This window comes from Amycolatopsis australiensis, from assembly GCF_900119165.1.
Classification (GTDB): domain Bacteria; phylum Actinomycetota; class Actinomycetes; order Mycobacteriales; family Pseudonocardiaceae; genus Amycolatopsis; species Amycolatopsis australiensis.
In genome coordinates, this window is record NZ_FPJG01000006.1 from 2,752,724 (window position 1) to 2,809,286 (window position 56,563).

The window sequence follows — 56,563 nt, forward strand, 5'->3', positions numbered from 1 at the left end:
CAGGGCGGGGGCGGCGAACCCGGTGTCCACGTCGGTCATGTGTTTTATCCTTGCTGGCAACAAAACCGGCCTCTTCGTCGGCGAAGCCGGTCCGGATTTTGTGGCTCAGGCAACATAATTTCGCGCGAACGGCACTGTCAACGGGTTCTCCGCTGACTTTGCGGTAACCCGTCCGGACTACACCCGAACGGGTGGAACGGCGCGGTGTGAGGTGACACTTCCGCCGCGCGCGGATGGTGTGCGGGTGACAACTTTTCAGCGGGGTTCCCGCACCGGATTCCGGGCCGTCAGCCGCTCCACGACGTCGTCGAGCGTCAGCCGCGCCGGTGCGGTCCCGGTGACGAACTCCTTCAGCAGCAGGCAGAACCCGTCCGGGTCGGCCACATGTGGAAAGTGTTTCGCGTTTTCTCGCACGGTCAACCGGCTGTCCGGCAGCAGTTCGGCCGTCCGGTGCCCGGGCGCCACGGGGATGAGCGGGTCACGGGCACCCCAGACCAGCAGCGTCGGCACGGCTTCGGCGAGGTAGAGCTTGTCCACGGCGCTCGCGCGCTGCCCGCGCAGGTCGATCAGGCTGCGCGCGATGAACAGGAACGCGCGCCGCCGCGCGGGGTCGGCCAGCGACGCGAAATGCCAGGCCAGTTCCCGTGTTTCAGTTTTCAACGACCCGCCGAGCCGCCGGAGGAGCCCGGCCGCGGCCCGTGCGAGCGCGAGCGTCGCGCGGTTCACCGTCAGGGCCAGGAACGCCGGGGCGCCCGGCAACGCGGTGGCCCGCAGCACCGGGCTCACCTCCGGGCCGAGCCCCGCGCCGGCGACCAGCACCAGCCGGTCGCACATTTCCGGGAACTGGTAGGCGAACTGCATCGCGACACCGCCGCCGAGCGAGTGGCCGACCACGGTCGCGTGCCGCACGCCGGAGACCGCCAGCACGTCCCGCACGGTGCTCGCCAGCGCGCCGAGGCCGTAGTCCGCGCGCGGCGCTTCCGATTCGCCGTGGCCCGGCAGGTCCGGCGCCAGCACGCGCCGGCCGAGCGCGGCGCACCGCCGGAGCACCGGCGCCCAGGTTCGCGCGCTGCCCGCGATCCCGTGCAGCAGCACGATCGCTTCGTCGCCCGCACCGTCCGGCGGCGTGTACTCGCGCAGCCGGATCCGGCGGCCGTGGAGGGTCAGCGTGTACGTCTCGAGTGTCATCGGCGGCCTTTCTCGCGAGCCCGAAAATAAGGCTCCGGCGGCCCGGCTCCGCTGTGGCGAACACCACTTCCGCCGAATCCGGCGTGAACGTGACAAGAACAGCAGTGGAAAGGCGAGCGCGCGTGCGGGTTTTTCCCGATTCACCGGGAATGGGTCTCGACATTCCCGGAGCGCCCGCGTATTCCTCGAACTCATGGTCGCAATGACGCACCGGACGCGCTGATGTCCTGCCGCGCGAGCTTTCTTTTCGGCGAGCACGAGCCGCGGCCGCGGCGGCGCCGTCCGTGGCGGCGCGTCCTGCCGATGCCGGTGTACGCGCTCGACCGCCTGCTCAGCGCTCCCGGTCACCGTCCGGCCGGTGCGCGCGCATGAGCCGCTGGGCCCGCAGGGCCAGCTGCATGCCGAGGCGGTCGTCGGCGTCCTTGAGCCGGTCGCCGAACAGCTCTTCCAGCTGCCGCAGCCGGTTGCGCACGGTCTGCGGGTGCACGCCGAGGCGCTGGGCGATCTCCGGCGCCCCGCCGCGCGTCTCCAGCCAGGCCAGCAGGGTCTCGCCGAGCCGCTCGCGCTGCTTCTCGCTGAGGGACGCGAACGGGTCGAGGCTCTGCCGGGCCAGCTCCGCGGCCAGGAAGTCCTCCGCGAGCAGCCACAGCGTGGCCAGGTGGTCGCGGCACCAGATGATCGGGCCGGGGACGTCGGGCCCGGACAGCAGCAGCGCGCGGCGGGCGGTGCGCAGCGCGGCGGGCGCGTCGGCCAGCGGCACGGTCGGCGACACCGCGGCCCGCCAGCCGCCGAGCTCGGCCGCCAGCGGCGCGAGGTCGGCGTCGGGATCCCGGGTGAGCAGGTGCGGCTCGGGCCCGTCGAGGTCGGCCAGGACGCCGTCGCCGAGCAGGCCGGCGGGGAAGTCCGGGGCGCCGGGGGCGCGTTCGAGGGCGACCATCGCGGCGGTCTCCGGCAGCGGCCAGCCCGCCCCGCCGGCGAGCTCGGCGATGCTCGTCGCGGCGCCCTCCGGGGCCTGGACGATCAGCTCGAGCAGGCGCCGCCGCCGGACCGGGACGGCGCCCTCGGCCTCGGCCTGCGCCTGCTGGTAGCCCTCGATCGCGGTGGCGCACAGCTCGTCGACGTAGGCGAAGATGGCCTCCGCGGCGACCGAGATGACGGCCGGGTCGACCCCGGCGGCGACGACCCCGGGGTGCATCGCCCGCCAGGCCACCCTGGCCCCGATCGTGGCGCTGTCCTGCAGCGCGTCGAGGTCGCGGCCCTCGGTGAACTCGATGCGGCCGCGGCCGCGGTAGAACTCGATCCAGGGCTCGTGGGACAGGCCCGGCTCGCCCATGGAATCGATGCAGTGCCGCACGGCGTACTCGACGCTCTTGACCAGCACCTTGCCGAACACGCCGGTGAGCGGCTGGCCGTAGGCGGGGACCGTGCGCCGGACCTCCTGGATCATCGCGGCCGCGGCGTGCCCGACGTGCGGGCGCAGGCCCGCGCCCAGCGCGCGCGGCAGCGAGGCCAGCAGGCGGAAGCTGCGGTACTCGACCACGAATCCCCCTTCGAGTGCGTGTCGGCTGGAGCGTATCCGACGGATGTGTCACTGAAAAATCAACGACTCGTTCCCGGAAAGAGTGACGCGAGACGTCCTTTTGACACGGACGGGTGGGAGTCCTACGCTCCGTGTCAGATGGTAGGGCTATTTCCGGCCGCCAATTCCCGAGTGGAGGACCGAATTCCTCATGCGCGGTTCCGCTGTGTCGGACGGCTCCGTGTGGGCCCGCCTCCCGCACGAGCTCGCCGACGCGGTGCGCCCGCGCATCCCGGAGATCGCGCGGGCCTGCGTGGACGGCATCGCCGCCGAGATCCCGGAATATTCCCGCAGTTTCGGCGAGGGCCCGGCCCGCGTGGCGGCGATCGAGCAGGCGCGGCGCGGGATCGAGCGGGACATCGACCGCGTCGGCACGCCCGCCATGTGGCAGGCCGACCGGCTGGCTGAGTTCCGCGGGCACGGGCGGACGGCGTTCCACAATGGCCTCAGCCGCGAGGCGGTGCAGGCGGCCGTGCGCGTGTCGAGCCGGGTGACGTGGCGCTGGATCGCCGACATCGCCCGGGAAGCGGGCCTGTCGGCCGACGTGCTGTACGGCGCGGCGGAGGGCATGTTCGCCGACGTCGAAACGTCGATGGCGGCGGTGGCGGAGGGCTACCGCGCGGCGGAAGCGGCGATGTCGGGCACCGGCGAGCGGCACCGGCGCCTGCTGCGGGCGCTGATCGCCGGCCGGACACCGGCCGAAGTGGACGGTCTGGTGGCGGCGTCCGGGCTGCCGGTGCCTGCGCGCGTGGCCGCGGTGGCGTTCCGGGCGCTGCCGGGCGCCCCGGAGTTCCCGCGCGACCTGCTGCCGGAGCACGTCCCGGCGGATCCGGCGGGCGACCCACCGGCGGCGCTGACCCCGGCACCGGACACGGACCTGGCGGCACTGGCGAACCTCCCGGCGGGCTGGACGGCAGCGGTCGGCCCGCTGGTCCCGCCGGCGACGGCACCGGAGTCGTTCCGGGTGGCCCGCCGAGCGCTGGACCTGGCGGCGCGCGGGTTGCTGGACGCGCCGGGCCCGGTGGTCTGGTGCCGCGACCACCTGACGACGTTGTTGTTGCTGGCGGACGAGTTCCTGGTGGACCAGCTGGCCTCGACGACGCTGGCGCCCTTGGCGGGTGTGCCGGGCAAGCGGCGCGAGCAGCTGGCGGAGACGTTGCTGGCACTGGTGCAGACCCGCGGAAGCGCCCCGGAGCTGGGCCGGCTGCTGGATTTGCACCCCCAGACGATCCGGGCCCGGCTGAAGAAGCTGGGCGAGCTGTTCGGCAGCCGCTTGGACGACCCGGGCGAGCGGTTGCGGTTGGAGCTGGCGTTGCTGGCGGAGCGGGCGTTGCCGGGCCGGGAGTGAGCGGGTGCGGTTGGAGCTGGCGTTGCTGGCGGAGGGGGAGCGAGTGGGCGCCGACCTGTGGACAAGTCGCGGGAGCCGCTGACCTGAGCGCGCGAGTGGCCTGGTCCACCAGTGCCGAATTGGCTCTGTGGATCAGGCCACTCCCGCCCTAAGCTGCCGCCATGACCGGACTGCTCACCGAGCGCCTGCGCCAGGCCGGCGAGAACGCCGTCGCCATGTGGAGCCTGCTCGCGCGCTCGCGCGGGGACCACGTCGCCGACCACCCCGCCTTCACCGCCATCGACGGCCGCCGGTTCCGGATCATGCTCCGTACCGCTTGCCCCAGCGATTCCGATGTCCGAGACCTCGTCCGGCTCGCGCGGGAAATCCGGGACGCCGGGCGGACCGTCGTCGTCGAGGATCCCTTCCAGCGGCTTGACCTGACCGACGCCGGGATGCAAGCCCGCCGGCTCCCCGTGATGGTCCGCGAACCCGCGCCCGCACCCGAAGAACCCGCCGTCACGCGGGTGCGTACCGCCGCCGAACTCGCCGAAGCCGAGGACGTCATCGTCCGCGGGTTCCCGCTCGAGGAGTACCAGCCGCACCGCCCGGGCAGCGTCTTCCCGCCCGCACTGCTCGGCCAGGCCTTCTTCCGCAAACCCGGCGAAGGGGCCTGCTTCACCATGGCCCACGCGGGCGTCGGCGGCGTCTACTGGGTCACCACGCTCCCCGAGTACCGCTCGAAAGGCGTCGGGCGCGCCCTGATGCACGCCGTCCTACGGCACTTCCACGACCGTCCCGTCACGCTGACCGCCTCGCGGTCCGGGAAGCCGCTCTACGACAAGCTCGGCTTCACCACTCTGGGTGACGCCAACTGGTGGCGCTGACCGCGGGAACACCCACCGCCGGTAACCGAACCAGCGGAACGCCGTCCCGCAGCCCGTGCCCAGCACCATCCCGGCCACGAAGTCCGCGATCTCCTGCGCCAGGTATCCCACGTGCGGCACCGCCAGGTGCAGCACGTACCGCGACACCAGCGGCGGCACCAGGTTCACGGCCACCGCACCCGCGTTGAACAGGAAGAACAGTGCCGCCTCCGGCACCCGCCGCCGGCCGCCGCGGCCCGCGAACGACCAGCGCCGCGACAGCAGGTACGCGACCGCCGTCGAGGCCACCGTGGCGATCGCCAGCGCGGTCACGGGCTTCTCCCGCAACACGGTGAGCTTCAGGCTGTAGTCGCCCAGTAGGGTGACCCCGTACGCGGCCAAGCCGACGACGGCGAAGCGGAGCAGCTCTCGCGGCTCGGGCATGGTTCCTCCAGGTGACGACGGCAGGATGGAGGTCTTTCGATGGCACGCACGGGCGGGGACGGTGAGCTCCCCTCGGTCGCCGAACTGCTGAACCTGTCGCAGACCAAGCCGCTGATGATCCGCGGCGAGCTGGACGCGAAGCTGCGGGAGCCCGAGCCCGACCCCGAGCCCGACCCCGACCCCGACCCCCTCGCCATCCTCGACGCCGAGCTGGCCGCCCCCGACCCCGGGGACGACCGCCCCCGGGAAGCACCGCCCGCCGGGTCCCGCCGCACGAAGCCGTACGTCCTGGCCGCGGGGGCCGCCGTCGCGATCGGGCTGGCCGCGGTCGTCCTCCTGCAGCCGGACCGGGTCGGCGGGACGGCCGTCCCGCCACCCGGCGCGACCGCCCCGGCCGCGCCGACGACCTCCGGCGACGCGGTCGAGACGATGAGCGCGTCGGCCGCGCCGCCGCCGATGACCGCCGAGGTGCACGACTCCCCGGTCCGCACCACCAGCGCGCCGCCCGCCGCCGCCGGACGCAAGCCCGCGCGCCCCGCGACCTCCGCGCCACCCGCCGAAGACGAGTGGCAGCAGTACGTCAGCTCGGTGATCAGCTCGTGGCAGCAGCAGCACCCCCACCGGCCGAACCGCTGATCAGCAGCTCGCCGTCGCCGGCTTCCCGGCGATCCGGTCCTTGACGAACGCCAGGACGTCGGCGTTGCCGGTGTAGACCAGCGTGATGTGGTCGGTGTCGTAGGTCTTCCACGTCTCGGCCACGCCCGCCGAGCAGTACGCCTTGTGCAGGGCGTCGGCCTGCGCGAACTGCACCAGCTGGTCACCGGTCGCGTGGTAGAGGAACACCGGCACCTTCGGCGGGCTGCCGCCGAGCTTGTTCTCGGTCAGCCGCGCCACCCACGCGGGCTTGATGTAGCCGGGACTCGTCGTGTAGTCCGAGATCTTCTGGTTCGCGTACGTCGTGAGCAGCTCGAAGGTGCACGCGCTCTGCTTCATCTCGGCCAGCTTCGCGCGGCCGTTGTCGCTGAGGAACGAGTCGAGCTGCAGCTCGGGATACGCCTGGTCGAGGCCGATGAGCGCGTAGGCGAACACGCCGAACCCGAACTTGCCGTCCAGCTGCAAGGTCACCTGGACCAGGTCGGCGGGCACGCCGCCGGCCGCGATCCCGACGAGGTTCAGCTCCGGCGCGTACGACGGCTGCAGCTCGCCCGCCCACGCCGCGGCGCCGCCGCCCTGGGAGTAGCCGCGGAAGACGACCTTCGACGTCGCCGACAGGCCGGCCGCGGTGAGCCGCTGGGCCGCGCGGACCGCGTCGATCACCGCCGGCCCTTCGGACCGGCCCACGACGTACGTCGTCTTCGGCGTGCTCTGGTAGCCCTCGTAGTCCGGCACCGCGACGGCATAGCCCGCGTCGAGCAGGTCGTCGAGACCCGGTTGCTCGTAGAACGCGCCGATGTCGATCATCTTCGACGGCGTGCAGCCGAACGCCGGTCCGTGCGTGCCGGGGGCGAACGCGACGATCGGCGCCGTCGCGCGGCCGGCGTTCTTCGGCACCAGCACGGTGCCGGTGACGGCGTCGGGCTGCCCGAGCGCGTTCGTGGACAGGTACATCACCTGCCACGCGTCGACGGACGCCTTGCGCGGGCCGGCGTTCGACGTCCGCCAGCGGATCACGTCGCCCGGCTTGCCCGCCGGCAGCGGTGACGGCGGCGTGTAGAAGGAGTCGTCGAAGGGGCCGGTCCCGCCGCCGGGTGCCGCGGCCGCCGCCGGCGCGAACGGCACGGCGACGAGCAGGGCCAGCAGCGCGGCGAGCAGGCGGCGGGCCGTCACGAGCCCGTCCCGTAGACGCGCTTGCAGGTCGCGGACTCGCTGAAGGCCAGGTTCAGCTCGGGGTTCGCCTTGAGGTCCTTGATCGGGCCCTCCGGGTCGGCGAGCTGGCCCATGGTCGCGTCGGCCGCGGCGATGACCTGGCGCAGGCTGCCCTGGTCGGTCACCTTCGCCTGCTCCATCTTCGTCTTGGTCTCGGTGAGCTTCGTCCTGGTCTCGGCGAGGTTCCCGGTGGCTTTGTCCACAGCGGACTGTCCATCCGGGACGGGCGGGACGCCGGCGGTGCGGATGCCGCCCGCCATGTCGTCGAGGGCCGCGCCGAGGCGGCCGAGGAAGTCGACCATCGCGTCGCGGGTCTTCACGGGATCGGCGTTGTCGACGGCAGGCGGCTGGGACAGCTTCGCCGAGCCCGCCGCGACTCCCGTGCACACCTTGTCGGCCCAGGCCAGCGCCGCGGGGTCGGCGTGCCTGCCCGGGTCGGCCGGGGCGTCCGAAGCGCAGGCGGCGCACGACAGAACCGCGGCCGCCGACATCACGAGCACCGCGCTGTGCATTCTTTTCATGGGTTTTGAGGCTACGCAGCGCCGCCGCGGACCGGCAAGCGGAGAATGGCCGGTTGGCACCCGCGTCAACATTTCCGAACCGGAACTTGTGATGTGCGTCAGCGGTTCGGTCACGCCGTTGCGCTGCGGAAACCTTCCCTCGCCTGCTAGGAACTCAAGCCGGGTGACGTGCTGGTGTGACAATTTGCGGTGCCCGTGTGGCCTTTTTACCGAAAGCTCTTGATCGGCGCCATCGGCGCTCGTTAGCTTACCGATCGGTAGCGATTTCCGGCCGGTGTGTTCCCTGGAAGCCTGCCGCCGTTTCCGTATCACTGTTGATACAACGGAAGGACCATCGTGAGTCACCCAAGAGGCAAGAAGAAGACGGTCGCGGCCGCCGCGGCCGCGGGCGCGGCGGGGCTCGCCGCCACCGCACTGCTCGTCGGTGCGCAGACCAGCGCCGCCGACCCGATTTCGCTGACCCTGAACTACCACTGCACGTTCCCGCTGGTGGGTTCGCAGTCGCTGAAGGTGGTGATCAACACCGACCTGCCCACGACCGTGAACACCGGTCAGCCGACCGGCGCGTTCGACATCAAGGCCGTGTCCACGATCAACGCCGACACCGTCAGCGGCCTGAGCCTGATCGGTGCCACGACGCTCGAAGGCTCCGCCACGGCGAGCGCGACGGTCGCCGCGCCGAGCCTCAACCTGCCGGTCAGCGTGCCGATCACGCTGGACAAGACGAACATCCCGGCCTCGGGCGAGATGAACATCAACGCGTCGGGCAAGACGCCGTCGCTGACGTTCACCCAGCCCGGGCAGGCGAAGATCACCGTCGGCGACCTGAACCTCAAGGTCACCCCGCGCAAGGCCGACGGCTCGGTCACCGGCATCACCCCGGACGGCACGATCGACGCGCCGTGCACGCAGGACAGCGGGCAGAACAACACGCTCGCCACGATCACCATCAACGGCGGCACGACGCCCCCGCCCACCAGCACGACCCCGCCGGTCACCACGCCACCGGTGACCACCCCGCCGGTGACCACGCCGCCCACGACGACCCCGCCCGGCGGCGGCCTGAAGTACTCGTTCGGCATCAGCGGCCAGACCGCGCTGAAGTCGCTCGGCAGCACCGCGCCGATCACCGGCTCGTTCGACGCCGACGTCGACCTGTCGGCCAAGACGTTCACCGGGAACCTGCAGCTGAACCCGACGCACACCGACTTCAAGCTGTTCGGTTTCCTGCAGGGCAGCTCGGACGTCAAGGTCGTGCAGCACGGCCCGCAGACCGGCGAGCTGGTGGGCACCGGGTTCAAGGCGCACATCAAGTTCGACACGTTCCTCACCACGGTCAACCTGTTCGGCATCCCGATCAGCACCGACCCGAAGTGCGGCACGGTCAGCCCGTCGACCAGCGAGATGACCACCGGCCCCGACTTCGACCTGCTCAAGGGCGGCAAGCTGTCGGGCACCTACTCGCTGTCGGCGCTGCAGAACTGCGGCTCGTTCAACGACATCATCAGCGCGTTCGCCAAGAGTGACGGCAACTCGCTGAACCTCGTGCTCACCAAGAAGTGACCCGATCTGCCGGCCCCCGTCGCGTCGCGGCGGGGGCCGGTGCCATGCCCCGGAAAGGAGTGCCCGTGCGGAAACACCGGTCGTCGCTCGCGGCGGGCCTCGCCTGCCTCCTCGCGTTCGCCGCCGCCCCGCCCGCTTCGGCGGCGCCGACGCCGGTCGACAAGCGGCTGAGCTTCACCTGCCCGTTCCCGCTGATCGGCCTGCAGCGGCTGGACGTCGAGGTCAAGGCGTCGTTCGACGTGCCGTCCGCGCCCGGCGGCACGTTCACGACGGCGGACCTGGCGGTTTCGGTGACCGTGCCGGACAAGGCGGCGCGCGGTCTCGCCCTCGTCGGCGCGGCGAGCCTCGAAGGGACGGCGTCCGCAGGGGTGACGCTGGCCAACGGGCCGCTGACGCTGCCGCTGAGCCTGCCCATGACCGTCGCCAAGACGGCGTTGCCGCCGTCGGGACCGTTCACCACGCGGGCGTCCGGCTCGGTCCCGCCGGTCCGGCTGCCGAACGCGGGCGTCACGACCCTCACGATCGGCGGCTTCAGCACCCGGCTCACGCCGAAGAAGGCCGACGGCTCGTTCACCGGGCTCGGCTCGTTCACCTCGGACTGCACGCTCGACCCGGGCCAGGACCCGGTTCTGCTGTCCTTCGACCTCGGGGGCACGCACACCTACGGCGTCACGGGATCGACGGCGCTCAAGGCGCTCGGGGCTTCGGCGCCGCTGACGGGGTCGTTCACGGCCGGCCAGGAATTCGGCCTGGCGCTCGACCGGACGCGCGCGGAGTTCAAGGTGCTGGGGTTCGTGCCCGGCACGGCGGACCTGCAGTTCACCCCGGACGGCCCGCAGACCGGCGAAGCGGACGGCGACGGTTTCGTCGCGCACGCGAACCTCGCGCTGGCCCTGCCCCAGGTGACGCTCTTCGGGCTGCCGGTCGCGGACGCGGGCTGCCGGGCGAGCGCCCCGATCCCGGTGGACCTGCGCACCGGCAGCGGCTTCCGGCTCGCCGCGGGCGGCCCGGTCGCCGGGGAGTACACGATCCCGCCGCTGACCGGGTGCGGCGCGTTCACCGCGTCCTTGAGCTCACTGGTCCAGGGAGGAGGCAACACGTTCGCGTTGACGCTCACCGCGCGCTGACCCGAGTTCGTCCCGATCCGGCACGTCCCGGATTCCGGCCCGATCACGACCCGAACCGTTACCGCCGCCGTGTCACACCGGAGTGCTATAAAGCGCTACCCCTCGTGGGACCGGTTTCGCGGCCGTAGGCGGCCGCGGCCGGTGCCGCTAGGGTGATCGTCTGGATGTGCTGGCTCGAGGGCAGCCGAACGGGAGACGCCGGTGACCGCCGCGCACGACTCTTCGTGGGATCCCGGCACCCGCCTGCGCGTGCTGCTGGTGGAGGACGACGACGGCGACGCGTTGCTGGTCGAGGAGATGCTGGCCGACACGTCCGTGCCGTTCACGCTCGAACGGGTCGAAACGCTCGCCCAGGCGCTGGCCGGGCCGCTCACCGCCGACTGCGTCGTGCTCGACCTGCAGCTGCCCGACGCCATGGGGCTGAGCGGCCTGACGAAGCTCGCCCAGCACGCGCCCGGCGTCGCGGTGGTCGTGCTGACCGGGCAGCACGACCAAGCCACCGGGGTCGCCGCGGTCGCCGCCGGCGCGCAGGACTACCTCGTCAAGGACCAGGTCGACGGGCCGCTGCTGGTCAAGGCGCTGCGCTTCGCCCGTGAGCGCAAGCGCGCCGAGCAGGTCGAGCAGCAGTTCCTGCAGCAGCAGCTGCTCGCGCGGGAGAACGCGCGGCTCGAACGCGGCCTGCTGCCCGTGCCGCTGCTGCGCGACCCGCACCTGCGGCTGGCCTCGCGCTACCGCCCCGGCCGCAACGGTTCCCTGCTCGGCGGCGACTTCTACGACGCGATCGAGCTCGGCGACGGCACCGTGCAGATGATGATCGGCGACGTCTGCGGCCACGGCCCGGACGAGGCCGCGCTCGGCGTCGCGCTGCGGATCGCGTGGCGCTCGCTCGTGATGGCCGGCCTGCCGATGCCCGACGTGCTGAGCATGGTCGAGCGGGTGCTGGTGCACGAGCGGATCGAGCCGCTGTTCGCCACCGTCTGCATGGTGGTCGTCGCGCCGGACCGCCGGTCCCTGCGGCTGTCGCTGGCCGGGCACCTGCCGCCGCTGCTGCTCACCCCCGGCGACGGGCACCTGCTGTCCGGCGAACGCCTCGGTGTCCCGCTCGGCATCGTCGACGGCGCGAAGTGGGAGTCCCTCGAAGTACCGCTGGACCCGGGCTGGTCGCTGCTGCTGTACACCGACGGCGTGTTCGAGGGCCGGGTCGGCGCCGGCGCCGAGCGGCTCGGCCACGAGCGGATGGCCGAGCTGGTCCTCGACGTCCGGCACCGCACCGGCCTCGGCGGCACGGACCTGCTCGACGAGCTGATCGCCCGCGCCGAACGGCTCAACTCCGGCCCGCTCGACGACGACGTCGCCCTCGCCCTGCTCAGCCACGACCCCGGGAGCGCCCTCGATGAGCGCTGAAGCACGCGGCTGGCCGATCCGCCGCTGGCTCACCCTGTTCGCCGTCGCCGAAGCCGTGCTGCTGCTCGCCGCGCTCGCCGGCGGCGCGATCGCGCTGACCAACCTCACCGATGCCCGCAACCGGCTGCTCGACGTCATCGGGCCGGAGCGGACGGCCGCCGCCCAGCTGTCCACCGCCCTGCTGAACCAGGAGACCGGCGTCCGCGGCTACCAGCTCGGCCGCCAGCCGGCGTTCCTCGCGCCCTACACCGACGGCCGCCGGGCCCAGGGTGACGCGGTCACGCAGCTGCGGCAGCTCGGCGCCGTGCCGGGCACCCAGGCCGGCGACGACCTGGAGGCCGTCCTGCACGCGGCCACCGCCTGGCAGGCCGTGGCCGCGCCCAGTGTCGAACCCGGCGCGGGACCGGTCACCGCGGCGGACATCGAGCGCGGCCAGACCCTGTTCGAGGCGGTGCGCCGGGCACTGGCCACCCAGTCCGGCCACCTGGACGCGGTCCGGGACGCCGGCCGCGCCGACCTCGACTCCGCGGCGAGCTTCCTCACCGCGATGCTCGTGGCCGTCGCCGTGCTGGTCGTGCTGCTGTTCGTGGTGCTGTTCCTCGGCCTCCGGCAGGTCATCACGCGGCCGATCCTGCGGCTGGCCGGCGCGGTCCGCCAGGTCGCCGACGCCGACGTCCACCGGCCGGTGCGCGGCAGCGGGCCGCGCGAGATCGCCCAGCTCGGCGCCGACGTCGAGGCCATGCGGCAGCGCATCCTCGCCGAGGTGGCCGAGCTCGAGCGGGCGCACGCGCTGCTGGACCGCCGGACCCGCGAGCTGGAGCGGTCGAACGCCGACCTCGAGCAGTTCGCCTACGTCGCTTCGCACGACCTGCAGGAGCCGCTGCGGAAGGTGGCGAGCTTCTGCCAGCTGCTCCAGCGGCGCTACCAGGGCCTGCTCGACGAGCGCGGCGAGCAGTACATCGAGTACGCCGTCGACGGCGCCAAGCGGATGCAGGTCCTGATCAACGACCTGCTGGCGTTCTCGCGGGTCGGCCGGAAGCCGGGCGAGCACGTCGTCGTCGACGCGGGGAAGCTGGTCGACGACGCGCTGGCGAACCTGGAGGTCGCGCTCTCGCTCAGCGGCGGTAAGGTCGACCGCGGCGAGCTGCCCGCGGTGCGCGTCGAGCCGGCGCTGCTGACCGCGGTGTTCCAGAACCTGATCGGCAACGCGCTGAAGTTCCGGGGCGAGACCCCGCCGCAGGTGCGGATCACCGCCGAGCGCGACGGCGGCGACTGGGTGTTCGCCGTGCGGGACAACGGGATCGGCATCGACCCGGAGTACGCCGAGCGCATCTTCGCGCTGTTCCAGCGGCTGCACACCCGCAACGCCTACCCGGGCACCGGCATCGGGCTGGCCCTGTGCCGCCGGATCGTCGAGTACCACGGCGGCCGGATCTGGCTCGACACCGAGTCCGACGGCACCACGTTCCGCTTCACGCTGCCGGCCACCGAAGAGCAGGGGAACGAATGACCCAGGCGCCCGCCCCGATCGACATCCTGCTCGTCGAGGACGACCCCGGCGATGTGCTGATGACCCGGGAAGCCTTCGAGCACCACAAGATCCGCAACGCACTGCACGTCGCGAGCGACGGCGTCGAGGCGCTGGAGTTCCTCACCCGGCAAGGGCGGTTCCGGGCGGCGCCGCGGCCCGGGCTGATCCTGCTCGACCTCAACCTGCCCCGCAAGGACGGCCGCGAGGTGCTCGGCGAGATCAAGCGGGACCCGCAGCTGCGCACGATCCCCGTGGTCGTGCTGACGACGTCGGAAGCGGAAGAGGACATCGTGCGCAGCTACCAGCTGCACGCCAACGCCTACGTCACGAAGCCGGTCGACTTCGAGAAGTTCGTCGAGGTGGTCCGGAAGATCGACGACTTCTGGGTCACGGTCGTCAAGCTGCCGCCCCGGTAGCCCTTTGCCGGGGAGTGCGGCACGATAAGGGGCCGTGACCTCTTCATCGCGGGATCTTCCCGCTGTCGAGCTGGCGGTCACGCTCGACCGGCGCGGCACGGCCGCCGTGCTGCGCGTGGCGGGGGAGATCGACCTGGTAAGCGCGCCGGAGTTCGGGGAAGTCGTCGACGCCGTGCTGGCCGGCGGGCCGGAGACGCTGGTGGTCGACCTGCGCGCGGTGACGTTCTTCTGCTCGGCGGGCCTGCAGGTGCTGGCGGCCGCGCACCGCAGGCTGCCCGAGCGCGGCCTGCGGGTGGTGAGCGACTCGCCGGTGACGTCGGGACCGCTGCGGACCACCGGGCTGGACGCGTGGATCGGCATCCACGCGACGGTCGACGAAGCGCTGAACCGGTGACGCCGCCGATGCCCGAGCCCCCGGACCCGTTCCGCTGCCACGGCGTTCCGGCCGTGCCGGAAGCCCTGCGGCGGCTGCGGCACGAGCTGACTGCGTGGGTCCGGTCGGCGGGCGTCGAGGAGGGCCGGGCCCAGGACATCGTGCTGGCGAGCTACGAAGCCTTGGCGAACGTCGCCGACCACGCCTACGACGGCGCGGGCTCGGGCGTGGTGGACCTCGAAGCGGCGGTGCACCCGGACCGGCTGGAGGTGGTGATCACCGACCACGGCCAGTGGCGGCCGCCGGTGGTGGACCCGCGCCCGGTCACGCTGCGGGGGCGGGGCTTGCTGCTGCTGCGCGCGAGTGCCGACCGGGCGGACATCGCGTCCGGCGAGTCGGGCACCGTGGTGACGCTGGCCTGGGACCTGGCGCCGGTGGGCCCGTCGTGAGTGAGAAACAGGGTCGGAACCCTGTTTCTCACTCACGACCGGTCCCTAGCCGTTGACCACCGCCCCCGTCTTCGGGTCGAGCGTGACCTTCTTCGCCGCCGGCCACCAGAAGGAGAACATGCCGTTCAGCGACCCCGCCCGGGTGTCGAACGACGCGTCGCCGATCCGGCCGGTGAACCAGTTGTCCTCGATGAACTTCAGCACCGACGTCTGGTCGGTCAGGGTGTGGTCGACGTGGTTCACCCGGCTGAACGGCGAAACCACCAGCAGCGGCAGCCGTGGGCCGTAGCCGCAGCGGTCCGCGTACGAGCCCACGGTCGCCGGCTTGGCCGTGCACACCGCCTGGTCCTGCGCGGCGTCGTGGGAGCCGTTGACGATCGGCGACTTCTGGTGGTCGTACCAGCCGTCCGAGTCGTCGTAGGCCAGGACGATCGCCGTCGACTTCCACTCCGGCGACTGCTGGATCTTGTTGATCTCGCCGACCACGAACTGCTGCTCGTCCAGCGGGTCCGAGTAGCCGGCGTGGCCGTCCTGGTACTCCGGGGCCTTCAGGAAGCTCACCGCGGGCATCGAGCCGGCCTGCAGGGCGTCGTTGAAGTCCGAGATGTCGTACTGGTGGTTGGCCCGGTCGGTCTGGCCGATGGCCTGCACCGACGACGGCGCCAGGTGCTTCGGGTTCGCCGTCGACGGGTAGTACTGGAACGGCTCGTGGTGCGGGCTGTAGTCGACGACCGCGTTGCCGCCGACGTTCGTGTGCTTCTGGCCGCAGACCGCGTAGCCGTTGGCTTCCCCGGTCGGGCGGAAGCCGCCCTGGAACCAGCCCCAGGTGACGTGCCGCTGGTTGAGCAGGTCACCGATGTTGCGGCCCTGCATAGTGGCCAGGTTGTCCTTGCTCGTGTGGTTCTTGTCCGAGCAGTCGTCCCACGCCGGGTCCGGGTCGTTGATGACGGTGCCGACGCCGTTCGCGTCCGGCGACTGCACGACGTACGCGTCGCTGACCGGCTTGTGCGTCACCGGGTCGACCGCCTGGCCGCCGTGCGTCTGGCCCGAGATCAGGTTCAGCGCACCCGGCGTGGACGGGCCGAAGACGGTGTTGAACGAGTTGTCGTTCAGCGCGTAGTGCTGCGCGTAGTTCCACATGCCGGTGACGGTGTTGCCGTCGTAGTAGTCCATCACCAGGCCGGGCTCGCCGAACAGCACCGGCTGGCCGGTGCACTTGTCCGTCTCGGTCTTCTCGACGAACTTGTCCATCTTGCCGCCGTCGAAGGCGGCCTGCTCGGCACCGTAGTTGTGGTTCTGGTCGCAGGTCATCGCCTGCTCGTGGGTCAGCCGCTTCGGGTTGTAGGCGTTCGGGTTGTCGGTCAGGAGCTTCTTGTCGAGCCCGTTGACCTTCGGGGTGCCGTGCGCGGCGGTGAACGGCGTGCCGTCGGTGTTGGCCGCGTCCGGGTAGGTGCCGAAGTAGTGGTCGAACGAGATGTTCTCGCCGAAGATGACCACGACGTGCTTGATCGGCGTGGCCGTCGGCAGCCAGTGGGCGGGGAACAGGTTCAGCGGCTGGGCGTCCGCGGTGGTCGCCGCGGAGCCGGTGACGACGGCCAGCGTGGCCACCGAGGCCAGGGCCCCGGCGCCGAGCAGGCCGCGCCGCCGCCGGCGGGTTCTCTTGTCCACAGTGGATTTCCTTTCGTGGTGGGATCGCGCCTCAGGCGAGCAAGGTGCGGCCGAAGTGGTCCTCCGGCCCGGTGACGCCCGGCAGCGCGAAGAAGTAGCCGCCGCCGAACGGGGAGATGTAGTCGGTCAGGGGTTCGCCGGCCAGCCGCGTCTGGACCGCCTCGAACTGGCGTTCCAGGTCCCGCTGGTAGCAGACGAAGATCAGGCCCATGTCGAGGTTGCCGTTGCTGTCGATGCCGCGGTCGTAGTTGACCGCGCGGCGCAGGAGCCGGCTGCCGCCGGTCTCGGGCGTGCGCGGGTTGGCCCGGCGGATGTGGCTGGTCAGCGGAATCACGGTGCCGATCGGGTCGTCGGCGTACCGGGGCACGTCGGTCTCCGCGGTGCCGTCGAGCGGCGCGCCGGTGTCGCGGCGGCGGCCGAACATGTTCTCCTGCTCGGCCAGCGACACGCGGTCCCAGAACTCGACGAGCATCCGGATCAGCCGGATCACCTGGTAGCTGCCGCCGGCGGTCCACGCGGGCTCGCCGGCGCCGTTCGTCCACACGAGACTGTCCAGTTCGGACTCGGCGGGGTTCGAGATGCCGTCCTTGAAGCCCATCAGGTTCCGCGGCGTGCCCTCCGGACGCGGCGGCGAGCTGAATCCGTTGAGCTTCCAGCGCAGCTGCATGCCACCGCGGGTCGCGCGGGCGATGTCGCGCAGGGCGTGCAGCACGGTGTCGGTGGAGTTGGCGGACAGCAGCAGGCTGAGGTCGCCGTGGCACTGCGCGGGATCGAGGGCGTCGTCGGGGAAGGTGGTCATCGGCTTCAGCTTGGCCGGCTTGAGTTTCGCGAGGCCGAAGCGGTCGTCGAACAGCGACGCGCCGACGCCGAGGACCACCCCGAGGTCACCACCGGGAACGACGGGCCCGAGCACCCCGGAGTCGGCGGGCGGAGCACTGATCCCGAGCGCGGCGGGCGCCCCGCCCCCGGTGAGGAACCGGGCCCGGTCGGTGACGGCCCGGAACAGGTCGGTGAGCTCGGCCTTGGACTCGGCGACGACATCGAACGAGGCGACGACGGTCTGGGTGGGCGGCTTCCGCAGGACGGCGGCCTGGTTCCGGCCGTGGAAGGGAACGGGCGAGGTGCTGTCGACGACGCCGGAGGAAGCCCCGAGCCCGGCCCCGGCGGCGACGGTGAGGCCGGCGCCCACGGCGGCCCGGCGGAGGAAGGAACGGCGCGGCAGGCCGGGCTGCTCGCTCACGAGACCCTCCTCGGCTCGGCGATCGCGGCGATCGGGGCCAGCAGTTCCGTCAGCTCGCTCACCTCGGCGTTCAGCTTCTCCCTCTCCTTCGCCGCCAGCTGCGCCAGCGGCGTCCAGCTGCCGTCCGGACGGTGCGCCGCGTCCAAAGTGGCCTGGGTACGGGTCAGCCAGATATCCACTTTGGACAGGTCCGGGTACCGCGGGGCCAGCAGCGGGCGCAGCACGTCGAGCACCGCGCGGGTGCCGTCCAGGTTGGCGCGGGCCGTCGCCAGGTTGGTGCCGCTGCCGTAGTCCGTGCGGCCGGTCAGCTCGAACTGCAGCGTGTTCTCCATGATCTCGTGCGCGCGCAGGCCGAGGTCGTTGCCGTCGACCTGGCTGTTGCCGAACGACGCCTGCAGCGCGCGGGCGTCCGCGTCCAGCTTGTCGGCCGTCGCGGTCAGTGCGCCCAGGTCCTCGCCGTGCCAAAGGCCCTGCTCCAGGCGGTGGAAACCGGTGAAGCCCGGGTCGGACGGGCCGCCGGGGAGGCCGTCGGCCGTGCCGTTGAGCGCGCCGTCCGAGTCGCCGAACGCGTTGTACGCCGCGCCGAGGCGTTCGTACGTCAGGTGCGCCGTCAGCCAAGCGGCCTCGCTTGCCGCGCGGTCGCCGCCGTGGACCGCGTTCTTCAGCGCGCCCGTGTCCGTCACCAGCTCGCCGAGCCCCGTCGTGACGTGCTGCTGGTACGCCTTGAGCGGCCCGAGCAGGTCGTTGTGCGTCACCGGCGCGACGCCCGGGCCCGTCCGCTCGGCGCCGCCGGTGATCCGCACCGCCGGTCCGACGATCGCGCCGGCGTCCTCGGGCAGGCACCGGAACGCGTAGCTGCCGTTGCCGAGGTTGACCTGCAGCGGCCGGGTGGTCGCCGCGCCGAGGCCCTCGACCTCGCCGTAGATCACGCCGGTCGCCGGGTCGATCAGGTCGACCTCCGCGGTCACCGAACCGGTGTTGTGCAGCCGGAACGTCTGCGGCCCCGGCTTCGGGTCCGTCCAGCCGGTGCCGCACGCCGAGCGCGACACCGCGATCTCGGGGTCGCCGGCCGACGCGCTGTCCGGCCAGAACGCCACGACGGCTCCCGCCGCGGCGGCCGCGACCACGGCCGCCACGATCCAGCGGGTACGCACTGACGCCGGCACGCACTCACTCCCGTCACTCGATCGGACCATCACCGGTCACGGATTATGCGAGCCTAACGCCCGGAAAACCGCATCGGATGGCGTCGGAAGGAGGGAATTCACCGGGACTTCAGCCGGACGAACACGAAAGAGGGAGAAATCAGACGTTTGCCTGTGCCAGATCTGTCGCTTTGGTCCGGTTGGTCACGCTCGCGGCAGCGGGGAACCGGTTTCCAGGAGCGTCTTCAGGCTGGACAGCAGGGCGGGCCAGCCCTGGCTGCACATCTCCCGCGCGGTGCTGCCGGGCTCGAACCCCGCGTGCAGCACCGTCAGCTTCACCGATTCGCCGTGCGGTTCGAGGGTGAACGTGACTTTCGACCGGCTTTCCCGTTGCAGTTTCGCGAGCGTTTGGCGGTCGATTCCGTTTCCGTCCGCCCATTCCTCGGTGAACGTGTGCCAGGTGTAGGAGAGCCGGCGGTACGGGTCCGATTCGAGGACGACCTGTCCGGGGTCGCTCGTCGTCGCGCCGTTTTCCGTCCACGTCATCGGCGACCCCTTCGACCAGTCGGTTTCGAAGGCGACGCCCCAGTACTGGCGCGTGAAAGCCGGGTCGGTAAGCGCTTGCCAGAGCTTTTCCGGTGTCGTGTTGATATACGTCGTGTAGGCGAATTCGTGCATGGGTGCGGACTCCAGTGCTCGTTTCAGATCGGCCAGCGCGCCGGCCCGCCGGCGGTCGTAGCGGGTCATCCAGCGCTCGGCGATCGCGTTGATGGGCGCGGCGTCGAGGTAGTGCAGCTTTTCCCGGCCGCGCCAGGTCGTCGTGACCAGGCCGGCCGCCTCGAGCACGGCCAGGTGCTTGCTCACCGACTGGCGCGCCATGTCCATCCCCGCGCACAGCTCGCGCAGGGTCTGGCCGTTGCGCTCGTTCAGCTCGTCCAGCAGGCGGCGCCGGCCGGGGTCGGCCAGCGCCTTGAACACCTCGTTCATCGCGCCTTCCCGTTACATGCAGCCGATTGGCTGCCTTTTCACGATAGGCAGCCGTACGGCTGCATGTCAACCGGGACTCAGCGGAAGCGGATCGTGGTGATGCCCGCGAGCACGAAGAACACCAGGACGACCAGCGTTCCGGTCTGGCCGCCGGAAGAGCGCGTGACGACCTGGTCGACCGTGCCGGTGAGCCGCACGCCGCACTCGGCGACGACCGTGTGCCGCCCGGCCTCGATCCGGGCGAACTCGATCGGCGCGGTGAAGGCGCCCGAAGGGTCGGTGTAGGCGGAGCCGACCTCGGCGCCGTCGGCGGTCAGCGTCACCATCCGGCCCGGTTCGCAGCCCTTGCCGGACGCCGACAGCTCGTCGCCGGGTTTGACGCTCGGCCGGTCGAGCACCAGTTCACCCGGCTTCGGCGCGGTGCTGGTGGCGGTGGGTGTGGCCGGAGCGGTGGACGACGGCGGCGCGCTCGTAGTCGGCGGCGCCGTGGTCGTCGTGCCCGGGGTCGTCGTGGTGGTGGCGGGCTTGGTCGGCCGGGTGGTCACCGGCGGCGGTGTGGTCGTGGCCGGCGGGGGCGGGGTGGTGGTGGGTGTCGCGGTGACCGTGAAGCGGCTGCCCGCGGTGAGCGGCTCGCCGGTCCGGGCGTTGGTGCACGTGCCGGTGACCGGGTACGTGCCGGGCTGGGCGCCGGCGGGCACGGTGGCCGCGACCGTGCCGCTGGTGTTCTGCAGCGTGGTGTCGGCCGACCACATCGGCGTGCCGTTCCAGGAAAAGGTGACCGGGCCCTTGCAGGGGTAGAAATTCCAGGAAATGGTGAAGGAACTGCCCGCCGGTCCGCTCGACGGTTTCAAACCAACCGAAGACGTGTATTGTGCGTTGGCGTTACCCGCGAACGCGAGAAGCAGTACCGTTCCGGTCACGGCGCCGAAAAACAGCCGAACCACGAATCGCATTGGGACGTCCCTCCCCGGTGTGTGCTCGCTGTAGCATTCCGGACCAGTCGGATCACGCAAGTAGGGGATGCCCAATGGGACGTGTCATCGCGGCGGGGGTTGCGTTGGGTTTGTGCGGCGTGTTGCTCGCTGCGCCGCCCGCTTGGGCCGATTCGGGCGCGCTCGGGGTGCAGGCGTCGATCGACGGGCAGCCGGTCGCGGACGCCACCGTCCCGGTCGATCCGGCCCGGCAGGTCGAGCTGCGGGTGGTGGCGACCAACCCGGGCACCGCGCCGGTGAAGGTCCGCAGCGTGCGGTTCTCCGGCGTCGCGCTCGCCCTCACGTTCTTCGCCTACGACACGACGGCACCCTTCGAAGTGCCGGCCAAGGGCTCGATCACCCGGACGTTCGTGCTCGACCTCGGCGATCTGGCCGGACAGGCGACGGGACTGCTGCCGTCGTCGGTCGAGCTGCTGGACGCCCGGCGCGCGACGCTCGGCGAGGCGGCGACGGTGGCCGACGTCCGCGGGTCCTTCTGGTCGGTCTACGGCGTCTTCGGCCTGGCGATGCTCGTGCTCACGGTCCTGGCCTGGCTGAGTGTGCTGCTGGCGCTGGCCCGCCACCGGCTGGCGCGCAACCGGTGGCGCCGTGGCCTGCGGTTCCTGCCCGCCGGGTTCGGCACCGGCCTGGTCGCGGTGATCACGCTGTCGGTGCTGCGGCTGGTGCCGCCGGAGCCGGCGGTCGAGATCCCGGTGGTGCTGGGGGCCGCGGCGATCGCGTTCCTCCTCGGCTACCTGACCCCGAACCCGGTGATCACCGACAGTGACAAGACGGTCCGGCTGACGGCCCCGCCGACGCGGGAATTCACCCGATGAGCGCACCGGCGGAGCTCGTCGCCGCCCTGCCGCAGTACGAGATCGGGGCCGAAATCGGCGAGGGCGGCATGGGTGTCGTGTTCGCGGGGGTGCACCGGACGCTGGGGCGCAGCGTCGCGATCAAGCAGCTGCCCTGGGACGTGCTGAACCACGCGGCGAGCAGCGAGCTGTTCGACCGCGAGGCGCGCGTGCTGGCGAGCCTGGATCACCCGCACATCGTGCCGGTGTACGACTACGTCCGGACGGGCCGCGAGCACCTGCTGGTGATGGAGCGGCTGGACGGCGGCACCGTGCACAGCCGGTTCCACGGCGGCGGGGTCAGCGGGGAGCAGGCGTGCGCGATCGGCCTGGCGATGCTGGCCGGCTTGCACGCGGCGCACCGGGCGGGCGTGCTGCACCTCGACGTCAAGCCGCGGAATCTGTTGTTCAGCACGCAGGGCGTGGTGAAGGTGGCGGACTTCGGGATCGCCCGGGTGATCAGCGAGGGCGCCACGCTGGTCACGCACGGTGGCGAAATCCTGGGCACCCCGGCGTACATCGCGCCCGAACAGGCGATGGGCAACGCCCTGAGCCCGGCGGCGGACGTGTACGCGGCGGGAACGGTGCTGTACGAGCTGCTGTCGGGCCGCCTGCCGTTCGACAACACCCGCGGCGCGATCAGCATGATGCGCCAGCACATGTTCACCGACCCGCAGCCGATTTCGGGGGTGGCACCGCCGATCGCGGCGGTGGTGATGCGCAGCTTGGCCCGGGAGCTGGAGTCGCGGTACCGGGAGGCCGAGTCGTTCGCGGCGGACCTGGCCACGGCGGCGACGGCGGTTTACGGGCCGGGGTGGCTCGAGCGGGCCGGGGTGCCGGTGTTGCATCTGACGCCCCGGGTGATTGCCGGGTTGAACGCTTCGCCGGTGGATGTCCGGAGCAGGCCGGGCGGGAGGGCGGCGGGCCCGAACGCAACCCTGGCTGCGACGACTGGCCGGCCGGACGGCTCCGCAGGTGGCGGCCCGGCCGGTTTCGGCCCGGAGGGTGGCCCGCCTGGCGTCGGGATGGGTGGCTCTGCCACCGCTGGACCAGGTGGCCCGGCGGCTGCGGGCGGCGGCTTTGCCGGGTCCGCAGCGGGTGGCGATCCAGCCGGACCTGCGCCTTACCCAGCCCTGCCCGGATCCGGGCAGGGCAAAGCCGCGGGTGGTTCCAGCGCGTCCGTTCTCTGGCTGCGGCTCGCCGCCGCTGGGGCCGCCGTCGTGCTGGTCGTTCTCGCCCTGCTCAACCCCGCGCGGCTGCCGCATGAGGCGTCCCCGACCCTGCGGCTCGGTGGGCTTCCCTTGTCCGCCCCTGTCGAGGTCGATCTCAGCAAGCCGCTCACCTTCACCGGTGCCGGGAATCCCGGACGGGTTGCCCTGGCCCTCTCCGCTGCCGGGATTCCGCTCGGCTCCGCCGAGGCCGACGCCAAACCCGACGGCAACGGCTTCACCGCGCAGCTCACCCTGCCCGCCATCGCTCGGTGGATCGTGGGTGGCGCTGTCACCGCGACCGTCCGGACCGGGCCCGTCACGCAGACCTTCACGCTCCTGACCAGCCAGAACCCGCTCGCCAGCGCGATGGGCGCGGGCAGTCTCATCCTCGCGTTGTTCGCGCTCGCCTACCTCGAGTCGGGGCTGCGGACCATCCGCAACGGCCACCGCTGGCGGGGCGCGTCGGCCGGTGCGCCGCTGCTCGGTCTGCTGTTCGGTGCCGCTGTCTGGCTGTGCTTGTCGGTTCTGCGCGTGCACGAACCGTCGCCGGGGTTCGGAGCCGGCTGCGCTGTGGCCGGCGCCGTCGCGGCCGGGCTCGTCGTCGCGGCGTCGCGGCGGCGGGCGTCCACTGTGGTCAGTCGACCATCCGGACGGTGACGGTCGGGCTGTAGCTCTTGCGCCGGCTCCACCCGTGCTCGGCGCAGAGGCTCAGCTGGATCGCGCGGTCGGCCGGCGCCCAGTAACCGGTGCGGACGAAGTAGCCCTCCATCGTGTTCAGCGCGAGGAGGCTCTTGCGGGCCGAGCACATTTCCCAGCCCCACTGGCGCCCGGTCTTCTCGACCCCGTTGCGGCGCACGGAGATCCGCGGGTTGCCGACCGCGCGGATGTCGGCGTCACCCTCCGTGACGTAGACGACGCCGTCGATCTTGTAGAACCGGTTGTTGTCGAGCAGGGAAACCTGTCCGGAGAGGGCGACTCCGACCCGGCCGCCTTCGTCGCCGGTGAGTGTCCAATCGAGACAGAATTCCTGGACCGGGAGTTCCAGCGACTGGGTCATGACGAGTTCCCCTGTTCTAGCGGTGCGTCCCCTTCAGAAGATAGGGATTTTCCGGGCGGCCGGAAGAGGTGCGGACGATCTTCACCCGAAGCGGTTCCCGGACGGAAATGCCTTGCTGTGCATGGGTTCTCAGGCGACCGGGTGACTTCGGGCACGGGTGGTGACATCGGCGGTGCCCTCCGGGTGGTGTTCGCCGCACCGTCGGGGCTTCGCGCGTCACGGTCACACTCCGTGAATTGAAAGTAAAGGAACCATTACCTTCGCCGAGACGTTGGGCGGGCATGAGCGAGCCCGCCGTCCTCGAACTCGGGCCCCGCGACATGGTGCTGGTGGCCCGGCGCGGGCAAGACGACCATGCTCCGCCACGCGGCCACGGGGCTCCCGGTGCCGGACTCCGCCCAGGTCCGTGCGCGGCTGGCGGCGGTGGTCCCGTCGGTGCCGTACCGGTGGTACCGGCCGGTGGTGCACGCGTGGCACCGGCTGCGGGTGGCCGGCCGGGCGCTGGCCGCGGACGGGCCCATCGTGGTCCACGAGCCGTCGACGCGGGCTTCGACCCGGGCGCTGCTGGCTGTGGTGGGCGCGCCGAGCGGGCGCCCGGTGCGGCTGCTGTTCCTCGATGCGACGCCGGCGGAGGCGCTGGCGGGGCAACGCAGCCGCGGCCGGTTGGTGCGGCCGCGGTCGTTCGCGCGGCACGTCCGGCGGGCGGGGCGGTGGCGGGAGGAACTGCTCGACGGGCGGGTGCCGGTGGGGTGGCGGAGTGTGCGGGTGATCGACCGGGCGGCCGCCGGGAGATGCGGGTGGTGGCCGGCGAGGTGGCGGGCCGGGTCGGTTGACGGTGCTGGTCGGCCGACCGGTGCGGGCGGGCGGTTTCGGCCGGGGACGTGCGGGTGGTGGCCGGTGAGGTGGTGGGCCGGTTGGATTGACGGTGCTGGTCGGCGGGCGAGCGCGGGCGGTGGCTTCGACCAGGTGGCGGCCGGTGGGGTAGCGAGCCGGGTTGGTTGACGGTGCTGGTCGGCCGCCGCGGGCTCTGGCTGGGTGCGGGTGTGGCGGCCTGGGGCGAGCGCGGCGGTGGCTTCGACCGGCGGGGATGCCGGTTCGGTTGCCCGATCTCGAGGGGCGGTCGCGGACTGCGGCGCAAGCGGGGAGCGCCCGAGGCGGCCGGCTGGACGGATCCGCCCCGCCGAGCGAGGTGGGCCGTCCGGGCTCCATCCGCACTTTGGTCTGGACATTTTACATATTGGTCTAGACAATACCGGGTATCTCCCCGACTGGAGGACCCGATGAGGCGTTCCCGACTCCCCGCCATCCTCGCCGCCCTGGTGCTGGCCTTCTCCGGTCTTCTCGCCGGGCAGGCCGCCGCCGCCAACCTTCTCGCCAATCCCGGCTTCGAAACCGGCTCGCTCTCCGGGTGGACCTGCTCGAACGCCGCCGCCGTCGCCACTCCCGTGCACTCCGGTGGCTACGCCCTCGCCGGTACGCCCGTCGGTTCCGACTACGCCCAGTGCTCGCAGACCGTGTCCGTTCAGCCGAACACCACCTACACCGTCTCCGCCTGGGTGCGCGGGAACCCCGTCTACCTCGGCGTCACCGGTGGCCCCTCCACCTGGTCCGGCAACTCCGGTGCCTACAACCAGCTCAGCCTCACCTTCACCACCGGCACCCAGACCTCCGCCCAGCTCTACCTCCACGGCTGGTACGGCGCCGGCACCTACTACGCCGACGACGTCGTCCTCGACGGGCCGGGTGGCAGCACTCCCGGCACGCCCGGTGCGCCCGGCACGCCGCAGGTCGGCGGTGTCACGGCGAACTCCATCGCCCTGAGCTGGGGTGCGAGCGCCGGGACCGTCACCGGGTACCGCGTCTACGAAGGCGCCACCGCGGTCGCGACCGTCACCGGGACGACTGCCACCGTCAGCGGGCTCGCCGCCTGCACCACCCACAGCTACGCCGTCGCCGCCTACAACAGTGCCGGGGAGTCGCCGCGCAGCGCCGTCGCCACCGCGACCACCGCCGGCTGCGTCGACACCGGCCTGCCCAAGCACGCGCTCATCGGCTACCTGCACGCCAGCTTCGCCAACGGCTCCGGCTACGTCCGGATGGCCGACGTCCCCGCCGCCTGGGACATCATCGACCTCGCCTTCGGCGAACCCACCTCCGTCACCTCCGGCGACATCCGCTTCACCCGGTGCCCGGTCACCGAATGCCCGAACGTCGAAAGCGACGCCGACTTCGTCGCCGCCATCAAGGCCAAGCAGGCGCAGGGCAAGAAGGTCCTCATCTCCATCGGCGGCCAGAACGGCCAGGTCCAGCTGACCACGACCGCCGCGCGCGACAAGTTCGTCAGCTCCGTCTCCGCGATCATCGACAAGTACGGCCTCGACGGCCTCGACGTCGACTTCGAGGGTCACTCGCTGTCGCTGAACCCCGGCGACACCGACTTCCGCAACCCGACCACGCCGGTGATCGTCAACCTGATCTCCGCGCTGAAGTCGCTCAAGGCCCGCTACGGCTCCGGGTTCGTGCTCACCATGGCGCCGGAGACGTTCTTCGTGCAGGTCGGCTACCAGTTCTACGGCGGCTCGGGCGCCGGCGACGCGCGGACCGGCGCGTACCTGCCGGTGATCCACGCGCTGCGGGACGCGCTGACCGTCCTGCACGTCCAGGACTACAACTCCGGCCCGGTCACCGGCCTCGACAACCAGTACCACACCATGGGCGGCGCCGACTTCCACATCGCCATGACCGACATGCTCAAGGCCGGCTTCACCGTCGCGAACACCGGCCAGTTCTTCCCGGGCCTGCGACCGGAGCAGATCGCCATCGGCCTGCCCGCCGCGGTCAGCGCGGGCAACGGCTACACGTCGCCGTCCGACGTCCAGGCCGCGGTGAACTGCCTGGTCGAGGGCAGCGGCTGCGGGAGCTACACCCTGCGCGGCGGCACGTCTCCGTCGCTGCGCGGGCTGATGACGTGGTCGATCAACTGGGACAAGTACTACGGCTGGGAGTTCCAGAACAGCCACGAGCCGTTCCTGAACTCGCTGCCGTGACCGCTGCGGTGTGCCCCGCCGCGAACCGTGGGGCACACTGCGGAAATGGCGAAGCCGGCGCAGGGAGAGTCCGTCCTTTCGCGCGTCGTCCGCATCTTCGAGACCTTCGGCCCGGACACCCCGGCGCTGCGGGTCACCGACATCGCGCGGCGCGCGGACCTGCACGTCGCGACGGCGTCGCGGCTGGTCGACGAGCTCGTCTCGCACGGCTGGCTGCGCCGCGACCCCGATCGGAGGATCCGCGTGGGTGTCCGCCTGTGGGAACTCGCGTCGCGCGCTTCGCCGACGCTCAGCCTGCGCGACGCGGCGATGCCGTTCATGGAGGACCTGCACGCCGTCGTCGGGCACCACACCCAGCTCGCGGTGCTGGAGGACCGCGAGGTGCTGTTCGTCGAGCGGCTCTCGGCGCCGGGCGCGGTCGTCAACGTGACGCGCGTGGCCGGGCGGCTGCCGCTGCACGCGTCGTCGTCCGGGCTGGTGCTGCTCGCGCACGCGCCCGCCGAGCTGCAGGAACAGGTGCTGGCGGGCCCGCTCGAGCCCTTCCGCCGGACGACGCTGACCGAGCCCGCCCGGCTGCGGCGGTTCCTCGCCGACGTCCGGCGCGACGGCTACGCGTTCTGCGCCGGGTTCATCGACGAGGAGACCGCCGGGATCGCCGTGCCGCTGCGGGGCCGCTCCGGCGACGTCGTCGCGGCCCTGTCGGTGATCGTGCCCAACGACCGCAACGCGCGGATGCAGATCCCGGCCCTGCGCGCCGCCGCGCGCGGCATCTCGCGGGCCATGGGGTATTCCTCTCGCTGAATGAGAATGCCGTGGTGGTGCCGGGCCGGCCGGGGGATGCTGGGGCTCCCTCGCCTGAAAGGACGTTTTCCGTGCGCACCCAGGTCGTCATCGTCGGCGCCGGCCCGGCCGGGCTGCTGCTGTCCCACCTGCTCGGCCTCGAAGGCATCGACTCGGTGCTGCTCGAACGCCAGACCGCCGAGTACGTCCAGGCGCGCATCCGCGCGGGGATCCTCGAAGCCGGCACGGTCGAGCTGCTGCGGCAGACCGGCCTCGGCGAGCGGCTCGACGTCGAGGGCATGGAACACCGCGGGATCTACCTGCAATGGCCGGGAAACCGGCACCACATCGACTTCACCGGCCTGATCGGACGGTCGGTGACCGTCTACGGCCAGACCGAGGTGACCAAGGACCTGATGGCCGCCCGCGAAAAAGCCGGCCGCCCGGCGTACTACTCGGCGGCGGACGTCACCCTGCACGACGTGGCCGGAAAGCCGTACGTGACCTTTGTGGACAGTGACGGCGCGGCGCGGCGGATCGACGCCGACGTCGTCGTCGGCTGCGACGGGTTCCACGGGCCGAGCCGGTCGTCCATCCCCTCCCCGCAGGTCTGGGAACGCACGTACCCGTTCGCGTGGCTGGGCGTCCTGGCCGACGTCGCGCCTTCGACCGACGAGCTGATCTACGCCTGGCACCCGGACGGCTTCGCCATGCACAGCATGCGCTCGCCGCGGGTGAGCCGGTTCTACCTGCAGGTCGCGCCGGACGAGGACATCGCCCAGTGGAGCGACGACCGGATCTGGACGGCGCTGGCCACCCGGCTGGGCGTCGACGGGTGGACGCTGCAGACCGGCACGATCACGGAGAAGAGCGTGCTGCCGATGCGCAGCTTCGTCTCGACGCCGATGCGGCACGGCAACCTCTACCTGGCGGGCGACGCCGCGCACATCGTGCCGCCGACCGGGGCGAAGGGCCTGAACCTGGCGGTGGCGGACGTTTCGCTGCTGGCCGCGGCGTTGACGGCGTCGCTGCGCGGGAACGGCGAACTCGCCGACGCGTACTCGGAGACGGCGCTGCGCCGCGTCTGGCGGTGCACGCACTTCTCGTGGTGGATGACGTCGATGCTGCACCGCCACGGCGACGACTTCGACGCCCAGCTGCAGCTCTCGCAGCTGCGTCGCACGGTCAGCTCGCTGCCGGCGATGACCGAGCTGGCGGACAACTACGCGGGCCTGCCCCTCTAGGCCTTCGGCAGCCGGACGGTGAACGTCGACCCGGCGTCCACTTCGGACTCCGCGGTCACGGTTCCGCCGTGGGCCTGCACGAGGTGGCGGACGATGGCGAGGCCGAGGCCGCTGCCGCCGGTCTGGCGGCTGCGCGACTTTTCGGCCCGCCAGAACCGGTCGAACACGTGCGGCAGGTCCTCGGCCGCGATCCCGGAGCCGGTGTCGGCGACGGCGAGCGTCACCGCGTCCGGGGCGGACTCGACGCGGACCGTCACGCGGCCGCCCGCCGGGGTGTGCCGGATCGCGTTCGCCACCAGGTTGCCGACGATCTGCCGCAGCCGCACCGGATCGGCGTCCAAAGTGGATTCGCCTGCTGCCTCGACGGTGAGCGTGACGCCGGCCGCGGTGGCCCGGTCGGCGTGCGCGGCGGCCACGTGGCCGGCCAGCTCGGCGGCGTCCACCGGCTCCGGGTGCAGGCGCAGCTGCCCGGCGTCGGCGGCGGCGAGGTCCTGCAGGTCGTCGACGATGTGCTGCAGCAGCACGGTCTCTTCGAGCAGCGACGCGGTGAGCGCCCGGTCGAACGGCAGGTGCCCGTCCTCGGCGGCCTCCAGCCTGCCGCGGATGACGTTGAGCGGGTTGCGCAGCTCGTGGGCGATGTCGCCGACCATCGCCTTGCGCTGCTCCTCGATGCGCTCGCGGCGCGCGGTGAGGTCGTTGAACGCCGCGGCGAGGTAGCCGACCTCGTCGCGGGACTTCACCGGCGCCGGCCGGTCCTCCTTCGCCGCCTCGGTCAGCGCCCGCAGCGGACGTGCCAGGCGCCGGGCGACCAGCACCGTGATCGCCGCGGCCAGCACGAGCACGCCCCCGGTCACCGCGAGGATCCGCGCGAGGTTCGCCCGCGACAGCGTGAACGTCGGCAGCTGCGACCCGCCCGGGCCGAGGGTGAACAGCAACGCCGGCGGCGCGACGTACGGCTTCAGCTGCTCCCGGCGGGCGGAGTCGACGCACGCGCGGCTGGGGCCCTGGTCGGCGGCGCCGACCGCGTCGAAGTCCAGGCCCAGCGTCACCTCGCCCGCGCCCTGGGCGCGGAGGCAGGCGTTGACGGCTTCGTCGAGGCGGTCGAGCGCGGCCTGCTCGGTCGGCGTCGGCACGGCCAGCTCGTAGATCCCGCACTTGACCGCGAAGTAGCGGGCGGCGATCGGGTCGAGCCCGGTCACCTGGGGCCGCCCGCTCGGCGCGTCCCGCACCTGGCTGGGAAAGCCGAACGACGTGAGGCAGGCGGCCGCCTTGGCGGCCAGCGCGCCGAGTTCGGCGTGCTCCGGGCCGGGCAGCCGGAACGGTCCCGTCGCGCGCGGGTCGATGCCGCTGGTCCCCGCCTGGGGCAGCAGCACCGGGTCGACGTGCAGCGGGTCGACCGACGCGGTCGCCTTCACCGGCAGGGTGACCGGCGCGCCGCCGGAGTCGCCGAGGACGTGGCGGTCGAGCGTGGTGAGCACGATCCGGCGGCCGGTCTGCTCCGACAGCGTCCGGAGTTTCGCGCCGACCTGGTCCCACGTGTGGTTGACGGCCGCGAAGCCGATCAGCTCCGTGTAGATGGTGGCGTCGCCGGAGAGCGCCTGGCCCTGTTCCTGCTGGATCGCGCGGGTGGTGGTCTGCACGGCGAGCCACGCGGTCGCGGCGATGGAGCCCAGCGCGATCAGCAGGGAGACGGCGGTGAGCCGGACGACGAGGCTGCGCCGCCGCGGGAAGCTACGTGTCATTCTCGGCGGTCAGCTTGTACCCGACGCCGAACACGGTGCGCAGGTAGACGGGCTTCTGCGGGTCCGGCTCGAGCTTCTTGCGCAGGTTGAGCACGTGGACGTCGATGATCCGGGTGCTGACGAACCGGTCGTCGCCGCGGGTCAGCTCCAGCAGCTGCCGCCGGGTGAACACCCGGCCCGGCTGCCGGATCAGCGTCTCCAGCAGCTGGAACTCGCCCGGGGTCGTCTCGACCGCGCGGCCGCCGACGGAGACCTCGTGCCGCACCGGGTCGAGCCGCAGCGCGCCCGCCCGCAACGCCGGATCGGGCGGTTCCCGCCGGACGGCCGTGCGCCGCAGCAGCGTGCGGACGCGGGCCATCAGCTCGCGCGGGCTGTACGGCTTGGTCAGGTAGTCGTCGGCCCCGAGGTCGAGGCCGAGCAGCAGGTCTTCCTCGGTGGCGCGGGCGGTGAGCATCAGCACGGCGACGTCGGACTCGCCGCGCAGGACACGGCAGACGTCGAGGCCGTCGACCTTCGGCATCATCACGTCGAGCACCAGCAGGTCGGGCCGCTCGCGGCGGGCCTCGTCGAGGGCCGCCCGGCCGTCCGGGGCCAGCACGACGGTGTGCCCTTCGCTCTCGAGGTAGAGGCGGAGGACCTCGGCCTGCTTCTCGTCGTCCTCGGCGACCAGCACACGTGCGCACACGGCGTCGAGGTTAGGCGTCCTGACGCGGTCGCGACCGCATCCTGACCGGATCTTCACACCTCTGGGCACGAGCCAGGTCTTTGTCAAAGTGTTGACCGCGGGCCCGGGCACGGGCAAAGGTCGGATGACGACGGCGGTGGTGATCGGAGGCGCACGTGCGGGTCAGGTTCCTGGCGGCGGTGGTCGCGGTGGCGGTGATCGGGGCGCCCGCGGTCGTTTCGGCGGCGCCGACAACGTTGTCACCCCTGGTGGGCGACCCGGCGGCCTACGTCGACCCGCTGATCGGGACCGGCCGCGGCGGCAGCTCGGTCGGTGAGATCAACAACTTCCCCGGCCCCGCGGCGCCGTTCGGGATGATGCAGTTCTCGCCCGACACCCAGGGTGCGTACGCCGGCTACCAGTACCACTCGGACCAGATCCGAGGTTTCAGCCTCGACCACGCCTCGGTCGGCTGCACCGCCTTCGGCGACGTGCCGATCCTGCCGGTCACCGGCGACGTCGGCAGCGCGCCCTGGGACCGGACCGAGCACTTCGGCCACGACGGCGAACGGGCCGAGCCCGGCTACTACGCCGTGACGCTCGCCGACTCGGGCGTCCGGGCAGAGCTGACCGCGACGACCCGCACCGGGCTGGCCACCTTCGCCTACCCGGCGGGCTCGACGCCGCAGGTGCTGGTCAAGGGCGGCGCCAGCCTCGCCGGGAACTCCCGCGCCGACCTCAAGATCACCGGCGACCGCGAGGTCAGCGGCTCGGCGAGCACCGGCGGCTTCTGCGGCAAACCCAACAAGTACACCGTCTACTACGCCATCACGTTCGACAAGCCGTTCACCGCGCACGGCACCTGGGACGGCTCGACGGTGAAGCCGGGCACCGACAGCGTCGACGCGCCGAAGGCGGGCGCCTACCTGACCTTCGACGGCGAAAGCGTGGTGCACGCGAAGGTATCGATGTCCTACGTCAGCGTCGACGGCGCGAAGGCCAACATGGCCGCGGAGGTGCCCGGCTGGGACTTCGGCGCCGTCCGGAAGGCCACCCGGGACCAGTGGGCCGGCGCGCTGGGCAAGATCCGCGTCGCGGGCCGCGACACCGCGCAGCTCAAGACGTTCTACACCGCGCTGTACCACTCCTTGATGCACCCGAACACCTTCGACGACGTGGACGGCCGGTACATCGGCTTCGACGACCGGGTCCGGACGCTCCCGGGTGGGCACCACCAGTACGCGAACTTCTCCGACTGGGACACCTACCGCTCGCTCGCGCCGTTGCACGCCATGCTCTTCCCGAAGGAAGCCAGCGACATGGCGCAGTCGCTGACGAACGACGCCGTGCAGGGCGGCTGGTGGCCGCGCTGGCCGATGGCGAACGACTACACCGGCCAGATGACCGGCGACAGCTCGGTGGCGCTGATCTCGAACCTGTACGCCTTCGGCGCCCGCGACTTCGACGTCAAGACCGCGCTGAAGTACCTGGTCAAGGGCGCGACTTCGGTGGACACCACGCCAGGCGCGTACCAGGAACGCCGGGGCATCGCCGACTACGTCGCCCGGGGGTACCTGCCGAACAACGACGCCTCGCGCGGCGACCACGCCCGTGTCGGCGCGTCGATCACCTTGGAATGGGCGATCGACGACTTCACCATCGCGCAGTTCGCGCAGGGCATCGGCGACCGTGACGTCGCCCGGGAGTTCACGAAACGCGGCCAGAACTGGCAGAACCTCTTCAACCCGCGGACCGGGTACATCCAGCCGCGCGGGCAGGACGGCCGCTTCCCGGACGGCCCGGCGTACGTGCCGCCGCCGCCCGGCAAGTTCGGCCAGGACGGCTTCGACGAGGGCAACGCCGCGCAGTACACGTGGCTGGTGCCGCAGGACCCGGCCGGCCTGGTGACGGCGATGGGCGGGCCGGCCGCGGCGGCGTCCCGGCTGGACACGTTCTTCCGGAAGCTCAACGTCGGCCCGAACGAGCCGTACATGTGGGCGGGCAACGAGCCCGACTTCGGGGTTCCGTGGCTGTACAACCACGTCGGGCAGCCGTGGAAGACCCAGCAGGTGGTCCGCGAGATCGCGACGACGCTGTTCAGCGCGACCCCGGACGGCGAGCCGGGCAACGACGACCTCGGCGCGCAGTCGTCGTGGTACGTCTGGGCCGCGCTGGGCATCTACCCGGCGACGCCGGGCACGCCGGACCTGGTCGTGCACAGCCCGCTGTTCGAACGCGCCGTGCTCGCCCTGCCGAACGGCCGCACGCTCGACGTCCGCGCGCCCCAGGCACCCGCGACGTACGTCCACGACCTGCGGCTGAACGGGCACGACTGGGACCGGACGTCCCTGCCCGCGGACATCGCGCGCGACGGCGGGCGGCTGGACTTCACGCTCGTGTCCACTCCGGACAAGCGATGGGCGGCGGACAGCGCGCCACCGTCCTATCGCGACAATGAACGGCCGTTCCTGGCCGCGGCGGCCAACCAGGTCGTCGCCCGGCCCGGCGGCACGGGCGAGTTCACGGTCGGTGCGCAGCGGCTCGGCGGCCACGACCGGGTGCTGGAGGTGAGCACGCAGCCGCCGGCCGGGATCACGGTGACCGGCCCGCGGCAGCTCCGGCTCGACGACCGCACCGGCGGCGGGACGGCGCAGCTGAGCGTGGCGGTGGCCGCCGGGACCCCCGAGGGCTACTACCAGGTGCCGGTGACCGTCCGCGGCGGCGGGACGTCGGTGCCCGGCTCGGTGATCGTGCTGGTCGCGCCGGAGAACGGGCTCGCCGCGGCGTATTCGGACGTCGGCATCTCCGACGACGGCGACGCCGGTTCGGCGGACATCGACGGCGCCGGCAACAGCCTCTCGCGGCAGGCACTGGCCGCGGCCGGGCTGACCGGCGGGCAGCAGGCCGGGGCCGCCGGGACGACGTTCACCTGGCCGGCGGCGCCCGCCGGACGCCCGGACAACGTCGTCCCGGCCGGGCAGACGATCCGGCTGAACCCGGCGACGCGCCTGTCGTTCGTCGGCACGGCCACCAACGGCGACCACCGCGCCACCGCGACGGTGACCTTCACCGACGGCACCACCGGCCAGGCGGACCTGTCGTTCGGCGACTGGGTCTACCCGGGCGGCGGCACGGACCCGGTGTTCGGCAACACGCTGGTCGCGCGCACCGGCCACCGCAACCAGCCGGGCGGCCCGGGCGGTGGGGCGTCGATCTTCGCGACGACGCCGTTCGAGGCCCCGGCCGGGAAGGTCATCGCGTCGGTGACCCTGCCGTCCGCCCCCGACCTGCACGTGTTCGCCATCGGCCTGGCATGAGCGGTCGTGAGTGAGAAACGGGGTTCCAACCCTGTTTCTCACTCACGACCGGCATAACGCTTGGATCGCGATTCCCGCGATCCGGTGCGCTTTCCGGCGGCCGCCCGATTCGTGAAGGCGGACACGGAAGAAGTGATTCCCATGAAAGCTGTTCTGATCGCCGCCGTTGTCTTGGCGTGTGCCACCGCTTGCGGAAGGCCCGTGATCGGTGTCCCGGTCGCCGCAGACGGTGTACGTACCGCAGCCGCAGTACGGCGCCCCGGCGGACACGGTGATCGCCTACTACGACGCGATCAACCGCCTTGACTTCGCCACGGCGTGGTCACTGGGCGGCAACCGCATCGCGGGCGGCGGCAGGTAGTACGCCGGCGCTTTCGAACTCGCGGACGGCGCGCACCACGCACTCGGCGGCTGGCATGCGGTGGAACCAGTCCGGCGCCGGTCACACGGGCGACGGCGGCACTGGCGGCCTCCGTCGCGGCAGCGGAGGCGTTCGTCGGTCCGCGCGCCGGACGGTGTGAGGTGCGGCAGGAAAGAGGCGGCTGATCACGGTCGCGGACGAAAGTCGCTTCGAGCGGCGGCCAGGTGCCCAGCAGGTCCAGGAGCTGGTCGGCGAGCGCGGTCGTCCTCGCTCCACCGTGGCCGACAACGGACCGGGCCGGGAGCGGAATCCGCTCCCGGCCCGGTCCGTTGTCAGGTCAAGCTCGAACAGGGTCTCGCATCCGGATCCTTCGCCCCTTGCGGCACCCACCGCACGTTGGCGAACGACGCCTGGAACGCGCCGTCGGTGTAGACCAGGAACGGCGTGTTGATGTGCTCGAAGTCCAGCCCGTTGGCGAAGCAGGACACCGGGATCTTCACCGTCGTCTTCGCGCCGCCCGCCAGGTCGGTGAACAGCTTCGTCGCGTTCACCTCCGAGAAGCACGGGTACACGCAGTGCATGCTGATCACCGTCCGGTTGGCCGGTGCCTGCTGCACGATCGTGTCGAACTCCAGCGCCGCGTCCGCGTTGAGGTAGCCGCGCAGGTCGTTCGTGCCCGCCGGGTTCTGCAGGTAGATCTGGGCGGCGCCGGTGCCGGTCCAGGTCGCCTTCAGCCCGTCGCCCTGGACGTTGACGTCCGTCGGCACGACGTTGATCTCGCTGTGCGCCGCGGTGCCGTCCGGGCCGATCTCGGTGCCGCCCCAGTTCTCCGCCGAGCCGATGAAGCTCTTGTACGGCGGCACGTCGGTGCGGTCGTAGAGCGCGAGGTCCTCGGTCGCGGTCCCGCCGCCGCCGGTCGAGCCGCAGACCGACGGGCCCGGCGTCTCGTCGAGCGGCCCGACCGCGGCGCGCTGCCCGGTCTTGAGGCCGTAGCCGAGCTTGAACAGCGGGTCGTAGTCCGGCGACCACGGGTTGAGCGGCGTCTGGCACGCGCTCTTCGGCCACGAGTAGGACAGCGTGCCCTGGTAGCCGTTGCCGTCCTTGCCCTTGACCATCATGTCCGCGACGCCGCCGCCCTCGGTGCCCGGCAGCCAGGCCGCCACGAACGCGTCGGAGCGGTTGATCTCCTTGTTCATGTACAGCGGGCGGCCGCCGACGTACACGGTGACGACCGGCGTGCCCTTGCCGCTGACCTTGTCCAGCACGGCCAGGTCCTCGGGGTAGAGCTTCGACGCTTCGAGCGTCTTGCGGGTCAGGTCGCCGACGCCCTCGGCGTACGGCGTCTCACCGATGACCGCGATGACCGCGTCGTACCCCTTCGGGTCGGTGTTCCCGGTGGCGTCGAAGGTGACGTTCGCGTCGCCGAGGTCCTGCTTGAGCCCGGCCAGGATCGAGGTGGCGTTCGGGAAGTCGGCGTTGGTGTTGCCGGTGCCCTGCCAGCTCAGCGTCCAGCCGCCGGTCTGGTTCTGGATGTTGTCGGCGCTCTTGCCGACGACCAGGACCTTCGACGACGGCTTGAGCGGCAGCACGTTGCCGTTGTTCTTGAGCAGCGTCTGCGACTCGCGGACCGCGTCGCGGGCCAGCCAGTTGTCCTTCAGCGCCTCGTCGGAGTTGGCGTAGGAGCGGTCGGAGGGCTTCTGCGACTCGAAGAGGCCGTCGCGCAGCTTGACGCGCAGGATGCGGGTGACGGCGTCGTCGATGCGGGACATCGGGATCTGGCCGCCGCGCACCTGGGCGACGGTGTTGGTGATGAACGCCTTCCAGTCGTTCGGCACCATCACCATGTCGATACCGGCGTTGATCGCCTGCGGGCACGAGGAGTTCGTGCAGCCGGGGACCTGGCCGATGGCGTTCCAGTCGGACACGAGCAGGCCGTCGAAGCCGATCTTGCCCTTGAGGATCTGGTTGAGCGCCTTGTCGCTGCCGGTGAGCTTGCCCTCGTTGATGCCGAGGTCGGGGTTGGTCCAGCTGTTGAACGACACCATGATGGTCTGGGCGCCGGCGGCGATCGCGCCGTAGTAGCCCTGGCCGTGGATGTTGATCATGTCGGCCTCGGACGACGGGTTGACGCCCTGGTCCTGGCCCTTGAGCGTGCCGCCGTCGCCGATGAAGTGCTTGGCGGTGGCGATGACGCCGTTGTAGCCGATGCGCTTGGTGGCGCCGTCCTGGAGACCGTTGATGGCCTCGAAACCGTACGCGCGGGTGATGCGCGGGTCCTCGGAGAAGCCTTCGTAGGTGCGGCCCCAGCGGTCGTCCTGGACGACGGCCAGCGTCGGGGAGAAGGCCCAGTCCTGGCCGGTGGCGCGGATCTGCCGGGCGGTGGCGCCGGCGACGTCGCGCACCAGGCACGGGTCGTGCGCGGCGCCGAGGCCGATGTTGTGCGGGAAGAGGGTCGCGCCGTAGACGTTGTTGTTGCCGTGGACGGCGTCGATGCCCCAGATGACGGGGATCTTGGTCCGGCTGGTCTTGGAGGCGTTCCAGTAGGCGTCGGCGAGGTTCAGCCAGTCCTGCTGGGTGGCGTGCTTGTTGGCGCCGGGCCACGAGCCGCCGCCGTTGAGGACCGAGCCGATGGCGTACTGGCGGACCTCGTCGGGCGTGATGGCGGCGATCTCGGGCTGGGTCATCTGCCCGACTTTTTCCTCGAGCGTCATGCCCTGGACGATCCGGGCGATCCGCGCTTCGTCGTCGCCCTTGCCCTTGAACCGGCTGTCGACCTTCGGCCAGTCGGCGAGGGTCGGCAGGCTCTTTTCGATCTTGGCGCAGCCGTCCTTGTCCTTGGCGGGCTGGCCGATGACGGGCTGTTGCGCCTCGGCTTGGGCGGGGGTGGCGTGCACGCCGGCGCCCAGCAGGCTCAGGCTCATCAGCGTGACGAGCGAACTTCGGCGCGCACGGGACCACGCGCGGGATCTTCTGGCCATGGTCTGGTCCATTCTGCGATGAACGGCGGACCGGCTGATCCTCATCGGCCGCGCGGGCGGCGTCAATAGGCTGGAGGGTAGTTATTTCTCGACATAAAATAAGAGTCGTCCGGGGACCGGGCCACGTGGTGTCCTGCCTATCCGGTGGGGGATGGGTGGGTCAAGGTGCTCGGGGGCAGGGGTTTTGCCCGGTAGTTCGGCGGGGCGGGGGACGTGGTCGTCGGCTACGCCGACCGGGCGAATTGCCGGAGAGAGCCGCGGACCCTGCGATCCTGGGCTCATGGCGGATGGTCTTGGGGGAAACCGGCTGCTGTCGAACCGGACGATCGCCGTCGTGGCGGTCGTGCTGATCGTCGTTGTCGCGGCGGCGTGCTGGGTGTTGCTGTCGCTCTACGGCCAGGGAACCGACGCGGACAAGGCGCGGCTCGAAAGCGTCCGGACGGTCGGCACGATCGTGCTAGGCGCGGGAGGGTTCATCGCGTTGCTGCTGGCCGCCAGGAGGCAACAGACCGCGGAGCGCGATGTGGCGACAAAGCGTCACGACCTCCTGCTGCGCGAGCAGGCGAACGAAGACGCTCGTCACGACGCGGCGGAACGGCGCATCACCGATCTGTACCTCAAAGCCGTCGAACAACTGGGGGCCGAGAAGGCGCCAGTCCGGCTGGCTGGGCTTTACGCACTGGAACGGCTGGCGCAGGACAACCCCGCCCATCGGCAGACCATCGTCAACGTGGTCAGCGCCTACCTGCGGATGCCGTACGAGCCGCTCCCGGACGCCGCCGAGGGCGACGACCGACGTGCCTGTCTGGAGGAGCGAGAGGTGCGGATGACCGCTCAGCAGATCCTCACCGATCACCTCTCCCCGGCCGGCGCCGACCGGGACCGGTTCTGGGCCGACCTCGACGTGGACCTGGGTGGTGCCGTGCTGATCGACCTCAAGCTCCACGACTGTTCGTTGCGCAACGCGAACTTCACCCGCGCCCGGTTCATCGGGCAGACCTCGCTGCTCGGCGTCCGGTTCCGGGGAAGCACTCGCTTCGTCGACGCGGTTTTCGAGGGGGAAGCCTGGTTCGCGGAGGCCGAGTTCTCGGACAGCACTCGCTTCGACGGCGTGAAGTTCCTTGCGGACGCAAGATTCGACGAGGCCTCCTTCGTCGGCGCGACGGTCTTCCGCCGTGCCCGTTTCGACGGCGACGCGCGGTTCGAGAAGACGGAGTTCGCCGGGAAGGTCATCTTCAGCGAGGCCGTCTTCGCAGGTGGGGCCGACTTCGCCAGGGCCGGCTTCGCGGACGAGGCGTACCTCCCCGGCGTGGACTTCGGGCGCGATGCCCGGTTCGTCGAGGTGACCTTCGCGCGCGACGGGTGGTTCATCGACGTCCGGTTCAACGGGAACACCGACTTCCGGGGCGTGGTGTTCAGCGAGGACGTCAGGTTCGCCGGCTGCACGCTGGACGGCACTCCCTACACGCCGCCGGAGTGGAAGCCGCAGCCGGAGTACGACGGCTTCGGCTGATCCTCCCTCAGCCCAGCACCGAACCCGGCAGTTCCTCGAAGATCAACCACGTCCGCGTCGACCGCACGCCCTCCAGTGCCTGCAGCCGCTCCAAGACCACGTCGCGCAGTGTCTGGTTGTCCGGGGTGCGGACCAGCAGCAAGATGTCGAAGTCCCCGCCCACCAGGGCCACGTGGTCCACGTACGGGATCTCGTGCAGGTCCGTCGCCATCGTGCGCCAGGATGTCTGCTCCACCGTCACCATGATGTACGCCGACGTTCCCAGGCCCGCTCGGCGCGGGTCGATCCGGGCGCCGAAGCCCGTGATCACTCCCTCCGCCAGCAAACGCTCCAAGCGCGCGTACGCGTTCGTGCGCGAGATGTGCAACCTCTCCGCCAGGGCCCGTACCGCCAGGCGGCCGTCCGCTGACAGCTCTGCCAGCATCGCGCGGTCGACCTCGTCCAGCGCCGGGGCCGTTCGTCCCGGCAGGGCGCCGTGCGCCAGGACACCTTTGGACGTTTGGTCCGGCAGTGGCGCCGCTGGAGACCGTTTGTCGCTCATTTCGCCGAGCCCTTGAACACAACACCGCCGCGAACCACCATCTCAGCATCATATGTCTGCGAGAGGTGGTGTGCGTCATGGCCACGGAGACCCTGTTGCCGTCCGCGACCCCGGTGCGGTTCGTCGCCGAGGACGGGAGCCGCGTCGACCAGCACGGCGGGTACGGCGAACCCGCCGGTGACCGGCTCAAGGAGGCCTACCGGCTGATGGTCCTCGGCCGCCGGTTCGACGTCCAGGCCACCGCGCTCACCAAGCAGGGCCGCCTCGCCGTCTACCCCTCCAGCGCCGGCCAGGAAGCCTGCCAGGTCGCCGCCGCGCTGGCCCTCACCGCCAACGACTGGTTGTTCCCCACCTACCGCGACTCCGTCGCTCTCGTCGCGCGCGGCCTGAGGCCCGGCGAAGTCCTGACGCTGCTTCGCGGCGACGCGCACTGCGGCTACAACCCCACCGAGACGCGCGTTGCGCCCCAATGCACTCCGCTCGCGACGCAGACTCTCCACGCTGCCGGCCTCGCGCACGCGATGCAGCGACGCGGCGAAGACGCCGTCGCGCTCGCGCTCATCGGAGACGGCGCCACCAGCGAAGGCGACTTCCACGAGGCGCTCAACTTCGCGGCCGTCTTCAAGGCGCCCGTGGTGTTCTTCGTGCAGAACAACCGCTACGCGATCTCTGTGCCCTTCGAGAAGCAGAGCGCCGCGCCTGCGTTGTCGTACAAGGGAATCGGCTACGGCATGCGCTCCGAGCAGGTTGACGGCAACGACGCCGTCGCGGTCCTCGCCGTCCTCGACGACGCGGTGAAGCACGCGCGCGAAGGCCGCGGGCCGGTTCTCGTCGAGGCTCACACCTACCGCATCGACGCCCACACCAACGCCGACGACGCCACCCGCTACCGCGACGCCGAAGAAGTCGCGAAGTGGCGCGAAGCGGACCCGCTGCGAAGGCTCGAGACGTACCTGAAGAGCCGCAACGCGCTCGAAGAGCACGAAATCGAGCTGTGCCACGCCGAAGCCGAGGAGTTCGCCCAGTCCGTCCGCGACACCCTCAACGCCGAGCCCGAGCTGGACCCCCTGTCGCTGTTCGACCACGTCTACGCCGAGCCGACCCGCCACCTGCGAGCCCAGCGGGCCGCCCTCGCCGCCGAACTGGAGGCCTGATGACGACCACGATGGCGCAGGCGCTCAACGCCGCCCTGCGGGACGCGATCAAGGACGACGACCGCGTGCTCGTGTTCGGCGAGGACGTCGGCACGCTCGGCGGCGTCTTCCGGGTCACCGACGGCATCACCGCCGACTTCGGCGAGGACCGCTGCTTCGACACGCCACTGGCGGAGTCCGGCATCGTCGGGTTCGCCGTCGGCATGGCGATGGGCGGGTTCCGGCCGGTCGTCGAGATGCAGTTCGACGCCTTCGCCTACCCGGCGTTCGAGCAGATCACCTCGCACGTGGCGAAACTGCGCAACCGCACCCGCGGTGCGCTGTCGCTGCCGATGGTGATCCGCATCCCCTACGCCGGCGGCATCGGCGGCGTCGAGCACCACTGCGACTCCAGCGAGGTCTACTACACGCACACGCCGGGCCTGCGCGTCGTCACGCCGGGCACCGCGCAGGACGCCTACGACCTGCTGCGCGACGCCATCGACTCACCGGACCCGGTGGTCTTCCTCGAGCCGAAGTGCCGGTACTGGTCGGCCGAGGACGTCACCTTCACGCGGCAGAACGCCGCTTTCGACAAGGCCGTGGTCCGCCGGCCCGGCAAGGACGTCACGCTCATCGCGTACGGCCCGATGGTCGCCACCGCCATGGAAACGGCGGAAGCCGCGCGGGAAGAGGGCTGGGACGTCGAGGTGGTCGACCTGCGCTCGCTGAGCCCGTTCGACGACGAGACCGTGACGGCGTCCGTGCGCCGCACCGGGCGGGCCGTCGTCGTGCACGAGGCCGCCGGCTTCGGCGGGTACGGCGCCGAGGTCGCCGCCCGCGTCACCGAGCAGTGCTTCCACCAGCTGCACGCGCCGGTGCTGCGGGTGACCGGGCTCGACATCCCGTACCCGGCGCCGAAGCTGGAGCGCCACATGCTGCCTGACGTCGACCGGATCCTCGACACGATCTCCCGCCTGCAGTGGGACGACACGCCGGTGGTGGCCGGTGCCTGACTTCCTGCTGCCCGACCTCGGCGAAGGCCTGACCGAGGCGGCGATCGTGGACTGGCGCGTCAAGGTCGGCGACACGGTCGAAGTCGACCAGGTCGTCGTCGAGGTCGAGACGGCGAAGGCCGCCGTCGAGGTGCCGGTGCCGTTCGCCGGCGTGGTGTCGGCGCTGCACGGCGAGCCGGGGCAGTTGCTGCCGGTCGGCGCGCCGCTGCTCACCGTCGGCGGCTTCGCCGAGCCCGGCGTGACGACGTCTTCCGGCAGCGGCAACGTCCTCATCGGCTACGGCACCGCGCCCGCGACCCGGCGCAAGCGCGCCCGGCGCCCCGCGAACACCACGGCCCCGGCGCGTCCCCGGCCGCAGCGGCCCGGCGTGATCTCGCCGTTCGTCCGGAAGCTGGCCGCCGACAACGGGATCGACCTGGCGGAGGTCACCGGCACCGGGCCGGACGGGATCATCCGCCGCGCCGACGTCGAGGCGCTGCTGGCGAAACCGGCGGCCGGGCGGCGGATCCCGCTCACCGGCGTCCGGAAGGCCGTCGCGGACAAGCTCACCACGTCCCGGCGCGAGATCCCCGAGGCCACGGTCTGGGTCGACGTCGACGCGACCGAGCTGGTCGCCGCGCGGGCGTCGCTGAACGCGAAGCAGCCGGACCGGCCGGTGAGCCTGCTCGGGCTGATCGCGCGGTTCGCCGTCGCGGGCTTGAAGAAGTACCCCGAACTGAACTCGCGCGTCGAGGGCGGCGAGATCGTCCTGCTCGACGCGATCCACCTCGGGTTCGCCGCGCAGACCGCCCGCGGGCTGGTCGTGCCGGTGGTGAAGGACGCCGGGGAGCTGTCCACCCGCGACCTGTCGGCGGCGATCGGCGAGCGCGCCCGCGGCGCGCGGGAAGGCAGGCTGGCGCCCGCGGATCTCACCGGCGGCACGTTCACCGTGAACAACTACGGCGTGTTCGGCGTGGACGGCTCGGCCGCGATCATCAACCACCCCGAGGCCGCGATCCTCGGCATCGGCCGGATCATCGACCGGCCGTGGGTGGTCGGCGGCGCCTTGGCGGCGCGGAAGGTGTGCGAGCTGACGCTGGCGTTCGACCACCGCGTCTGCGACGGCGGGACCGCGGGCGGGTTCCTGCGGTTCGTCGCGGACTGCGTCGAGTCGCCGGTCACCGCCCTCGGTGATTTGTAGACGCACCGGCCGCCTTGGCCGGTCGTTCCGGTCCTGGCACTTACAGTGTTCGCGTGACGACTCCGGCCCAGCACGACCGCGACCTGGCGGAGGGGCGCGTCGCCCGGCTCAAGCAGGACCTGCGGGACGGGCTGGCGACCCCGCCCGCCGACGCCGGGGAGATGGACCGCCTCGTCGCGGCGGCCCACCGGCTGCTCGACGCCGAGCTGGCGTTCGACGAGGCGAAGCGCCGGCTCGCCGATGCCGAGCTGGAGGCCCGGCACGCGGCGACGCAGCGCGCGGTCGTGTACTTCGCGGCCGCGCCGGTGCTGGTGCCGCTGGTCGCCGGGGCGCTGGTGCTGTTCGAGGTGCTCTCGCCGGTCTGGCTGCTCGCGCTCGTCCCGCTGTTCGCCGCTGGCCTGTGGCTCGGCTTCGGGCCGGTGCGGCGGGCCGGCGCCGTCATCCGCGAGCGGACGCGGGCGGCGTGGGCGGGCAGCGGCACGGCCGGGTGCCTGGCACTGGCGCTGTTCCCGTGGCCGGGGTCGGTCGTCGGCACGATCCTGACGGCGGCCGGGATCGCGGGCACGGGCGCGCTGCTGTGGCGGGAAAGCCGGATCCCGTGAGCCACGGCTACGCGACCTACGGCGACGATCCCGAGTTCGACGACGGCGGCTACCCGGAGCCGGTCGACCCGACGCGGCGTGACCTCGACGAGCTGTTCGCGGCGGTCGACGGGCTGCGGACCGCCGTCGAGGAGGCCGACGACCGCGACCGCGGGCTGCGGCTGGAGTTCGCCGATCTGGCCGATCGGCTGGAGCGCGGCGAGGCCCAGCGCGGGCAGGACCGGATTGACCGGCTCGGCCGGCAGCTGGAGCGGCTGCAGCAGCAGGTCCAGGCGCTGGAGCGCGCGGTGCGCGTGGCCGACGGCGTGCCACGGGCCGATCTCGACGACGTCGGCGCGGAGACGCGGGCGCTCGCGGCCCAGGCGGCGCGCTGGGACGACCTGCACAAGGAGCTGGTCACGAAGGAGCAGCGGGCCAGGTACGAAGAGGAGATCACGCGGCTCGATTCGGTGCGCGCGGCTCTTGCCCGGTGCGACGCCGACCTGCTGGCGGTCATCGCGGTCCTGGCGTCGACCGACCGCGGCTCCCGCGCCCGCGGGGACGCGGAGTCGTCGCTGCGCGCGTTGTCGACCCGGCGCCGGACGCTGCTCGACGAGGAGATCCCGGCGGCGGTGGAAGCGGCGGAGCAGGCGCGGCTGGCGTTGCGCGAAGCGGACGCGGTCGAGGCGCGGGTGCTGCCGCAGCTGGAACGGGCGGAACGCGCGTGGCACGACCTGCAGGTGCGGCTGCGGACCCGGATCACCGACGCACTGGGCTCGAACGCGCTGCTGCCGGCGTGGTTCGGCAACGCGCTGGGAGTGGCCCCGCCGTCGGGCACCTCGGGCGACGCGTGGATCCGCACGGCGGCGTCGGTGCTGGCCTACCGGGTGACGTTCGGGATCACGGACCCGGCGCTGCCGCTGGGCGCGCCGGCCCCGGAGGACGCGGACCCGGCAGGCGTTCCGGAGCGCCGCTGGACCTGGCGGGCCCGCCTGGAGTCGGACCTGGACGACCTGGCGCTTTAGCCTCGGTGCAAGTGGTCGTGACTGTGAAACAGGGCCGGAACGCTGTTTCTCACTCACGACCGGCGCGGAGGGCGGACTCGAGCCGGCGGTGCAGTTCGCCGGGGCGGGTGCGGCCGGGGTTGCCGGGTGGGAAGCGCCGCAGGAGGCCGGACACCTCCGGTGGCGCCTGGGCGACCGCCCAGCGGATCTCCGCCTCCGCGTCACCGCCCGCCAGCTCGCGCGCCAACGCCGCCTGCTGGGCCGGGCCCACGATGTGCTTGACCTGGTGCGGCGACTCGATCGGGTGGAGATACGCCGCACCGGCCGCGCCCACCGCCGCCCGCGCGGCCGCCGACGCGGCCGGGTCCTGCGCCGAGCCGGCTGCCTTCAGCGCCGCCCAGGCCGCCGTCCGCAGCACCTTCGTGCGCGGCCCGCCGGACGCGAACGCCCGTGCGGCCGCGACCGCGTCCCGTGGACGAGGATCGCCGGGTACCCGGGCTTCGTACAGCGGCAGGACCCGGGCCGCGCAGTCGGCGGCCCAGCCCGTCAGGACGCGCAGTTCGTCTTCGGCCAGCTCCATGTGGGTGAAGCGTATCGTTGAACCGCCGGTTGAGGCTTTCAGACGACGGCGGTGCGCCGCAGGGCCTGCCGGCGCAGGCGGTTGAACAGCTTCGCGTTGTTCAACGCGAACACGCCCACCGTCTCCCCGCCGCGCTGGAACGTCGCCACGAACGAGGAGTCCGACGGGCCGCCGTCGACGAACGACAGCACGTCGTCCGGCCGCGGGTGACCCGCGAGCTGCAACGTCCCCGCGTACTGGTCCGACCAGACGTACCCGCTGGGCGTGTACGTGCGCGTAGTCCGGCCCGCCAGCAGGTTCGCCACCGCGACCGGGGCCTGCTCCGACGCGTTCGTCCAGTGCTCGTGCCGCCGTCCCGCCCCGTCGGCGTGGTACCGCGCCACGTCGCCCACCGCCACGACCTGCGGCAGGTCCGTGACGAGCCCGGCGTCGGTGTGGACGCCGTCGCCGACCTTCAAACCCGAGCCGGCCAGCCAGTCCGTCATCGGTGTCATGCCGACGCCCGCGACGACCACGTCGGCCGGGACGAGGGAACCGTCGGCCAGGTGCACCCCGGCGGCGTCCACGCCCGCGACCGACACCCCGCAGCGCAGGTCCGTTCCGTGGTCGGCGTGCAGCCGGGCGCAGACCGCCGCCAGTTCCGGGCCCAGCACCGGGGCCAGCGGGGCGGGCAGCGCCTCCAGCACCGTGACGTCGAGCCCCAGCGAGCGGCACGTCGAGGCCACCTCCGCGCCGATGAACCCGGCCCCGACGATCGCCACGCGGACTCCGGGCACCAGGGCGGCGCGCAGCGCCAGCGCGTCGTCGACCGTCCGCAGCGTGTGGACGCCTTCGGCACCCGGCAGCGTGCGCGCCCGGCCGCCGGTGGCGATGACGACGCCGTCCGCGTGCACCGAGCCGCCGTCCGAGAGGACGACCCGCCGGTTGGCCGGCTCCAGCGCCGTGGCGCGCACGCCGAGCCGGAAGTCCAGTGCCAGCGACGCCAGGTCGCCCGCGTCGAGCAGGTCCAGCGACTCACGCGAAGCCGTCCCGGCGAGAAAGCCCTTCGACAGCGGCGGCCGGTCGTAGGGCAGGTGCGCTTCGGAGCCGATCAGCACGATGCCGCCGTCGTAGCCCTGCGCCCGCAGCTCCTGCGCCGCGCGAACCCCGGCGAGCGACGCGCCGACGATCGCGACCCGCTTCACGCGGCGTCCTCGCCGGCCGTGGCCTCGATGTAGATCACGCCGTCGTCGACGACGACGGGGTACGTGCGCACCGGGTCCTTCGCCGGCAGGCACGTCGGCATGCCGGTGCGCAGGTCGAACAGCGCGGCGTGCAGCGGGCACTCGACGAAGCAGCCTTCGAGCCAGCCGTCGGCCAGGGAAGCGTCCTGGTGGGTGCACGTGTCACCGATGGCGTACAGCTCGCCGTCCTCGGTGTGGAACACCGCGATCGCGGGCGGCCCGGGGACGCGGACGGACTCACCGGGGGGCAGCTCGTCCACCGTGCACGCGCGAATCATGACGCCTCCGGGATAAAAGTTGCGCATTGGGGAACATCGACTGCGATACGCAACAAGTCTGAGTCCGGTGCCGACCTCAGTCAAGGGGATACGCGCGGGTAGTTTCCGTTGCCGCACAACGGAGAAACCGGACACGCCGGAGAGCCCGTGCCGGGGATGGTGGCACGGGCGCTCCGGCGTGGCGGCTCACTTCGCGGCGGTGGGGTCCCCGTGCCGGTAGAACGGCAGCTTGATCGGCGCCAGCGGGGTGTTGCCGAGGATCAGGTCGGCGGCCTTCTCGGCGGTCATCATCACCGGCGCGTAGATGTTGCCGTTGGTGATGTAGGGCATGACCGACGCGTCGACCACGCGCAGGCCCTCGGTGCCGTGCACCCGCATGGTCTGCGGGTCGACGACGGACTTCTCGTCCACGCCCATCCTGGCGGTGCACGACGGGTGCAGCGCGGTCTCGGCGTCCTTGGCGACCCAGTCGAGGATCTCCTCGTCGGTCTCCACGCGAGGTCCCGGCGAGATCTCCCCGCCGTTGTAGGGGTCCAGGGCCGACTGGTTGAGGATCTTCCGCGCCACCCGCACCGCTTCGACCCATTCGCGGCGGTCGTTCTCGGTCGAGAGGTAGTTGAACTTGATCGCCGGGTGCTGCCGCGGGTCGGTCGAGGTGATCTTCACCGAGCCGCGCGTGTCGGCGTACATCGGGCCGACGTGCACCTGGTAGCCGTGCCCTTCCGTGGGTGCCGAGCCGTCGTAGCGGATCGCCACCGGCAGGAAGTGGAACATCAGGTTCGGGTACTTCACCTCGTCGTTGGACCGGACGAACCCGCCGCCCTCGAAGTGGTTGGTGGCGGCGGGCCCGGACCGCAGGAACAGCCACTGCGCGCCGATCCAGGGCCGCTTCCACTTCGCCAGCGACGGCTGCATCGACACCGGTTGCTGGCAGGCGTACTGGATGTACACCTCCAGGTGGTCCTGCAGGTTCTCGCCGACGCCCGGCAGGTCCTTGACGACGTCGATGCCGAGCTTCTCCAGCTCGGCCGCGTTGCCGACGCCGGACAGCTGCAGCAGCTGCGGGGTGTTGATGGCGCCGCCGCAGAGGATGATCTCCTTGCCGTACACCTCCTCCGGCACCTTACGGCCCTGCGCGTACTCGACGCCGACCGCGCGGGTGCCGTCGAACAGGATCTGCGACACGAACGCGTGCGTTTTCACGGTCAGGTTGGGCCGGTGCAGGACCGGGTGCAGGTACGCGCGTGCGGCCGAGAGCCGCCGCCCGTTGCGGACGTTCCGGTCGAACGGCGCGAACCCTTCCTGCCGGTAGCCGTTGACGTCGTCGGTGCGCGGGTAGCCCGCCTGCTCGGCCGCGTCGAAGAAGGCCTGGAACAGCGGGTTCGACGCGGGGCCGCGCTCCAGCTCCAGCGGGCCGTCGTGGCCGCGCCACTTGCCGTCGGGCGGGTCGGCGAGGCAGTTTTCCATGCGCTGGAAGTACGGCAGGCAGTGCGCGTAGTCCCAAGTGGACATCCCGGGGTCGGCGCCCCAGCGTTCGTAGTCCATCGGGTTGCCGCGCTGGAAGATCATCCCGTTGATGCTCGACGACCCGCCGAGCACCTTGCCGCGCGCGTGGTAGACGCGACGGCGGTTCATGAACGGCTCGGGTTCGCTGCGGTAGCCCCAGTCGTAGAACTTCGACCCGATCGGGAACGTCAGCGCGGCCGGCATGTGGATGAAGACGTCCCACTTGTAGTCCGACCGGCCCGCTTCCAGGACGAGGACCTTGTTCGCCGGGTCGGCCGAGAGCCGGTTCGCCAGCGCGCAGCCCGCCGAGCCACCGCCGACGATGACGAAGTCGTAGGTTTCGGAACTCATCGCGTCCTCCTCAGCCCGGCAGGGAATCCGGGGCGTTGTCGGGCATGTGCTCGGGGCTCGTGTGCGCCGAACCCCACGTGCGCCGCCGGACGTACAGCATCGTCGCGCCGACGGCCGCGATCAGCCCGGTGACGATCAGGGCGCCCCACTGGAAGTACCAGTGGTCTGCGCCGTAGACCTCGGCGCGCGGCCAGATCAGGTTGATCGTCATGGCGGCGCCGTAGAGCACCGCGACCAGGTTCACCAGCGTGCCCCAGCGGCCCAGCTTGAAGTACGGGCCGTGCTCCGGGCGCGGCCAGTGCCCGCGCAGGCGGCGCACCAGCATCGGCCCGGTGACCATCAGGTACGGGATGTAGAACAGGATGATCGCGGTCGAGGTCAGGATGAAGAACGCCCGCTGGTTGCCGAGGTTGATCAGCAGCACCACGATCGTCAGGCCGCCGGTGAGCAGGGCCGGCAGCACCGGCGTCTTCGACCGCGGCGACACCTTCGCCATCGCGCGGCTGAACGGCAGGCGGCCGTCGCGGGCCATCGCCCAGGTCATCCGGATCGCCGCGGTCTGCACGGCGAGGCAGCAGACGGTGATCGCGATCGCCGAGCAGATCAGGAACGCGTCGCCGAGCCCCTCGCCGAGGGTGCTCTTCAGCAAGTACGGCATGCCGGACGTGCTCAGCTCCTGAGCGTCCAGGTTGCCGACGGCCATCATGCCGAACAGCATGATCAGCCCGCCGACGACGAACGCCGCGGTCAGCGCCCGCAGGATCGCCCGCGGGGCGTGCCGGCGCGGCTGGGTGGTCTCCTCGGCCAGTGAACCCGCGGTGTCGAAGCCGTAGAAGACGTACGCGCTCATCAGCGACGCGACCAGGAACGCGCCGAGGTAGCCCCACGACTGGCCGTTGCCCGTGCCGTGGGTGTCGAAGACGAGGCCGGGGCCGCGCTTGATGTGGATCGCCAGCGCGATCACGAGCAGGATGCTGGCGCCCAGCTCGACCGCGACCCCGAAGTTGTTGATCTTGGCCATCAGCTTGACGCCGATGATGTTGACGATCGTGGCGAACACGACCAGCACCAGCGCGAGGATGATGGCGTTCTGCGCCCCGCCGGGGGTCGACGTCAGGCCCGCGTCGGAGTCGCTGCCGACGATCTGGAACGCCGTCGACACCTGCGGCAGGATGATCTGGTAGGCGACCGCGACGGCCGCCGCGGTGACGATCGCGCCGATGATCATGATCCAGCCGGCCAGCCACGACGTCACCGGCTTCGCGATCTGCTTGGCCCACTGGTAGACCGAACCGGCGAGCGGGAACTGCCCGGCCAGCTCGGCGAAGCAGAGCGCGACGGCGAACTGGCCGATGAAGACCAGCGGCCACGTCCAGATGAAGGCCGGGCCCCCCGACCCGAAGCCGAAGAAGAAGAGCTGGAACACGCCGGTCAGGATCGAGATGTAGCTGAACCCGGCGGCGAAGCTGGAGAACGACCCGAGCGAACGCTCGAGTTCCTGGCGGTAGCCGAACTTTTCCAGTTCGGAGGAGTCGTCGGCAGCAGGCCCCCCGCCCGCCGGTATTTCCTGAGTGGTCATCGCGTGCGTCCTCACGTGGTGGGGGAAGGGAGCTTGTCAGTGAAGCTGGTCCAGCCGTCGCCCGCCGCGTGACATTCGCGAAGACCGGCGGCGGGCTGACCGGAACGAGCTTCAGCCCTTGAACCAGTGCTGCGGAACGGGATCGATGTTCTGGTAGACGTGCTTGCTTTCCTGGTACTCCGCGAGCCCGGACGGTCCCAGCTCGCGGCCGATGCCGGACCGGCCGAACCCGCCCCACTCCGCCTGCGGCAGGTAGGGGTGGTAGTCGTTGATCCACACGGTGCCGTGGCGCAGGGCCCCGGCGACCCGCTGGGCGCGGGACGCGTCCGACGTCCACACGGCCCCGGCGAGCCCGTACTCGGTGTCGTTGGCCAACCTGATCGCGTCGGCCTCGTCGGTGAAGCGTTCCACGGTGACGACCGGGCCGAAGACCTCTTCCCGGACGACCGCCATGTCCCTCGTGCAGCCGGAAAACACGGTTGGCCGCAGGAAGAAACCGCTTTCGTACTCGGGCCCGTCCGGGCGCTTGCCGCCGGCGCGGAGCGTGGCGCCCTCCGCGAGAGCGCTTTCGATGTAGCTCTCGACCTTGGCACGGTGCTGCGCGGAGACGAGCGGGCCCGTCTCGGTCGCGGGGTCGAGGCCGTTGCCGACGCGGATCCGGTCGGCGCGCGCGGCGAGGTCCGCGACGAACCGGTCGTGGATGCCGTCCTGGACGATCAGCCGCGCGCCCGCCGAGCAGACCTGTCCCGAGTGGACGAACGCGGCCATCAGCGCGTAGTCGAGCGCCGTGTCGTAGTCGGCGTCGTCGAACACCACGTTCGGGTTCTTGCCGCCGAGTTCGAGGGCCACCCGGCGGACACCCTTCGCCGCCGCCGTCATGATCTTCTCGCCGGTCGCGTAACCGCCGGTGAAGGAGACCAGGTCGACGCCCGGGTGCTCGACCATCGCCGCACCGACCCGCCCGTCGCCGAGCAGGAGGTTGACGACGCCGTCCGGCGCGCCGGCCTCTTCCAGCAGGGCGACGAGCTTGATCGTGGTCAGCGGCGTGACTTCGCTCGGCTTGAGCACGACGGTGTTGCCCGCGGCCAGCGCGGGCGCGACCTTCCACGACATCTGCAGCAGCGGGTAGTTCCACGGCGCGATCAGCGCGCAGACGCCGACCGGCTCGTGCACGATCCGGCTGACGACGGTCGCGCTGCCCGCGTCGACCAGGCGGCCGGCGTCCTTGTCGGCGAGGTCGGCGTAGTAGCGGAAGACGTTCGTCACGTCGTCGACGTCGATGCGGCCTTCGTCCAGCGTCTTGCCGGTGTCGAGGGTCTCGGTGCGGGCCAGCTCCTCGCGGTCGCGGACCAGGAGGCCGGCCACCTTGCGCAGCAGCCCGGCGCGTCCGGCGGCGGTCGTGCGGCGCCACGGGCCTTCGTCGAAGGCCCGGCGGGCGGCTCTGACGGCCGCTTCGACCTCCTCGCGGCCCGCCTCGGCGACCGTCGCGATGACTTCGCCGGTGGCGGGATTCAGCACGTCGGAGCTGGTTCCGCCGGCTGCGTCGGTCCAGATCCCGTCGATGTGGAGGTCCTTCACTCGCCGCCCCTTCCCGGATCGGTAGTGGCTGCTCGGCGCGTTGAGTGCGTACATTTGTACGCGAATCATGTACAGATGTCCACAAGGGGGATAGATGGCGAAGAGCGAACCCGGCGCGACGCGGCGCCGTGGCCCGAACGACCCCGAGCGGCGGGCGCGGATCGCCAAGGCGGCGATCGAAGTGGTCGCCCAGCGGGGCATCGACGGGCTCACCCACCGCGCGGTCGCCGCGGCGGCGGGGGTCCCGCTCGGCTCGACGACCTACCACTTCGCGACCCTCGACGACCTGCTGGAAGTCGCGCTGCACGAGGCCGCCGAGCGGAACGTCCACGCGCTGAAGGAGTGGGAGGCCGCGCTCCCGCCGGACGCCGACTTCGCCGCGGCGCTCGCCGACCTGGTGATGGGCTACATCAGCGAGCAGTACCGGGACACCGTCGTCGAGTACGACCTGTACGTCGCGGCCCTGCACCGCCCCCGGCTGCGCAAGGCGAGCGCGGCGTGGGACGAGGCGCTGACCGAGCTGTACGGCCTGCGCACGGACCCGCTCACCGGCCGGCTCCTGGCGGGCCTGTTCTGCGGGCTGCTCATGCAGGCGGCCCTGGCTGATCCCCGCCCGACCCGGGCGGAGATCGAAACACTGTTCCGGCGGGCGATCGACGGCCCGGCGGCGTGAATCCCGTGTGGTCACGGAAAAAGGCGGGTTGACAGGCGGTCGGGACGGCAGTCACTCTGTTCCGGAGTGAGCAACATGACGCGTTCTGCGCAACTACTCCCGTCCTGATCCGCGGAGAGGACCACGCCGGTGACCACAACCGATCTGCCGCCGAGCCTGCTCGCCACGCTGCCCGGCTCCGCCTACACCGATCCGGCGGTCTTCGCGCTGGAGCAGGCGAAGATCTTCGAGGCCGACTGGTTCTGCGCCGTGCGCAGCGCCGACCTGGCGGCGCCCGGTTCGTACGAAACCGTCCAGATCGGCAAGGAAAGCGTCCTCGTCGCGCGCGGCCGGGACGGGCGGCTCAACGCCTTCCTCAACGTCTGCCGCCACCGCGGCGCGCGGCTGTGCACTGCCGAAACCGGTACCGTGAAGCGGGCGTTCCAGTGCCCGTACCACGCCTGGACGTACGGGCTCGACGGCAAGCTCGTCGCCGCGCCCAACCTCACCGGCATGCCGGACATCGACCGCGTCGAGTTCGGCCTCACCCGGCTGCACCTGCGTGAGTGGCTCGGGTACGCCTGGGTCTGCCTGGCCGGTGAGCCGCCGTCGTTCGAAGACACCGTGATCGGCGCGGTCACCGAACGCCTCGGCGGGCCGGGCGAGATCGACGCCTACGGCATCGACGGCCTCGCGCTCGGCAAGCGCATCGAGTACGACGTGAAGGCGAACTGGAAGCAGATTATCGAAAACTTCATGGAGTGCTACCACTGCGCGACGATCCACCCGGAGCTGACCGAGGTGCTGCCGGAGTTCGCCGGCGGTTACGCCGCGCAGTACTACGTCGGCCACGGCGCCGAGTTCGGCAGCGACATCAAGGGCTTCACCGTCGACGGCAGCGAAGGCGTCGACCGGCTGCCCGGGGTCACCGAGGCGCAGGACCGCCGTTACTACGCCATCACCATCAAGCCGCAGGTGTTCGTCAACCTCGTCCCGGACCACGTGATCTTCCACCGGATGTTCCCGCTGGCCCCCGACCGGACGCTGGTGCGCTGCGACTGGCTCTACCTGCCCGGGGTCGTCGAGTCGGGCAAGGACCTGTCCCGCTCGGTCGAGCTGTTCCACCGCGTCAACCTGCAGGACTTCGAGGCGTGCGAACGCTGCCAGCTCGCGATGGACTCGCGCTCGTACGCCAACGGCGGGGTGCTCGTGCCCAGCGAGCACCACATCGGCGCGTTCCACGACTGGGTCCGCGCGCGGCTGGCGGTCTAGATCAACGCCCGGATGGCGGCCTCGAAGCCGGTGACGTGCTCCAGCGTGAGGGCGGCGGCCTTCTCGGCGTCGCCCTCGATGATCGCGGTGAGGAGCGGGACGTGCTCGTCGACGTGGCCGGCCATCCCCGCGAGCCGGGGCACGAACACGCACCAGATCCGGGTCGCCAGGTTGTCGTACCGGATCAGCGTGTCCTCCAGGAACGGGTTGTGCACGCAGCGGTAGATCGCCCGGTGCAGGGCGAGGTCCGTGCGCAGCAGCTCGGCGTTGTCCCCGGCGGGGACACCGGCGTCGAGCTGCGCGCGCAGCCCGGTGAGGGTCGCCCGGTCGGCCGCGGTCGCGCGCTCGGCCGCGGCGGCCGTCGCCATCGGCTCCAGCGTCCGCCGCACCTCGGAGATGTGCGCGAGGTCGGAGATGTTGACGTCGGTGGCGAACGTCCCGCGCCGCGGGTACGCGACGACCAGCCGTTCGGACTCGAGGCGTTTGAGCGCCTCGCGGATCGGCGTGCGGCCCATGCCGAGCGTCGTGCCCAGCTCCTCTTCGTTGATGGGGGAGCCCGGTGGGATGTCGAGCATGACCAGGCGGTCGCGGACGAAGAGGTACGCCTGTTCCGCCAGGGACGGGGGATTGACCGGTGGATGCACGCCGCTTAGCCTACATCGACGATTGATATATCAGAAGTCGACCACGGAAGGTTCGCGATGACCGCGACGATCGACTCAGTCCTCAACCGGTCCCTGGCCGACTTCGACCCGGCGGTGGCCGAAGCGATCGGCGCCGAGCTGCACCGCCAGCGGTCGACGCTGGAGATGATCGCCAGCGAGAACTTCGCGCCGCTGTCGGTGCTGCAGGCGCAGGGCTCGGTGCTGACCAACAAGTACGCCGAGGGCTACCCCGGTCGTCGCTACTACGGCGGCTGCGAGCACGTCGACGTCCTGGAACAGCTGGCCATCGACCGCGTCAAGGCGCTGTTCGGCGCGGAGTTCGCCAACGTCCAGCCGCACTCGGGCGCGCAGGCCAACGCCGCCGCGATGGCCGCGCTGCTCAAGCCCGGTGACAAGATCCTCGGCCTGTCGCTCGCCCACGGCGGCCACCTGACGCACGGCATGCGGATCAACTTCTCCGGCCTGCTCTACGACGTCGCCGCCTACGAGGTGTCCGAAAAGGACTACCGCGTCGACATGGCCGAGGTCGAGCGGCTGGCGAAGGAGCACCGGCCGAAGCTGATCATCGCCGGCTGGTCGGCCTATCCGCGGCACCTGGACTTCGCGCGGTTCCGCGAGATCGCCGACGAAGTGGGCGCCTGCCTCATGGTCGACATGGCGCACTTCGCCGGGCTGGTCGCCGCGGGGCTGCACCCGTCGCCGGTCCCGCACGCGCACGTCACGACGACCACCACGCACAAGACGCTCGGCGGCCCGCGTGGTGGCGTGGTGCTCACCGACGACCCCGCGCTGGCCAAGAAGGTCAACTCGGCCGTGTTCCCCGGCCAGCAGGGCGGCCCGCTCGAACACGTCATCGCCGCCAAGGCCGTCGCGTTCAAGATGGCGGGCGAACCGGAGTTCGCCGAACGCCAGCAGCGGACGCTGCGCGGCGCGAAGCTCCTCGCCGAGCGGCTGCTGGCCGAGGCACGGATCTCCGTGCTGACCGGCGGCACCGACGTCCACCTCGTGCTCGTCGACCTGCGCGACTCCGAGCTGGACGGCAAGCAGGCCGAGGACCGCCTCCACGAAGTCGGCATCACCGTCAACCGCAACGCCGTGCCGTTCGACCCGCGCCCGCCGATGGTCACCTCCGGCCTGCGGATCGGCACGCCGGCGCTGGCCGCCCGGGGGTTCGGCGACGCCGAGTTCCGCGAGGCGGCCGACGTCATCGCCGAGACGCTGCGGCCCGGCTTCGACGCCGAAAAGCTCGGCACGCGCGTCACGGCGCTCGCCGGGAAGTTCCCGCTCTACCCGTCGGAGGTGGCCCGATGACCGACCTGCCGGAACACCCGGACTTCCTCTGGGACAACCCCGACCCCCGCCCGTCCTACGACGTCGTCGTGGTCGGCGGCGGCGGGCACGGCCTCGCCACCGCGTACTACCTGGCCAAGGTGCACGGCATCACCGACGTGGCCGTGCTCGAAAAGGGCTGGCTCGCCGGCGGCAACATGGCCCGCAACACGACGATCATCCGCTCCAACTACCTCTGGGACGAAAGCTCCGGCATCTACGAGCACTCCCTCAAGCTGTGGGAAGGGCTGGAAGACGACCTCGGCTACCCGATCCTGTTCAGCCAGCGCGGGGTGCTGAACCTCGCGCACAGCCTGCAGGACGTCCGCGACAGCGTCCGCCGGGTCGAGGCCAACAAGCTCAACGGCATCGACGCCGAGTGGGTGGACGCCGACGGCGTCAAGGAGATCTGCCCGATCGTCAACACCTCCCCGGACGTCCGCTACCCCGTGCTCGGCGCGACCTTCCAGCCGCGCGCGGGCATCGCGAAGCACGACTACGTCGCGTGGGGCTTCGCCCGGGCCGCGAACGCGCTGGGCGTCGACCTCGTCCAGAACTGCGAGGTCACCGGCATCACCACGGCGAACGGACGCGTCACCGGCGTCGAGACGTCGCGGGGCCGGATCGCCGCGGGCAAGGTCGCGCTGTGCGCCGCCGGCCAC

At 71.6% G+C, this 56,563-nt stretch carries 52 protein-coding genes (2 of these 52 cut by a window edge); 29 read left to right on the top strand and 23 right to left on the bottom strand.

Features of this window, described 5'->3' with window-relative positions:
- From BT341_RS14625 to BT341_RS14635, 3 genes are all read right to left on the bottom strand, one after another.
- A protein-coding gene (locus BT341_RS14625; protein WP_143168550.1) for a PucR-like N-terminal domain-containing protein crosses the window boundary here: on the bottom strand, positions 1-39 show its start. It extends 1,317 nt beyond the left edge of the window; 39 of the gene's 1,356 nt are visible here — the first part of the coding sequence; the start codon lies at positions 37-39; its stop codon lies off the left edge, out of view.
- 216 nt (positions 40-255) lie between these two features.
- Positions 256-1,188: an alpha/beta fold hydrolase gene (locus BT341_RS14630; protein WP_072476828.1), complete on the bottom strand. Its 933-nt coding sequence runs from the start codon at positions 1,186-1,188 to the stop codon at positions 256-258.
- A 331-nt stretch (positions 1,189-1,519) separates the two neighbouring features.
- Positions 1,520-2,728, bottom strand: a complete 1,209-nt coding sequence (locus BT341_RS14635) for a PucR family transcriptional regulator (protein WP_072476829.1) — start codon at positions 2,726-2,728, stop codon at positions 1,520-1,522.
- A 190-nt stretch (positions 2,729-2,918) separates the two neighbouring features.
- Between BT341_RS14635 and BT341_RS14640 the strand changes: the two genes are divergently transcribed.
- Together BT341_RS14640 and BT341_RS14645 are read left to right on the top strand one after the other, a co-directional pair.
- Complete coding sequence (locus BT341_RS14640; protein WP_072476830.1) at positions 2,919-4,115, top strand: PucR-like N-terminal domain-containing protein; 1,197 nt, start codon at positions 2,919-2,921, stop codon at positions 4,113-4,115.
- 161 nt (positions 4,116-4,276) lie between these two features.
- On the top strand, positions 4,277-4,981 hold the full coding sequence (locus tag BT341_RS14645; protein ID WP_072476831.1) for a GNAT family N-acetyltransferase: 705 nt from the start codon (positions 4,277-4,279) through the stop codon (positions 4,979-4,981).
- On the opposite strand, the gene BT341_RS14650 is transcribed toward BT341_RS14645, so the two are convergent.
- Positions 4,871-5,404, bottom strand: a complete 534-nt coding sequence (locus BT341_RS14650; RefSeq protein WP_072476832.1) for a GtrA family protein — start codon at positions 5,402-5,404, stop codon at positions 4,871-4,873. The genes BT341_RS14645 and BT341_RS14650 overlap by 111 nt on opposite strands.
- 39 nt (positions 5,405-5,443) lie before the next feature.
- On the opposite strand from BT341_RS14650, the gene BT341_RS45290 reads away from it, so the two are divergent.
- Complete coding sequence (locus tag BT341_RS45290; protein ID WP_072476833.1) at positions 5,444-6,040, top strand: hypothetical protein; 597 nt, start codon at positions 5,444-5,446, stop codon at positions 6,038-6,040.
- Here BT341_RS45290 and BT341_RS14660 read toward each other — a convergent pair whose 3' ends face one another.
- Both BT341_RS14660 and BT341_RS14665 read right to left on the bottom strand, forming a co-directional pair.
- Complete coding sequence (locus BT341_RS14660) at positions 6,041-7,231, bottom strand: lipase family protein (protein WP_072476834.1); 1,191 nt, start codon at positions 7,229-7,231, stop codon at positions 6,041-6,043.
- Positions 7,228-7,791 (bottom strand): hypothetical protein, encoded by a 564-nt coding sequence (locus tag BT341_RS14665; RefSeq protein ID WP_245804975.1) that lies wholly within the window; start codon positions 7,789-7,791, stop codon positions 7,228-7,230. Before BT341_RS14665 ends, BT341_RS14660 begins: the two co-directional genes overlap by 4 nt.
- 336 nt (positions 7,792-8,127) lie before the next feature.
- Here BT341_RS14665 and BT341_RS14670 point away from each other — a divergent pair, with 336 nt between their 5' ends.
- The 7 genes from BT341_RS14670 to BT341_RS14700 all read left to right on the top strand — a co-directional run bounded on the left by BT341_RS14670 (position 8,128) and on the right by BT341_RS14700 (position 14,654).
- Positions 8,128-9,354: a DUF6801 domain-containing protein gene (locus BT341_RS14670; RefSeq protein ID WP_072476836.1), complete on the top strand. Its 1,227-nt coding sequence runs from the start codon at positions 8,128-8,130 to the stop codon at positions 9,352-9,354.
- Between the two features lie 65 nt (positions 9,355-9,419).
- Positions 9,420-10,481, top strand: coding sequence for a DUF6801 domain-containing protein (locus tag BT341_RS14675; RefSeq protein ID WP_072476837.1), 1,062 nt, complete (start codon positions 9,420-9,422; stop codon positions 10,479-10,481).
- Positions 10,482-10,682: 201 nt separating this feature from the next.
- The gene (locus tag BT341_RS14680; RefSeq protein WP_072476838.1) at positions 10,683-11,885 is read left to right on the top strand and encodes a PP2C family protein-serine/threonine phosphatase; all 1,203 of its coding nucleotides are present in this window, start codon (positions 10,683-10,685) and stop codon (positions 11,883-11,885) included.
- Positions 11,875-13,395 (top strand): sensor histidine kinase, encoded by a 1,521-nt coding sequence (locus tag BT341_RS14685; protein ID WP_072476839.1) that lies wholly within the window; start codon positions 11,875-11,877, stop codon positions 13,393-13,395. Before BT341_RS14680 ends, BT341_RS14685 begins: the two co-directional genes overlap by 11 nt.
- The gene (locus BT341_RS14690; protein ID WP_072476840.1) at positions 13,392-13,832 is read left to right on the top strand and encodes a response regulator; all 441 of its coding nucleotides are present in this window, start codon (positions 13,392-13,394) and stop codon (positions 13,830-13,832) included. Before BT341_RS14685 ends, BT341_RS14690 begins: the two co-directional genes overlap by 4 nt.
- Before the next feature lie 34 nt (positions 13,833-13,866).
- Positions 13,867-14,226: an STAS domain-containing protein gene (locus tag BT341_RS14695; RefSeq protein ID WP_072476841.1), complete on the top strand. Its 360-nt coding sequence runs from the start codon at positions 13,867-13,869 to the stop codon at positions 14,224-14,226.
- An 8-nt stretch (positions 14,227-14,234) separates the two neighbouring features.
- Positions 14,235-14,654 (top strand): ATP-binding protein, encoded by a 420-nt coding sequence (locus tag BT341_RS14700; protein WP_072481948.1) that lies wholly within the window; start codon positions 14,235-14,237, stop codon positions 14,652-14,654.
- A gap of 45 nt (positions 14,655-14,699) precedes the next feature.
- Here the strand turns inward: BT341_RS14700 and BT341_RS14705 are convergent, their stop codons facing one another.
- The 5 genes from BT341_RS14705 to BT341_RS14725 all read right to left on the bottom strand — a co-directional run bounded on the left by BT341_RS14705 (position 14,700) and on the right by BT341_RS14725 (position 20,092).
- A complete protein-coding gene (locus BT341_RS14705) occupies positions 14,700-16,322 on the bottom strand; it encodes a phospholipase C (protein ID WP_072476842.1) in 1,623 nt (540 codons plus the stop codon).
- Between the two features lie 31 nt (positions 16,323-16,353).
- Complete coding sequence (locus BT341_RS14710; RefSeq protein WP_072476843.1) at positions 16,354-17,562, bottom strand: Dyp-type peroxidase; 1,209 nt, start codon at positions 17,560-17,562, stop codon at positions 16,354-16,356.
- Entirely contained in the window at positions 17,559-18,716 is a 1,158-nt protein-coding gene (locus BT341_RS14715) for an imelysin family protein (protein WP_072476844.1), read from the bottom strand. Before BT341_RS14715 ends, BT341_RS14710 begins: the two co-directional genes overlap by 4 nt.
- Positions 18,717-18,911: 195 nt before the next feature.
- Complete coding sequence (locus BT341_RS14720; RefSeq protein ID WP_072476845.1) at positions 18,912-19,694, bottom strand: ArsR/SmtB family transcription factor; 783 nt, start codon at positions 19,692-19,694, stop codon at positions 18,912-18,914.
- Positions 19,695-19,771: 77 nt separating this feature from the next.
- The gene (locus BT341_RS14725) at positions 19,772-20,092 is read right to left on the bottom strand and encodes a hypothetical protein (RefSeq protein ID WP_245804977.1); all 321 of its coding nucleotides are present in this window, start codon (positions 20,090-20,092) and stop codon (positions 19,772-19,774) included.
- A gap of 34 nt (positions 20,093-20,126) precedes the next feature.
- On the opposite strand from BT341_RS14725, the gene BT341_RS45875 reads away from it, so the two are divergent.
- The 3 genes from BT341_RS45875 (at position 20,127) to BT341_RS44265 (ending at position 23,387) form a co-directional block, all read left to right on the top strand.
- On the top strand, positions 20,127-20,492 hold the full coding sequence (locus BT341_RS45875) for a hypothetical protein (RefSeq protein WP_245804978.1): 366 nt from the start codon (positions 20,127-20,129) through the stop codon (positions 20,490-20,492).
- 229 nt (positions 20,493-20,721) lie between these two features.
- Positions 20,722-21,501, top strand: a complete 780-nt coding sequence (locus BT341_RS14735; RefSeq protein WP_143168551.1) for a hypothetical protein — start codon at positions 20,722-20,724, stop codon at positions 21,499-21,501.
- Entirely contained in the window at positions 21,498-23,387 is a 1,890-nt protein-coding gene (locus BT341_RS44265) for a serine/threonine-protein kinase (protein ID WP_072476848.1), read from the top strand. Before BT341_RS14735 ends, BT341_RS44265 begins: the two co-directional genes overlap by 4 nt.
- Here BT341_RS44265 and BT341_RS14745 read toward each other — a convergent pair.
- Positions 23,365-23,787: a hypothetical protein gene (locus tag BT341_RS14745; protein WP_072476849.1), complete on the bottom strand. Its 423-nt coding sequence runs from the start codon at positions 23,785-23,787 to the stop codon at positions 23,365-23,367. The genes BT341_RS44265 and BT341_RS14745 overlap by 23 nt on opposite strands.
- A 354-nt stretch (positions 23,788-24,141) precedes the next feature.
- Here BT341_RS14745 and BT341_RS47625 point away from each other — a divergent pair, with 354 nt between their 5' ends.
- The 4 genes from BT341_RS47625 (at position 24,142) to BT341_RS14765 (ending at position 28,858) form a co-directional block, all read left to right on the top strand.
- Positions 24,142-24,789, top strand: coding sequence for a hypothetical protein (locus BT341_RS47625; RefSeq protein ID WP_072476850.1), 648 nt, complete (start codon positions 24,142-24,144; stop codon positions 24,787-24,789).
- A 278-nt stretch (positions 24,790-25,067) separates the two neighbouring features.
- On the top strand, positions 25,068-26,834 hold the full coding sequence (locus BT341_RS14755; RefSeq protein ID WP_072476851.1) for a chitinase: 1,767 nt from the start codon (positions 25,068-25,070) through the stop codon (positions 26,832-26,834).
- 45 nt (positions 26,835-26,879) lie between these two features.
- Positions 26,880-27,635, top strand: a complete 756-nt coding sequence (locus tag BT341_RS14760; RefSeq protein WP_072476852.1) for an IclR family transcriptional regulator — start codon at positions 26,880-26,882, stop codon at positions 27,633-27,635.
- Positions 27,636-27,706: 71 nt separating this feature from the next.
- Positions 27,707-28,858: a 4-hydroxybenzoate 3-monooxygenase gene (locus BT341_RS14765; protein WP_072476853.1), complete on the top strand. Its 1,152-nt coding sequence runs from the start codon at positions 27,707-27,709 to the stop codon at positions 28,856-28,858.
- Here the strand turns inward: BT341_RS14765 and BT341_RS14770 are convergent.
- Positions 28,855-30,600 carry a sensor histidine kinase gene (locus BT341_RS14770; protein ID WP_072476854.1) on the bottom strand — a complete coding sequence of 582 codons (1,746 nt, stop codon included), beginning with the start codon at positions 30,598-30,600 and terminating at the stop codon, positions 28,855-28,857. The genes BT341_RS14765 and BT341_RS14770 overlap by 4 nt on opposite strands.
- A complete protein-coding gene (locus BT341_RS14775) occupies positions 30,590-31,285 on the bottom strand; it encodes a response regulator transcription factor (RefSeq protein WP_072476855.1) in 696 nt (231 codons plus the stop codon). The genes BT341_RS14770 and BT341_RS14775 overlap by 11 nt, the downstream gene beginning before the upstream one ends.
- Before the next feature lie 155 nt (positions 31,286-31,440).
- On the opposite strand from BT341_RS14775, the gene BT341_RS14780 reads away from it, so the two are divergent.
- Both BT341_RS14780 and BT341_RS45295 read left to right on the top strand, forming a co-directional pair.
- A complete protein-coding gene (locus tag BT341_RS14780; protein WP_245804979.1) occupies positions 31,441-34,581 on the top strand; it encodes a GH92 family glycosyl hydrolase in 3,141 nt (1,046 codons plus the stop codon).
- A gap of 208 nt (positions 34,582-34,789) precedes the next feature.
- A complete protein-coding gene (locus tag BT341_RS45295; RefSeq protein WP_177328707.1) occupies positions 34,790-34,942 on the top strand; it encodes a hypothetical protein in 153 nt (50 codons plus the stop codon).
- 332 nt (positions 34,943-35,274) lie between these two features.
- Here BT341_RS45295 and BT341_RS14785 read toward each other — a convergent pair whose 3' ends face one another.
- Positions 35,275-37,863, bottom strand: coding sequence for a glycoside hydrolase family 3 protein (locus BT341_RS14785; protein WP_072476856.1), 2,589 nt, complete (start codon positions 37,861-37,863; stop codon positions 35,275-35,277).
- A gap of 337 nt (positions 37,864-38,200) precedes the next feature.
- On the opposite strand from BT341_RS14785, the gene BT341_RS14790 reads away from it, so the two are divergent.
- Positions 38,201-39,433 (top strand): pentapeptide repeat-containing protein, encoded by a 1,233-nt coding sequence (locus BT341_RS14790; RefSeq protein WP_084742859.1) that lies wholly within the window; start codon positions 38,201-38,203, stop codon positions 39,431-39,433.
- 7 nt (positions 39,434-39,440) lie between these two features.
- On the opposite strand, the gene BT341_RS14795 is transcribed toward BT341_RS14790, so the two are convergent.
- Positions 39,441-39,917 (bottom strand): Lrp/AsnC ligand binding domain-containing protein, encoded by a 477-nt coding sequence (locus BT341_RS14795; RefSeq protein ID WP_072481952.1) that lies wholly within the window; start codon positions 39,915-39,917, stop codon positions 39,441-39,443.
- A 134-nt stretch (positions 39,918-40,051) separates the two neighbouring features.
- Between BT341_RS14795 and pdhA the strand changes: the two genes are divergently transcribed.
- From pdhA to BT341_RS14820, 5 genes are read left to right on the top strand one after another with little or no spacing between them, the layout of a single operon-like run.
- Positions 40,052-41,128, top strand: a complete 1,077-nt coding sequence (gene pdhA, locus BT341_RS14800; protein ID WP_072476857.1) for a pyruvate dehydrogenase (acetyl-transferring) E1 component subunit alpha — start codon at positions 40,052-40,054, stop codon at positions 41,126-41,128.
- Positions 41,128-42,123, top strand: a complete 996-nt coding sequence (locus BT341_RS14805) for an alpha-ketoacid dehydrogenase subunit beta (RefSeq protein ID WP_072476858.1) — start codon at positions 41,128-41,130, stop codon at positions 42,121-42,123. Before pdhA ends, BT341_RS14805 begins: the two co-directional genes overlap by 1 nt.
- A complete protein-coding gene (locus BT341_RS14810; RefSeq protein WP_072476859.1) occupies positions 42,116-43,303 on the top strand; it encodes a dihydrolipoamide acetyltransferase family protein in 1,188 nt (395 codons plus the stop codon). The genes BT341_RS14805 and BT341_RS14810 overlap by 8 nt, the downstream gene beginning before the upstream one ends.
- 53 nt (positions 43,304-43,356) lie before the next feature.
- Positions 43,357-43,905 carry a hypothetical protein gene (locus tag BT341_RS14815; protein WP_072476860.1) on the top strand — a complete coding sequence of 183 codons (549 nt, stop codon included), beginning with the start codon at positions 43,357-43,359 and terminating at the stop codon, positions 43,903-43,905.
- On the top strand, positions 43,902-44,909 hold the full coding sequence (locus tag BT341_RS14820; RefSeq protein WP_072476861.1) for a coiled-coil domain-containing protein: 1,008 nt from the start codon (positions 43,902-43,904) through the stop codon (positions 44,907-44,909). The genes BT341_RS14815 and BT341_RS14820 overlap by 4 nt, the downstream gene beginning before the upstream one ends.
- A 49-nt stretch (positions 44,910-44,958) precedes the next feature.
- Here BT341_RS14820 and BT341_RS14825 read toward each other — a convergent pair whose 3' ends face one another.
- The 6 genes from BT341_RS14825 to BT341_RS14850 all read right to left on the bottom strand — a co-directional run bounded on the left by BT341_RS14825 (position 44,959) and on the right by BT341_RS14850 (position 51,983).
- Positions 44,959-45,468, bottom strand: coding sequence for a putative immunity protein (locus BT341_RS14825; RefSeq protein ID WP_072476862.1), 510 nt, complete (start codon positions 45,466-45,468; stop codon positions 44,959-44,961).
- A 38-nt stretch (positions 45,469-45,506) separates the two neighbouring features.
- Positions 45,507-46,652, bottom strand: a complete 1,146-nt coding sequence (locus tag BT341_RS14830; RefSeq protein WP_072476863.1) for an NAD(P)/FAD-dependent oxidoreductase — start codon at positions 46,650-46,652, stop codon at positions 45,507-45,509.
- Positions 46,649-46,969 (bottom strand): bifunctional 3-phenylpropionate/cinnamic acid dioxygenase ferredoxin subunit, encoded by a 321-nt coding sequence (locus BT341_RS14835; protein WP_072476864.1) that lies wholly within the window; start codon positions 46,967-46,969, stop codon positions 46,649-46,651. Before BT341_RS14835 ends, BT341_RS14830 begins: the two co-directional genes overlap by 4 nt.
- A gap of 186 nt (positions 46,970-47,155) precedes the next feature.
- Complete coding sequence (gene betA, locus BT341_RS14840) at positions 47,156-48,826, bottom strand: choline dehydrogenase (protein WP_072476865.1); 1,671 nt, start codon at positions 48,824-48,826, stop codon at positions 47,156-47,158.
- 10 nt (positions 48,827-48,836) lie between these two features.
- Positions 48,837-50,405 (bottom strand): amino acid permease, encoded by a 1,569-nt coding sequence (locus BT341_RS14845; protein ID WP_072476866.1) that lies wholly within the window; start codon positions 50,403-50,405, stop codon positions 48,837-48,839.
- Positions 50,406-50,516: 111 nt separating this feature from the next.
- Positions 50,517-51,983 carry an aldehyde dehydrogenase family protein gene (locus BT341_RS14850; RefSeq protein ID WP_072476867.1) on the bottom strand — a complete coding sequence of 489 codons (1,467 nt, stop codon included), beginning with the start codon at positions 51,981-51,983 and terminating at the stop codon, positions 50,517-50,519.
- Positions 51,984-52,077: 94 nt separating this feature from the next.
- Between BT341_RS14850 and BT341_RS14855 the strand changes: the two genes are divergently transcribed.
- On the top strand, positions 52,078-52,656 hold the full coding sequence (locus tag BT341_RS14855; protein ID WP_072476868.1) for a TetR/AcrR family transcriptional regulator: 579 nt from the start codon (positions 52,078-52,080) through the stop codon (positions 52,654-52,656).
- Between the two features lie 129 nt (positions 52,657-52,785).
- Positions 52,786-53,907 (top strand): aromatic ring-hydroxylating oxygenase subunit alpha, encoded by a 1,122-nt coding sequence (locus tag BT341_RS14860; RefSeq protein ID WP_072476869.1) that lies wholly within the window; start codon positions 52,786-52,788, stop codon positions 53,905-53,907.
- On the opposite strand, the gene BT341_RS14865 is transcribed toward BT341_RS14860, so the two are convergent.
- Positions 53,904-54,551, bottom strand: coding sequence for a GntR family transcriptional regulator (locus tag BT341_RS14865; protein ID WP_072476870.1), 648 nt, complete (start codon positions 54,549-54,551; stop codon positions 53,904-53,906). The two genes, BT341_RS14860 and BT341_RS14865, sit on opposite strands and share 4 nt — an antisense overlap.
- A 57-nt stretch (positions 54,552-54,608) precedes the next feature.
- Here BT341_RS14865 and glyA point away from each other — a divergent pair, with 57 nt between their 5' ends.
- The gene (glyA, locus tag BT341_RS14870) at positions 54,609-55,883 is read left to right on the top strand and encodes a serine hydroxymethyltransferase (protein WP_072476871.1); all 1,275 of its coding nucleotides are present in this window, start codon (positions 54,609-54,611) and stop codon (positions 55,881-55,883) included.
- Positions 55,880-56,563: the 5' portion of a sarcosine oxidase subunit beta family protein gene (locus tag BT341_RS14875; protein ID WP_072476872.1), read on the top strand. The gene runs 531 nt beyond the window's last position; only the first 684 of its 1,215 coding nucleotides appear in the window; the start codon lies at positions 55,880-55,882; its stop codon lies beyond the right edge, outside the window. Before glyA ends, BT341_RS14875 begins: the two co-directional genes overlap by 4 nt.

Bases quoted from the DNA above. Each gene is read 5' to 3' on its own strand.
- glyA (WP_072476871.1), top strand. From the start codon at position 54,609: ATGACCGCGACGATCGACTCAGTCCTCAACCGGTCCCTGGCCGACTTC.
- BT341_RS14700 (WP_072481948.1), top strand. From the start codon at position 14,235: ATGCCCGAGCCCCCGGACCCGTTCCGCTGCCACGGCGTTCCGGCCGTG.
- BT341_RS47625 (WP_072476850.1), top strand. From the start codon at position 24,142: ATGCTCCGCCACGCGGCCACGGGGCTCCCGGTGCCGGACTCCGCCCAG.
- BT341_RS14845 (WP_072476866.1), bottom strand. From the start codon at position 50,405: ATGACCACTCAGGAAATACCGGCGGGCGGGGGGCCTGCTGCCGACGAC.
- BT341_RS14640 (WP_072476830.1), top strand. From the start codon at position 2,919: ATGCGCGGTTCCGCTGTGTCGGACGGCTCCGTGTGGGCCCGCCTCCCG.
- pdhA (WP_072476857.1), top strand. From the start codon at position 40,052: ATGGCCACGGAGACCCTGTTGCCGTCCGCGACCCCGGTGCGGTTCGTC.
- BT341_RS14665 (WP_245804975.1), bottom strand. From the start codon at position 7,791: ATGAAAAGAATGCACAGCGCGGTGCTCGTGATGTCGGCGGCCGCGGTT.
- BT341_RS14755 (WP_072476851.1), top strand. From the start codon at position 25,068: ATGAGGCGTTCCCGACTCCCCGCCATCCTCGCCGCCCTGGTGCTGGCC.
- BT341_RS14825 (WP_072476862.1), bottom strand. From the start codon at position 45,468: ATGGAGCTGGCCGAAGACGAACTGCGCGTCCTGACGGGCTGGGCCGCC.
- BT341_RS14805 (WP_072476858.1), top strand. From the start codon at position 41,128: ATGACGACCACGATGGCGCAGGCGCTCAACGCCGCCCTGCGGGACGCG.
- BT341_RS14745 (WP_072476849.1), bottom strand. From the start codon at position 23,787: ATGACCCAGTCGCTGGAACTCCCGGTCCAGGAATTCTGTCTCGATTGG.
- BT341_RS14630 (WP_072476828.1), bottom strand. From the start codon at position 1,188: ATGACACTCGAGACGTACACGCTGACCCTCCACGGCCGCCGGATCCGG.
- BT341_RS14645 (WP_072476831.1), top strand. From the start codon at position 4,277: ATGACCGGACTGCTCACCGAGCGCCTGCGCCAGGCCGGCGAGAACGCC.
- BT341_RS14685 (WP_072476839.1), top strand. From the start codon at position 11,875: ATGAGCGCTGAAGCACGCGGCTGGCCGATCCGCCGCTGGCTCACCCTG.
- BT341_RS14835 (WP_072476864.1), bottom strand. From the start codon at position 46,969: ATGATTCGCGCGTGCACGGTGGACGAGCTGCCCCCCGGTGAGTCCGTC.
- BT341_RS14720 (WP_072476845.1), bottom strand. From the start codon at position 19,694: ATGAACGAGGTGTTCAAGGCGCTGGCCGACCCCGGCCGGCGCCGCCTG.
- BT341_RS14735 (WP_143168551.1), top strand. From the start codon at position 20,722: ATGGGACGTGTCATCGCGGCGGGGGTTGCGTTGGGTTTGTGCGGCGTG.
- BT341_RS14650 (WP_072476832.1), bottom strand. From the start codon at position 5,404: ATGCCCGAGCCGCGAGAGCTGCTCCGCTTCGCCGTCGTCGGCTTGGCC.
- BT341_RS45290 (WP_072476833.1), top strand. From the start codon at position 5,444: ATGGCACGCACGGGCGGGGACGGTGAGCTCCCCTCGGTCGCCGAACTG.
- BT341_RS14790 (WP_084742859.1), top strand. From the start codon at position 38,201: ATGGCGGATGGTCTTGGGGGAAACCGGCTGCTGTCGAACCGGACGATC.
- BT341_RS14690 (WP_072476840.1), top strand. From the start codon at position 13,392: ATGACCCAGGCGCCCGCCCCGATCGACATCCTGCTCGTCGAGGACGAC.
- BT341_RS14855 (WP_072476868.1), top strand. From the start codon at position 52,078: ATGGCGAAGAGCGAACCCGGCGCGACGCGGCGCCGTGGCCCGAACGAC.
- BT341_RS14760 (WP_072476852.1), top strand. From the start codon at position 26,880: ATGGCGAAGCCGGCGCAGGGAGAGTCCGTCCTTTCGCGCGTCGTCCGC.
- BT341_RS14785 (WP_072476856.1), bottom strand. From the start codon at position 37,863: ATGAGCCTGAGCCTGCTGGGCGCCGGCGTGCACGCCACCCCCGCCCAA.
- betA (WP_072476865.1), bottom strand. From the start codon at position 48,826: ATGAGTTCCGAAACCTACGACTTCGTCATCGTCGGCGGTGGCTCGGCG.
- BT341_RS14770 (WP_072476854.1), bottom strand. From the start codon at position 30,600: ATGACACGTAGCTTCCCGCGGCGGCGCAGCCTCGTCGTCCGGCTCACC.
- BT341_RS44265 (WP_072476848.1), top strand. From the start codon at position 21,498: ATGAGCGCACCGGCGGAGCTCGTCGCCGCCCTGCCGCAGTACGAGATC.